At 66.7% G+C, this 55,832-nt stretch carries 51 protein-coding genes and 1 pseudogene (1 of these 52 running past the window's edge); 19 read left to right on the top strand and 33 right to left on the bottom strand.

Annotation, left to right across the window (positions count from 1 at the left end):
• Positions 1–531, top strand: a pseudogene (locus tag ACK4HL_RS03070) (D-TA family PLP-dependent enzyme); the annotation flags it as partial.
• A gap of 22 nt (positions 532–553) precedes the next feature.
• Here the strand turns inward: ACK4HL_RS03070 and ACK4HL_RS03075 are convergent.
• Positions 554–1,441 carry a LysR family transcriptional regulator gene (locus ACK4HL_RS03075; protein WP_409756567.1) on the bottom strand — a complete coding sequence of 296 codons (888 nt, stop codon included), beginning with the start codon at positions 1,439–1,441 and terminating at the stop codon, positions 554–556.
• A 99-nt stretch (positions 1,442–1,540) separates the two neighbouring features.
• Here ACK4HL_RS03075 and ACK4HL_RS03080 point away from each other — a divergent pair, with 99 nt between their 5' ends.
• Positions 1,541–3,037 (top strand): CoA-acylating methylmalonate-semialdehyde dehydrogenase, encoded by a 1,497-nt coding sequence (locus ACK4HL_RS03080; RefSeq protein ID WP_409756568.1) that lies wholly within the window; start codon positions 1,541–1,543, stop codon positions 3,035–3,037.
• Between the two features lie 91 nt (positions 3,038–3,128).
• Here the strand turns inward: ACK4HL_RS03080 and ACK4HL_RS03085 are convergent, their stop codons facing one another.
• Genes ACK4HL_RS03085 through ACK4HL_RS03115 form a run of 7 tightly spaced genes read right to left on the bottom strand, consistent with a single transcriptional unit; the run spans position 3,129 to position 11,687 of the window.
• Positions 3,129–4,325 (bottom strand): ABC transporter substrate-binding protein, encoded by a 1,197-nt coding sequence (locus ACK4HL_RS03085; protein WP_409756569.1) that lies wholly within the window; start codon positions 4,323–4,325, stop codon positions 3,129–3,131.
• A gap of 19 nt (positions 4,326–4,344) precedes the next feature.
• Positions 4,345–5,415 carry a branched-chain amino acid ABC transporter permease gene (locus ACK4HL_RS03090; RefSeq protein ID WP_409756570.1) on the bottom strand — a complete coding sequence of 357 codons (1,071 nt, stop codon included), beginning with the start codon at positions 5,413–5,415 and terminating at the stop codon, positions 4,345–4,347.
• A 3-nt stretch (positions 5,416–5,418) separates the two neighbouring features.
• Positions 5,419–6,333, bottom strand: a complete 915-nt coding sequence (locus ACK4HL_RS03095; RefSeq protein ID WP_409756571.1) for a branched-chain amino acid ABC transporter permease — start codon at positions 6,331–6,333, stop codon at positions 5,419–5,421.
• Between the two features lies 1 nt (position 6,334).
• Positions 6,335–7,057: an ABC transporter ATP-binding protein gene (locus ACK4HL_RS03100; RefSeq protein WP_409756572.1), complete on the bottom strand. Its 723-nt coding sequence runs from the start codon at positions 7,055–7,057 to the stop codon at positions 6,335–6,337.
• Positions 7,054–7,797, bottom strand: a complete 744-nt coding sequence (locus tag ACK4HL_RS03105) for an ABC transporter ATP-binding protein (protein WP_409756573.1) — start codon at positions 7,795–7,797, stop codon at positions 7,054–7,056. Before ACK4HL_RS03105 ends, ACK4HL_RS03100 begins: the two co-directional genes overlap by 4 nt.
• Positions 7,798–7,806: 9 nt before the next feature.
• A complete protein-coding gene (locus ACK4HL_RS03110; RefSeq protein ID WP_409756574.1) occupies positions 7,807–9,888 on the bottom strand; it encodes a hydantoinase/oxoprolinase family protein in 2,082 nt (693 codons plus the stop codon).
• A 17-nt stretch (positions 9,889–9,905) separates the two neighbouring features.
• Positions 9,906–11,687 (bottom strand): hydantoinase B/oxoprolinase family protein, encoded by a 1,782-nt coding sequence (locus ACK4HL_RS03115; protein ID WP_409756575.1) that lies wholly within the window; start codon positions 11,685–11,687, stop codon positions 9,906–9,908.
• Positions 11,688–11,929: 242 nt separating this feature from the next.
• Here ACK4HL_RS03115 and ACK4HL_RS03120 point away from each other — a divergent pair, with 242 nt between their 5' ends.
• The gene (locus tag ACK4HL_RS03120; protein WP_409756576.1) at positions 11,930–12,898 is read left to right on the top strand and encodes a helix-turn-helix domain-containing protein; all 969 of its coding nucleotides are present in this window, start codon (positions 11,930–11,932) and stop codon (positions 12,896–12,898) included.
• 5 nt (positions 12,899–12,903) lie between these two features.
• Here the strand turns inward: ACK4HL_RS03120 and ACK4HL_RS03125 are convergent, their stop codons facing one another.
• The 6 genes from ACK4HL_RS03125 to ACK4HL_RS03150 are packed head-to-tail and all read right to left on the bottom strand — an operon-like array spanning position 12,904 to position 17,671.
• Positions 12,904–13,455 carry a biotin transporter BioY gene (locus tag ACK4HL_RS03125; protein ID WP_409756577.1) on the bottom strand — a complete coding sequence of 184 codons (552 nt, stop codon included), beginning with the start codon at positions 13,453–13,455 and terminating at the stop codon, positions 12,904–12,906.
• Between the two features lie 11 nt (positions 13,456–13,466).
• Positions 13,467–14,435 carry a biotin-dependent carboxyltransferase family protein gene (locus tag ACK4HL_RS03130; RefSeq protein WP_409756578.1) on the bottom strand — a complete coding sequence of 323 codons (969 nt, stop codon included), beginning with the start codon at positions 14,433–14,435 and terminating at the stop codon, positions 13,467–13,469.
• A complete protein-coding gene (locus ACK4HL_RS03135; RefSeq protein ID WP_409756579.1) occupies positions 14,425–15,300 on the bottom strand; it encodes a 5-oxoprolinase subunit B family protein in 876 nt (291 codons plus the stop codon). The genes ACK4HL_RS03130 and ACK4HL_RS03135 overlap by 11 nt, the downstream gene beginning before the upstream one ends.
• Positions 15,301–15,317: 17 nt before the next feature.
• Complete coding sequence (locus ACK4HL_RS03140) at positions 15,318–16,685, bottom strand: acetyl-CoA carboxylase biotin carboxylase subunit (protein ID WP_409756580.1); 1,368 nt, start codon at positions 16,683–16,685, stop codon at positions 15,318–15,320.
• Between the two features lie 2 nt (positions 16,686–16,687).
• On the bottom strand, positions 16,688–16,918 hold the full coding sequence (locus ACK4HL_RS03145; RefSeq protein ID WP_409756581.1) for an acetyl-CoA carboxylase: 231 nt from the start codon (positions 16,916–16,918) through the stop codon (positions 16,688–16,690).
• Positions 16,919–16,942: 24 nt separating this feature from the next.
• Complete coding sequence (locus tag ACK4HL_RS03150) at positions 16,943–17,671, bottom strand: LamB/YcsF family protein (RefSeq protein WP_409756582.1); 729 nt, start codon at positions 17,669–17,671, stop codon at positions 16,943–16,945.
• Positions 17,672–17,784: 113 nt separating this feature from the next.
• On the opposite strand from ACK4HL_RS03150, the gene ACK4HL_RS03155 reads away from it, so the two are divergent.
• Positions 17,785–18,699, top strand: coding sequence for a LysR family transcriptional regulator (locus tag ACK4HL_RS03155; protein WP_409756583.1), 915 nt, complete (start codon positions 17,785–17,787; stop codon positions 18,697–18,699).
• A gap of 55 nt (positions 18,700–18,754) precedes the next feature.
• Positions 18,755–19,756, top strand: coding sequence for a Gfo/Idh/MocA family oxidoreductase (locus ACK4HL_RS03160; RefSeq protein ID WP_409756584.1), 1,002 nt, complete (start codon positions 18,755–18,757; stop codon positions 19,754–19,756).
• Between the two features lie 31 nt (positions 19,757–19,787).
• Here the strand turns inward: ACK4HL_RS03160 and ACK4HL_RS03165 are convergent, their stop codons facing one another.
• The gene (locus tag ACK4HL_RS03165) at positions 19,788–20,813 is read right to left on the bottom strand and encodes a LacI family DNA-binding transcriptional regulator (protein WP_409756585.1); all 1,026 of its coding nucleotides are present in this window, start codon (positions 20,811–20,813) and stop codon (positions 19,788–19,790) included.
• Between the two features lie 97 nt (positions 20,814–20,910).
• Between ACK4HL_RS03165 and ACK4HL_RS03170 the strand changes: the two genes are divergently transcribed.
• Positions 20,911–22,995, top strand: a complete 2,085-nt coding sequence (locus ACK4HL_RS03170; protein WP_409756586.1) for a hydantoinase/oxoprolinase family protein — start codon at positions 20,911–20,913, stop codon at positions 22,993–22,995.
• Positions 22,992–24,665, top strand: coding sequence for a hydantoinase B/oxoprolinase family protein (locus ACK4HL_RS03175; protein WP_409756587.1), 1,674 nt, complete (start codon positions 22,992–22,994; stop codon positions 24,663–24,665). The genes ACK4HL_RS03170 and ACK4HL_RS03175 overlap by 4 nt, the downstream gene beginning before the upstream one ends.
• 72 nt (positions 24,666–24,737) lie before the next feature.
• Here the strand turns inward: ACK4HL_RS03175 and ACK4HL_RS03180 are convergent, their stop codons facing one another.
• The 5 genes from ACK4HL_RS03180 to ACK4HL_RS03200 form a co-directional block, all read right to left on the bottom strand.
• Positions 24,738–25,658, bottom strand: coding sequence for a ring-cleaving dioxygenase (locus ACK4HL_RS03180; RefSeq protein WP_409756588.1), 921 nt, complete (start codon positions 25,656–25,658; stop codon positions 24,738–24,740).
• A 122-nt stretch (positions 25,659–25,780) separates the two neighbouring features.
• Positions 25,781–26,026 carry a MoaD/ThiS family protein gene (locus ACK4HL_RS03185; protein WP_409756589.1) on the bottom strand — a complete coding sequence of 82 codons (246 nt, stop codon included), beginning with the start codon at positions 26,024–26,026 and terminating at the stop codon, positions 25,781–25,783.
• Positions 26,027–26,039: 13 nt separating this feature from the next.
• Positions 26,040–28,373, bottom strand: a complete 2,334-nt coding sequence (locus tag ACK4HL_RS03190) for a xanthine dehydrogenase family protein molybdopterin-binding subunit (RefSeq protein WP_409756590.1) — start codon at positions 28,371–28,373, stop codon at positions 26,040–26,042.
• Position 28,374: 1 nt separating this feature from the next.
• Positions 28,375–28,848 carry a (2Fe-2S)-binding protein gene (locus tag ACK4HL_RS03195; protein ID WP_409756591.1) on the bottom strand — a complete coding sequence of 158 codons (474 nt, stop codon included), beginning with the start codon at positions 28,846–28,848 and terminating at the stop codon, positions 28,375–28,377.
• Between the two features lies 1 nt (position 28,849).
• Complete coding sequence (locus ACK4HL_RS03200; RefSeq protein ID WP_409756592.1) at positions 28,850–29,710, bottom strand: FAD binding domain-containing protein; 861 nt, start codon at positions 29,708–29,710, stop codon at positions 28,850–28,852.
• 166 nt (positions 29,711–29,876) lie between these two features.
• On the opposite strand from ACK4HL_RS03200, the gene ACK4HL_RS03205 reads away from it, so the two are divergent.
• The 3 genes from ACK4HL_RS03205 to kynB are packed head-to-tail and all read left to right on the top strand — an operon-like array spanning position 29,877 to position 32,633.
• A complete protein-coding gene (locus ACK4HL_RS03205; protein ID WP_409756593.1) occupies positions 29,877–30,782 on the top strand; it encodes a choline/ethanolamine kinase family protein in 906 nt (301 codons plus the stop codon).
• 4 nt (positions 30,783–30,786) lie between these two features.
• The gene (gene kynU, locus ACK4HL_RS03210) at positions 30,787–32,019 is read left to right on the top strand and encodes a kynureninase (protein WP_409756594.1); all 1,233 of its coding nucleotides are present in this window, start codon (positions 30,787–30,789) and stop codon (positions 32,017–32,019) included.
• Positions 32,016–32,633, top strand: coding sequence for an arylformamidase (gene kynB, locus ACK4HL_RS03215; RefSeq protein WP_409756595.1), 618 nt, complete (start codon positions 32,016–32,018; stop codon positions 32,631–32,633). The genes kynU and kynB overlap by 4 nt, the downstream gene beginning before the upstream one ends.
• A 92-nt stretch (positions 32,634–32,725) precedes the next feature.
• On the opposite strand, the gene ACK4HL_RS03220 is transcribed toward kynB, so the two are convergent.
• From ACK4HL_RS03220 to ilvD, 3 genes are read right to left on the bottom strand one after another with little or no spacing between them, the layout of a single operon-like run.
• Positions 32,726–34,216: an FGGY-family carbohydrate kinase gene (locus ACK4HL_RS03220; RefSeq protein ID WP_409756596.1), complete on the bottom strand. Its 1,491-nt coding sequence runs from the start codon at positions 34,214–34,216 to the stop codon at positions 32,726–32,728.
• Positions 34,213–34,860, bottom strand: coding sequence for a carbonic anhydrase (locus ACK4HL_RS03225; RefSeq protein WP_409756597.1), 648 nt, complete (start codon positions 34,858–34,860; stop codon positions 34,213–34,215). The genes ACK4HL_RS03220 and ACK4HL_RS03225 overlap by 4 nt, the downstream gene beginning before the upstream one ends.
• A gap of 20 nt (positions 34,861–34,880) precedes the next feature.
• Complete coding sequence (ilvD, locus tag ACK4HL_RS03230) at positions 34,881–36,722, bottom strand: dihydroxy-acid dehydratase (RefSeq protein ID WP_409756598.1); 1,842 nt, start codon at positions 36,720–36,722, stop codon at positions 34,881–34,883.
• A 152-nt stretch (positions 36,723–36,874) separates the two neighbouring features.
• Here ilvD and ACK4HL_RS03235 point away from each other — a divergent pair, with 152 nt between their 5' ends.
• From ACK4HL_RS03235 to ACK4HL_RS03245, 3 genes are all read left to right on the top strand, one after another.
• Positions 36,875–37,852 (top strand): HpcH/HpaI aldolase/citrate lyase family protein, encoded by a 978-nt coding sequence (locus tag ACK4HL_RS03235; protein WP_409756599.1) that lies wholly within the window; start codon positions 36,875–36,877, stop codon positions 37,850–37,852.
• Between the two features lie 71 nt (positions 37,853–37,923).
• A complete protein-coding gene (locus ACK4HL_RS03240; protein WP_409756600.1) occupies positions 37,924–38,838 on the top strand; it encodes a fatty acid desaturase in 915 nt (304 codons plus the stop codon).
• A 48-nt stretch (positions 38,839–38,886) separates the two neighbouring features.
• The gene (locus ACK4HL_RS03245) at positions 38,887–41,040 is read left to right on the top strand and encodes a malate synthase G (protein ID WP_409756601.1); all 2,154 of its coding nucleotides are present in this window, start codon (positions 38,887–38,889) and stop codon (positions 41,038–41,040) included.
• Positions 41,041–41,058: 18 nt separating this feature from the next.
• Here the strand turns inward: ACK4HL_RS03245 and ACK4HL_RS03250 are convergent, their stop codons facing one another.
• Genes ACK4HL_RS03250 through oiaX form a run of 5 tightly spaced genes read right to left on the bottom strand, consistent with a single transcriptional unit; the run spans position 41,059 to position 47,943 of the window.
• Positions 41,059–43,437: an aldehyde dehydrogenase family protein gene (locus ACK4HL_RS03250; protein ID WP_409756602.1), complete on the bottom strand. Its 2,379-nt coding sequence runs from the start codon at positions 43,435–43,437 to the stop codon at positions 41,059–41,061.
• Positions 43,438–43,448: 11 nt separating this feature from the next.
• Positions 43,449–44,435, bottom strand: a complete 987-nt coding sequence (gene deoC / locus ACK4HL_RS03255; RefSeq protein ID WP_409756603.1) for a deoxyribose-phosphate aldolase — start codon at positions 44,433–44,435, stop codon at positions 43,449–43,451.
• A gap of 51 nt (positions 44,436–44,486) precedes the next feature.
• Positions 44,487–45,320, bottom strand: a complete 834-nt coding sequence (locus ACK4HL_RS03260; protein WP_409756604.1) for a phosphoenolpyruvate hydrolase family protein — start codon at positions 45,318–45,320, stop codon at positions 44,487–44,489.
• Positions 45,321–45,346: 26 nt separating this feature from the next.
• On the bottom strand, positions 45,347–46,672 hold the full coding sequence (locus tag ACK4HL_RS03265; RefSeq protein WP_409756605.1) for a four-carbon acid sugar kinase family protein: 1,326 nt from the start codon (positions 46,670–46,672) through the stop codon (positions 45,347–45,349).
• On the bottom strand, positions 46,672–47,943 hold the full coding sequence (gene oiaX, locus ACK4HL_RS03270; RefSeq protein WP_409756606.1) for a 3-oxo-isoapionate-4-phosphate decarboxylase OiaX: 1,272 nt from the start codon (positions 47,941–47,943) through the stop codon (positions 46,672–46,674). The genes ACK4HL_RS03265 and oiaX overlap by 1 nt, the downstream gene beginning before the upstream one ends.
• 59 nt (positions 47,944–48,002) lie before the next feature.
• Between oiaX and ACK4HL_RS03275 the strand changes: the two genes are divergently transcribed.
• The gene (locus tag ACK4HL_RS03275; protein ID WP_409756607.1) at positions 48,003–48,707 is read left to right on the top strand and encodes a transcriptional regulator NanR; all 705 of its coding nucleotides are present in this window, start codon (positions 48,003–48,005) and stop codon (positions 48,705–48,707) included.
• Here ACK4HL_RS03275 and ACK4HL_RS03280 read toward each other — a convergent pair.
• Positions 48,704–49,534 carry a 3-keto-5-aminohexanoate cleavage protein gene (locus tag ACK4HL_RS03280; protein WP_409756608.1) on the bottom strand — a complete coding sequence of 277 codons (831 nt, stop codon included), beginning with the start codon at positions 49,532–49,534 and terminating at the stop codon, positions 48,704–48,706. The genes ACK4HL_RS03275 and ACK4HL_RS03280 overlap by 4 nt on opposite strands.
• A 129-nt stretch (positions 49,535–49,663) precedes the next feature.
• On the opposite strand from ACK4HL_RS03280, the gene ACK4HL_RS03285 reads away from it, so the two are divergent.
• From ACK4HL_RS03285 to ACK4HL_RS03295, 3 genes are all read left to right on the top strand, one after another.
• Positions 49,664–51,460, top strand: a complete 1,797-nt coding sequence (locus tag ACK4HL_RS03285; RefSeq protein WP_409756609.1) for an AI-2E family transporter — start codon at positions 49,664–49,666, stop codon at positions 51,458–51,460.
• Positions 51,461–51,571: 111 nt separating this feature from the next.
• Positions 51,572–51,769, top strand: a complete 198-nt coding sequence (locus ACK4HL_RS03290; protein ID WP_409756610.1) for a CsbD family protein — start codon at positions 51,572–51,574, stop codon at positions 51,767–51,769.
• A 26-nt stretch (positions 51,770–51,795) separates the two neighbouring features.
• Entirely contained in the window at positions 51,796–51,966 is a 171-nt protein-coding gene (locus ACK4HL_RS03295; RefSeq protein ID WP_409756611.1) for a hypothetical protein, read from the top strand.
• A gap of 40 nt (positions 51,967–52,006) precedes the next feature.
• Here the strand turns inward: ACK4HL_RS03295 and ACK4HL_RS03300 are convergent, their stop codons facing one another.
• From ACK4HL_RS03300 to ACK4HL_RS03310, 3 genes are all read right to left on the bottom strand, one after another.
• Positions 52,007–52,186, bottom strand: a complete 180-nt coding sequence (locus ACK4HL_RS03300) for a DUF1328 domain-containing protein (protein ID WP_409756612.1) — start codon at positions 52,184–52,186, stop codon at positions 52,007–52,009.
• A gap of 92 nt (positions 52,187–52,278) precedes the next feature.
• On the bottom strand, positions 52,279–52,830 hold the full coding sequence (locus tag ACK4HL_RS03305; protein ID WP_409756613.1) for a sigma-70 family RNA polymerase sigma factor: 552 nt from the start codon (positions 52,828–52,830) through the stop codon (positions 52,279–52,281).
• A 43-nt stretch (positions 52,831–52,873) separates the two neighbouring features.
• Positions 52,874–53,047 carry a NepR family anti-sigma factor gene (locus ACK4HL_RS03310; protein ID WP_409756614.1) on the bottom strand — a complete coding sequence of 58 codons (174 nt, stop codon included), beginning with the start codon at positions 53,045–53,047 and terminating at the stop codon, positions 52,874–52,876.
• 181 nt (positions 53,048–53,228) lie between these two features.
• Here ACK4HL_RS03310 and ACK4HL_RS03315 point away from each other — a divergent pair, with 181 nt between their 5' ends.
• Both ACK4HL_RS03315 and ACK4HL_RS03320 read left to right on the top strand, forming a co-directional pair.
• Positions 53,229–54,023 (top strand): response regulator, encoded by a 795-nt coding sequence (locus ACK4HL_RS03315; protein WP_409756615.1) that lies wholly within the window; start codon positions 53,229–53,231, stop codon positions 54,021–54,023.
• A 216-nt stretch (positions 54,024–54,239) separates the two neighbouring features.
• Positions 54,240–55,694 carry a diacylglycerol/lipid kinase family protein gene (locus ACK4HL_RS03320; RefSeq protein ID WP_409756616.1) on the top strand — a complete coding sequence of 485 codons (1,455 nt, stop codon included), beginning with the start codon at positions 54,240–54,242 and terminating at the stop codon, positions 55,692–55,694.
• Between the two features lie 80 nt (positions 55,695–55,774).
• Here the strand turns inward: ACK4HL_RS03320 and ACK4HL_RS03325 are convergent, their stop codons facing one another.
• Positions 55,775–55,832, bottom strand: the end of a protein-coding gene (locus ACK4HL_RS03325; RefSeq protein WP_409756617.1) for a Crp/Fnr family transcriptional regulator. Its footprint extends 692 nt past the window's final position; only the last 58 of its 750 coding nucleotides appear in the window; its start codon lies beyond the right edge, outside the window; the stop codon is at positions 55,775–55,777.

Below are 55,832 nucleotides of genomic sequence, written 5' to 3' on the forward strand. Positions count from 1 at the left end.
AGGATGGCGGATTTTTTGGATGCCGCGCGCGAGGGCCTGGGCAGAACAGGGCTCGACGTGCCGGAGGTTTCGACCGGCGGTTCGCCCGACATGTGGAAGGACGAAGGCCTCGCCCACGTCAGCGAATACCGCGCCGGAACCTACATCTATTTCGACCGCATGCAGGTGGCCGCGGGTTCGGCAGCACCGGAGGATTGCGCGCTGAGCGTGCTCGCCACCGTGGTGAGCGTGCCCACGGGCGAGCGCGCCATGATCGACGCCGGCTCCAAGGCCCTGACCAGCGATCTCCTGGGCCTCGAAGGTTATGGCGAGGTGCGCGCGCTCTCGGGTGCACGCGTCTACAACATGTCGGAGGAGCATGGATTCCTCGACATTTCCAGGCTCAACGACAAGCCCAAGGTGGGCGATCTCGTCCGCATCACGCCCAACCACGTCTGCCCTGTCACCAATCTCTACGACAAGGTGGTGTTCGTGAGGGGTAACGAGGTGCTGGGCGCGGTGAAGGTGGATGCGCGGGGAACGGTGCAGTGAGACCGGTGCCGAGGCGCAGCCATTATCCGGGCAGAAAGCGCGCCTTCGCCTCCTGCACCGCGCGGGTGATCGCGGAATAGACTTCGGCCACGCGGCGCGTGTCGTGGGTGTCGGGGTGCGACATCAGCCAGTAGGTGCGGGTGAAGCGCAGCTCAGGGAGCAGCCGCCGGAGCTCGGGGTATTCGAGTGCCGCATAATCGTGCAGGATGCCGATGCCGTGGCCGGCCCTGACCGCCTCCATCTGGGCCACCACGCTGCCGCACTCGTAGTGGCGCTTCATGCGGCGGCCGAGTTCCGCCGCATAATCAAGTGCGCGCGAATAGACGAAATCCTCGACATGGGTGACGAAGAGATGACCTTCGAGGTCCTCCTCCGAGGCGACAGGCCCGTGCCGGTCCAGATAGGAGGCGGCGGCATAGACGCTGAGCGAGTAGTCGGTGAGCTTCCGCACGATGAGGCGGCCCTGCTTCGGCCGGTCCAGCGTCACGACGATATCGGCCTCCCGGCGGGAGAGCGAGAAGGTGCGCGGCAGGGGCACGAGCTGGATGGTGAGGTCAGGGTGCCGTTCGGCAAGGCTCCCCAGGGTGCGCGAGAGGAAGTAGTTGCCCAGCCCATCGGGTGCCCCGACGCGTACCGTGCCGGTGAGCGCCTCGGTGGCGCCGGAGATGCGTGTGCCGGCCTGGAGAAGCTCGGACTCCACCTTCTCGGCACTTCGCATCAGGACCTCGCCAGCGGGCGTCAGGAGACAGCCATTGGTCTGGCGTTCCACCAGGGTGGCGCCGAGTTCCTCCTCCAGAGCGCTCAATTGCCGGCCAACAGTGGCGTGGTTGAGCCCCAGCGTCCGGGCCGCGCCCAGGATCTGGCCGGAACGCGCGACGGCAAGGAAGATGCGGATGCGGTCCCAATCCATGATCGTACGTTAATTTCTGCACATCGAAAACGCAATGTTGTTCATTGCTGTGCGAAATTGGAAGGCGCATAGGAACCCATCAAATTCAGGAGGACTCCCATGCCCAAGACCATCCCCCATTACATCGGCGGCCGCGAAGTGGCCGGCAAGGGCCGCACATCGGCCGTCTTCAACCCGGCGACCGGCGAACAGACCGGCTCCGTCTGCCTTGCCTCCACGGCCGACGTGAACGAGGCGGTCGCCGTGGCGAAGAAGGCCTTCGTCGAATGGGCGGGCACCACGCCGCTCCGGCGCGCGCGCATCCTCAACAAGTTCCTGCGCATCCTCGAGGAGCGCACGGACGAACTCGCCGCCGTCATCACCTCCGAGCACGGCAAGGTGCTCTCGGACGCCAAGGGGGAAATCCAGCGCGGCATGGAAGTCGTCGAATTCGCCACCGCCGCGCCGCAGCTCCTCAAGGGCGAGGTGACTGAAAACGTCGGCACGCGCGTCGACAGCCATTCGCTGCGCCAGCCGCTGGGCGTCGTCGCCGGAATCACGCCGTTCAACTTCCCGGCCATGGTGCCGATGTGGATGTTCCCGGTGGCGCTCGCAGCCGGCAACTGCTTCGTGCTGAAGCCTTCCGAGCGCGATCCCTCCGCCTCGCTGCTTCTCGCGAAGTGGCTCGAGGAAGCGGGACTGCCGCCCGGCGTGTTCAACGTCGTGCACGGCGACAAGGAGGCGGTCGACGCCATCCTCCATTCGCCGGACATCTCGGCTGTGAGCTTCGTCGGATCCACGCCGATTGCCCGCTACATCTACGAGACCGCCGCCCGCACGGGCAAGCGCTGCCAGGCGCTGGGCGGCGCCAAGAACCACATGATCATCATGCCGGATGCCGACATGGACCAGGCGGTCGATGCGCTCATGGGTGCGGCCTATGGCTCCGCCGGCGAGCGCTGCATGGCGATCTCGGTTGCCGTGCCGATCGGCGAGAAGACGGCGGACGCGCTGATCGCCAAGCTCGAACCAAAGGTGCGCGCGCTCAAGGTGGGCCCCGGCACGGACCCGGAGGCCGAGATGGGCCCGCTGGTGACGAAGCAGCACTTCGAAAAGGTGAAGGGCTACATCGACGCCGGGGTGGCCGAAGGCGCCAAGCTCGTGGTGGACGGCCGCCCGCTCAGGCTCCAGGGCTACGAAAACGGTTATTTCCTCGGCGGCACGCTGTTCGACAACGTGACGCCGGAGATGAAGATCTACAGGGAAGAGATCTTCGGCCCCGTGCTTTCGGTGGTGCGCGCCGGTGACTATGGCCAGGCCGCCAAGATGATCAACGAGCACGAATACGGCAACGGCACCGCCATCTTCACGCGTGACGGCGATGCGGCGCGCGAGTTCGCGCACCAGATCCAGGTGGGCATGGTGGGCATCAACGTGCCGATCCCGGTGCCGATGGCCTTCCATTCCTTCGGCGGCTGGAAGTCCTCGCTGTTCGGCGATCATCACATGCACGGGCCGGAGGGCATCCGCTTCTACACGCGGCTCAAGACCATAACCTCGCGCTGGCCGACCGGCATCCGCGCGGGTGCGGATTTCGTCATGCCGACGATGAAGTAAGCCATCTCCTTTTCTCGGCTTCGGCGGGAGAAGGAGAAGAAAGCAGAACGGCCGCCCTTTCGGGCGGCCGTTCCCGTTCCTGCCGGAGCTGTTACTTGCTCGCGAGATAATCGACCGGAATGGCTTCCGAAATCGTCCACTCGTCCACAACCTTCGGCTTGCCGCCCTCGACGGCGGTGATCAGGTAGCGGCCCTTGTTCTGGTGATGGAGCTCGGAGGTGAAGGTGCGCGGGCCGAAGAGCGTCGGCTCGTCCTTCATCTTCTCGAGTTCGGCCACCACGGCCGCGGCTTCAGTGGTTCCGGCGCGTTCCACGGCCTTGGCCCAGACGTCGATCATGACGTAGCCCGGATAGACATACTGGCTCGAGGGATCGCCGCCCGTCATCTCCTTGTACTTGGCGTTGAACTCGTTGACCTTCGGGTTCGGATCATCGCCGTGGACGGAGCCTTGGTCCGGCACGAAGAAGTTGGAGAGATCCGGCACGGCCGAGAGCCAGTAGCTGCCGGACATGCCCGAGCCGTTGAGGATCATCGAGTTGATGCCGGCGGCGCGGAGCTGCTTCACGGCGGAAACGCCGCCCGGCATCATGGTGCAGAGCATGATGGCGTCCGGCTCCTCGGGCAGGCTCTTGATGCGGGTGATCTGCGCGGCGATCGAAGCGTCGTCGTTCTTGAACGTGTCCTCGCCGACCAGCTTGGCGTCAGCCAGCTTCGGCAGCATCCAGTCGAAGCCGTCGCAGATGCCCTTGTTGTACTCGGTCCAGGTGTCGAGCAGGCGGTAGAAGGTCCGCGCGTTCTTCTTGTTATAGGCCCATTCCGCCATGGTGGCACCCTGCACGGCCGCAAGCACCGAGGCCGAGAAGGAGTTGGGGCCCACACCCTGGATGCCGGCCTTGATCGACTCGGCGCAGAGGAAGAACGAGACCTTTCCGGCCCCTTCCGCCGCAAGCGCCGCCGGGGCGCCGAAGTCATAGTCGCAGGACACGACGACGAGGTCGGCGCCCTTGTCGATCACCTCGAGGCCGGCCTTGGCGCCCTCGGCGCGGTCGGTCTTCGTGTCGGCCGCGACGATCTCGATCTGCTTGCCAAGAAGGCCGCCCGCCTTGTTGATCTCGTCGATGCGGATGCGCGCGGCGTCTTCCGCCGGCTTGTCATAGGCTTGCATGAAGCCCGATTGCGCAGTGGCGAAGCCCACCACGATCTTCTCGTCGTCGGCCATTGCCGCCGGCGCTGCGAGCATCAGCGCGCCGAGCGCCGCGCCCAAACCAAGTTTCAGGTAACTCTTCATGACGTCCTCCGTTGAAGTTTTATGCAGTCTTCCTGTCCGCCGCGGCAGAGGCCCTGCCCGCGGCGGAAAGCTTCCTCGACGGCCAGACGAGCTCCCGGTTTCCCGTTAGCCCCGACGGCCGGTACATCAGGATCACGATCATCACGGCGCCGATGGCGATTTCCTGCACGCCGAGCGGCAGGTTGACGGAAGCGGAGCCGAGGTCGACGCCCTTCTCCAGCCAGCGAAGGACCTGGATGATGATCGACAGCACGACCACGCCCAGCACCGCGCCCGAGAGCGAATTCATGCCGCCGACGACGAGCATCGAAAGCGTGATGAAGGTGAGGCCGAGATAGAAGGTGTCCGGCGTGACCACGCCCACGGAATGGGCGAAGAGCGCGCCGCCCAGGCCCATGATGGCGCCCGAGATCACGAAGGCGATGAGCCGCTCGCGCGGAATGTCGACTCCCGACGCGGCTGCCGCCGTCGCCTCGTCGCGGGCCGCGCGCAGGGCCAGGCCGGAGCGGGAGATCGAATGGGCATAGGCCGCAAGAACCACCAGGACGGCACAAAGGAAATAGGGCCAGACCACGCGCACGATGGGAATGCCGACGACGGAGCTCTGCGCGCCGGTGACGCTGTCCCAGTTGGAATAGACCTGGATGATGACGGCCAGCATGGCGAAGGTGGCGATCGAGGCCGCGATGCCGGAGAGCCGCATCAGCACCTTGCCGAAGACATAGGCCGCGAGCGCGGCGAAGATGGTGGCCGCGACGAGGCCCCAGCCATAGTGCAGCTTGGCATTCAGCACGATGTCCGGCAGGCCCTTGAGCTTGGCTTTCTTGATGGCCGGCAGCATGGTGAGCCAGGCCGTCATGTAGGCTCCGAGGCAGGTGAAGCCGATGTGGCCGAAACTGATGACGCCGGAATTGCCGATGAACACGTAGAGCCCGACGACCAGCACCACCCGGATGAAGATCTCGATGATGGTCTGGTTGAACGGCCCGGAACCCACGGCGAGCGCTGCCAGCGCCAGAACCGCGAGGATGGCGATGAGGATGACGGGCGTCGACCAGGTGCGTGCGAGGATGGTGGGACGTTCGCTCATGCCCTAGACCCTCTGCTTCGCGGCCTTGGCGGAGAACAGGCCGTTCGGCCGCCAGATCAGCATGACGATCACGGCGCCATAGACGAATGCATCGCGGAAGGGCCGCGCATCGGGCGGCAGCACCACCTGCATGAGAACGGTGGCCGCGCCGATGAGATAGCCCGCGAGCACCGCTCCGGGAAGACTTCCCAGCCCGCCGATGACCGTGGCCACGAATGCAACGAGCATCAGGTTCGCACCCATCTGGATGTCGACGGTACCCGTCTGCGTGACGAGGATGAGGCCGATGGCGGCGGCGAGCATGCCGCTCACCGCAAAGGCGAGCATGATCACCCGGTTCGCCCTCACCCCCAGCATGCGCGCCATGGTGAAGTTCTCCGCCGCGGCGCGCATTTCGAGGCCGAACCGCGTGTAGCGGAGAAAGGTGGTGAGGGCGAGAAGGATGGCGATGGTCACGCCGATGGTGATGACCTGGAGCGGGGGGATTCGCGCGCCGAAGATCTCGATCTGCTGGGTGAGGTGCGACCACAGGTCGATCGACTTCGGGCGGCTCGAATAGAGCATCAGCAGGAAATACTTGATGACGAACCCCAGCGCGAAGGAGGCAATCATCATCGTGGCGGGATTGGCATTGCGGAAGCGGCGGAACACCACGATCTCGGAGAGCACCGAGAGCCCCGCACCGATGGCAAGCACGAGCGGCACCAGCAGGATCGTCGGCAGCTTGCCGAGGAATACGATGGCCGCAGCATCGATCGACGGCCACAGCAGGGCGAAGACGCAGAAGGCGATGTAGTCGCCGTGAGCGAAATTCACGAGGCGCATCACGCCGAAGATCAGCGCGATGCCGAGTGCCCCCAGCGCATAGAGGCTGCCGAGGCTCAGCGCATCGAAGAGGACCTGCAGCGCCGCCGTCATCTCAGTGTTCCCCATAGCCGAAATAGGCCTGGCGCAGCGCCTCGCCCTTCACGAGCTCGCGCGCATCGCCCTCGAGCGCCACCTCGCCCGAGCGCATCAGCACCATGCGGCCGCCGGTGAGGCTCGCCCGCGTGGCGCTCTGCTCCACGATGAGCAGCGTCAGGCCGCGGCTGTCGCGCAGGCGGATCAGCGTGGCGTAGACATCGTCGATGACCTTCGGGGCAAGCCCCAGCGAAGGCTCGTCGATGGCGATGAGCTTCGGCCCCGCCATCAGCGCCCGGCCGATCACCAGCATCTGCTGCTGGCCGCCCGAGAGCACGCCGGCCTGCTGGTCCTTCCGCTCCTTCAGAATGGGAAACACCGCATAGACCTGCTCCAGGTCACGCGCCGCCTGGTCACGGTCGGCGCGCATGCCGGTGCCGAGGCGCAGGTTCTCCTCGATGGTGAGCGCCCCGAACACCTCGCGGCCCTCCGGCACCATGGAAAATCCAAGGCGGGCGATGTCTTCCGGCGCCTTGCCGGCAATGTGCTGGCCGGCGAACTCGATGAAACCCTCGCGCGGGGTCACCACGCCTGCGATGGCGCGGAGCAGCGTCGACTTGCCGGCGCCGTTCGGGCCGGTGACGAACAGCGTCTCGCCCTCGTTCACCCTGATGCTGGCGCGGCGCAGGGCGGTGAGCTGGCCGTAGCGGACCGAGACGTTCTCGACGGAGAGCAAGCTCACAGCACCGCTCCTTCCGCTTCGGCCTGGGTGCCCATGTAGGCATGGCGCACCTTCTCGCTGGCCTTGATCGCGGCGGGCGGCCCCACTTCGATGATCTCGCCCGAGTCCAGCACGTGGATGTGGTCGCAGATGTTGAGAACGAGGCCGATGTTGTGCTCGATCAGCAGCACACCGCACCTCACCTCGGCGATGATGCGGCGGATGAGGCTGGCGAGATCGCTCGCCTCCTCCGCCGACATGCCGGCTGCGGGCTCGTCCAGCAGCAGGTAGCGGGGCTCCAGCATCAGTGCCCGGCCGATCGCCACGCGGCGCTCATCCGTATAGGGCAGTCCACCCGCCAGTCGCTCGGCGAGGTGCGGGATGCCGATCCAGTCCAGCATCGCATCTGCCTTCTTCGCGGCCTCGCGGCGGGAGAGCCCGAGGCCAACGCCCGTCACTTCCAGATTGTCGAGCACCGAAAGATCGGAGAACAGCCTCCCGGACTGGAAGGTCCGGGCGATGCCCTTCTGCCGCACGCGGTACGGCGGAACGCCGGCGATGTCTTCGCCGTCGAGCGTCACGCCGCCGGCCGTCGGCTTCTGGAAGCCGGTCAGCACGTTGACCAGCGTCGTCTTGCCGGCACCATTGGGGCCGATGAGGCCCGTCACCCTTTCGCGCGGCACGTCGAGCGTCACGTTCGAGAGGGCCCGCAGCCCCTCGAAGGACACCGACACGCCGATGGCTGAAAGTGACTGGCCCATGACCCTCCGCTACGTCTTCTTCCGGGTGATGACGTAAGACCCGCTGGCGTCGAGCAATGCCTTCCATCCCGGCTCGATCACGATGGTCGTCGTCACCTCCTCGATGATGGCAGGCCCGGCGATGCTAGCACCCGCGCCCAGCTTCGCGCCATCGTAGATCGGGGTGCGCGTGCCCTTGCCGGAAGCCTCGAAAATGGCGCGGCGATGGCCCTTCAGCGCCTTCGCGGCGGTGCCGCCGCGGGCGAACTTCGGGGCCTTGGGCTTGTCGATCCGGCCGTAGAGCGTCGACTCGATGTTCACCACCTCCACCGCATTGTGGCGCTCGGAATAGGTATAGAGCTCCTCGTGGCGGCGGTGGAAGGCATCCTTCACCTTCTCGATCGTCTTCTCGTTGATCGGGAAGGTGCCGATGTCCACCGTGCATTCATGCACCTGGCCGACGTAGCGCATGTCGAGGCTGCGCTTGATGTCGATCTGGGAGGCCTTGAAGCCGTCGCTCTTCAGGTGCTTCACCCCCTCCGACTCGATTTCGCCGAAGAGTCTGTCGATGCGCTTGAAGGCGGCGGCATTGTCGAGGCGCAACGGTGCCGTGGCCATGTAGTTGTATTTGACGTCGGAGATGATCTGGCCGAAGGCGCAGAGGCCCGAAGCGAGCTTCGGCAGGATGATGGTGTCAATCCCCATCTCGCGCGCCAGTGCCGTGATGTGCGCCGCGGTGGCGCCGCCCGCACCCACCAGCACGAAGTCGCGCGGGTCGTAGCCGCGCTCCACCGAGACGCGGCGGATGCCGTTCACCATGTTGTTGTTGACGATGGTGTACATGCCGTAGGCCGCGCGCTCGACCGAGATGCCGAGCGGATCCGCCACCTTGCGAAGGGCCTTGCGCGCCCTTTCCATGTCGAGCGGCAGCTTGCCGCCGAGCAGGCCGTCGGGGTTGAGATAGCCCAGCACGAGATTGGCGTCCGAGGTCGTGGGCTCGGTCCCGCCCTGGCCGTAGCAGGCAGGCCCCGGCTCGGAACCCGCCGATTGCGGGCCGACCTGGATGAGCCCGAGCGAGTCGATCCAGCCGATCGATCCGCCCCCTGCCCCCAGCGTCTCCACCTGGATCATCGGCACGCCGATCCTGTAGCGCAGGAAGTCGATGTTCTTGTTGAGGTTGGTCTGCCCGTCCTTGGTCAGCGTGATGTCGAAGGAGGTGCCGCCCATGTCGACCGTGATCACGTTCTTCTTCTTGAACGGAGCGGAAACATAGAGGCCGGCCTGCGGCGCCGAGGCGGGGCCGGAGTTGATGGCGTAGACGGAGCGGTCGGTCATCGCCTGGCCGATGGCGAGGCCGCCGTTGGACTGGAAGTAGCGCACCGGCTGCTTTGCTCCCAGCGAGCGGAAGTATTCGTCGACGGCGCGCACGTATTTCCGCATCACCGGTGCCAGATAGGCGTTCACCACCGCGGTCGAGGTGCGGGTATATTCGCGCACCTGCGGATAAAGCTCGGAGCCGACCGTGAGGATTACGCCCGGCAGCATCTTGCGCACGATCTCGGCGGCGCGCCGCTCATGGGCCGGGTTCAGCACAGACCAGACGAAGGAGATGGCCACCGTCTCCACCCCCTCCTTGCGGAAGAGCTCGCAGGCGTCGCGAACGTCCGCCTCCTCAATGGGCGTGCGGATCGAGCCGTCGGAGATGACGCGTTCGCGCACGCCCTTGCGGAGGTAGCGCGGCACCAGCATGGTCGCGGCTGGATATTCGGGATCGTAGCGGTAGCCGTCCTCCTTGTGGCCGTTGCGGATCTCGATCGAGTCCTCATGGCCCGCGGTGCAGATGAGGCCCGTCTTGCCGCCCCTGTGGGTGATCAGCGCGTTGAGGCCCACGGTGGTGCCGTTGATGCAGAGATCGCAATCCGACACGAGTTCCGAAGGGCTGATGCCGAAATCATCGGCGATGAGCTTCAAGCCGTTCTCGATGGCCTTGGTGGGGTCGGAGGGCGTCGAGAGCGCCTTGAAGAGCCGGACGTCGCCCGTGTCGCGGTTGGCCACCACGAAATCCGTGAAGGTGCCGCCCGCGTCGATGCCGAGACGATAGGTGGTGCGCATGTGCTGTCCCTCCCCCTTCACGCCGCCGACCTGAGCCGGCTGGTGGCGGTCATGTCGACTTCGAGGGTTTCGGGATCGGCGATCACCACGCCGTAGTCCTCCTTCGCGCCGCGCACCGAGACGAGGCCGTTCTTCACGTCCCACACGACCTTCTCTATCGGCCGCTCATAGGGGTTGCCGTAGCCGCCGCCGCCCGGGTTCATGTTGGTGACGGTCTCACCCGGCTTGATCGTCTCCATGATGTTGGTGCGCTTGAGATCTTCCTTGCCGCCGCGCTTCAGCACGACGCGGCCGACCTTGGAGTCGACCTCCTTCGAGGCGGCACCCGCGGCACCCATGGCGGGAATGCGCCGGCCCTCGCCGAAACCGATGCAGAGCATCTCCTTGTCGAGGGGCTCCACCTCCCAGGCGGTTCCGGAGCCGCCGCGGAACTTGCCGGCACCGCCCGAGTCCGTCATCAGCGAATATTTGTGGATGATGATGGGGTAGGAATATTCGAGGAGCTCCACGTCGCCCGAGGTCAGCGCGCCGAAGCAGCATTCGGGGCCGACCGCATGCCAGCCATCCTGCTGCGGCGTGGCGCCGCCGCCGGAGATGATGGTGGCGAGCACCATGGTGACGAATTCCTCGTTGGTGCGAGAATCCCAGCCAGCGATGTTGAGGCCGTTGGCATGCCCCCAGCTTGCTGCCACCTTCGACGGCATGGCCTTCTCGAAGGCCAGCCGCACCGCGTCCGTCAGCGTTTCCATGGGCGTCGTGGTGCAGTTCATGTGGGGAGCGGGTTCTGCCGCGTTGCAGATCGTGCCCTTCGGCCCGAAATCGACGGAGACGCAGCGGTAGAGGCCCTCGTTGTAGGGGGGTGGCAGGGCCGCGAACATCATCAGTCCGAGATAGACGCCGGAATGCGAGTTTCCTTCGTAGGAGTTGATGAAATAGGGAATCTGCGGCGGAGACGAGATGGCGATGTGGCAGCGGTCGCCCTTGATCGTCACCTTGGCCTTGATCTCGAAGTCGCCGAAGCCGTGGCCGGCGTCCTCCAGGATGGCGACGCCCTCGTAGGTGCCGTCCGGCACCGACTTGATGAGCGAGCGCATGTGCCGGTCGGCCATGTCGAGGAGCTCGTTGATGCAGGCGTCGACCGTCTTCTCGCCGTACTTGTCGAGCATGGCGACGAGATTGCGCTCGCCCACCTGGCAGGCGCCGATCAGCGCGTTGAAGTCGCCCTCCTGGTCACGCCTGGCCCGCATGTTGGTGAGAATCATGTTGATCACGTCATGGCGGGGCTTGCCGCGGTCCCAGATCTTCACCGGCGGGATGCGCAGGCACTCGGCGTAGATTTCCTTGGCGTTCGGATTATAGCCGGCGGGTACGGGGCCGCCGATGTCGGTGAGGTGGCCCTTGCAGACCGTCCAATAGACGAGCCTGCCCTTGTAGAAGACCGGCTTGTACATGCAGGTGTCGATGGCGTGGCTGCCGCCGAAGGCCGGATCGTTGTGGAGGATGAGGTCGCCCTCGTGGATGTCGCCCTCGAAGAACCTGGCGACCGACTTCATGGCAGGAATGAGCGAGCCCAGGTGAATGGGGATGTCCTGCCCCTGCAGGATCATCTCGGGCCTCGCGTTGAAGAGCGCGGTCGAATAGTCGTGCGCCAGGTTGAACACCGAGGAGCGCGCCGTCTTCTCGAGCGAGAGCGTCATCTCGCGCTGGGTCGTCTCCAGTACGCCGCGCACGACGGAGAGGGTGATGGGATCGACCTTGGGCTTCTTCTGCTTCTGCCGGGGAGCGGTCTTGGCTTTCATGCTGTCCTCGCTGTTGCCGAGGGCACAGACGCGCGCGCATGAGGGACCGGGCCCCGTTCGAGCCTGCTCCTCCCCTTCGCGGTGTCTTGCGCACCTTTTCGAGCCTGGACGTTAGGCGCAGTGAAGCGGCTCCGTCTTTGCGGTGTAAGCACCGTCATTTGACTGCGGGCGCACTCGGGCCGGAACGGGTTGCAAGCGGAGGTTCGTCTCATTAAGCTCAAAATCCCCCACGGGATGCGCCCATGAAGACGACCATCACCACGTCCGAAACGCCTGCCCAGGACCGCAGCCGGCACTGGCACGATGCCATAGCCAAGGCGTATTTCCCCCTCGATCTGCAGTTCCGCACGCCCGAGCGCTTCTCGGGCGACCTCACGCTCTGGTCGCTTGGCACTGTCTCGCTGTCGCGCCTTGCCTCCGACGCTCTGCAGTACCGGCGCCTGCCCCAGCATTTCCGCGCGGAGCGGGAGGAGCATTTCCTCGTCACCGTGCCGGCGCGCTCGGAGGTGTTCTTCTCCCAGTGCGGCAAGGACGTGCGCTGCAATCCCGGCGGCTTCATCCTGGAGCGCAGCCACGAGCCCTACGAGTTCAGCCATGCCGAGGCGGCCGATCTCTGGGTGCTGAAGGTCGAGGCCAAGGCGCTGGGCGGGCGCATCCGCCAGCCGGACCGTTTCTGCTCGCTGCAGTTCAACGCGGCCGATGGCGCGGGCGGACTGTTCACCGATATGCTGCACCTGATCCCCAACCGCTTCGACGCGATGAGTGCCGAAACGCGCGCCACGGTGGGAAACCAGCTGATCGATCTCCTTGTGCTCGCCCTCAAGGCTGACGAGCGCACGCTCACCACCGGGAATTCCACGGTGCGCGAGGCGCATCTCACCCGGATCGAGGCATTCGTGCGCCGGCACATGGGCGAGCCCGACCTCGGCCCCGAGGCGATCGCCCGCGGCTGCGGCATCTCCACCCGCTACCTGCACGAACTCTTCCGCGACACGAACCAGACGCTCGGCAGCTGGATCAGGGATCAGCGCCTCGAAGCCTGCCGCGAAGCCCTGCGCGACCCGTCGAACCGCCAGACGGTGGCCGAGATCGCCTATCGCTGGGGCTTCAACGACCAGGCTCAGTTCTCGCGGGCCTTCAAGGCGCATGTCGGTGTTCCGCCCAAGGAATACCGCGAGCAGGCGCGCATGATGCTCGCTGCCCGCGGCTGATCCCATCAGCGCTTCGCCCGCTTCCAGGCGGAGGCGAGAAGCAGGGTGCCGAGCGCCAGCTTCAGCGCTTCCGCCGGAAGGAAGGGCAGCACCCCGGCGGCGAACGCCTGCTTGGGCCCGATCAGCATCGCCAGCCAGGCCGTGCCGAGGGCGAAGATCAGGACATTGCCCATGAGCAACATGACGAAGGCCGAGCCGAGCTTCCGGCCATCGCCCATGTCTGCGAGATAGCCCGTCAGCAGGGCAGCGGCCAGAAAGCCGGCGAGATAACCTCCCGTGGGACCCGCCATGTAGGCCAGCCCGGCGCCGGTGGCGAAGACCGGCAGGCCGACCGCGCCGAGCGCCAGCCACGCCAGCACGGTTGCGCCCCCGAGCCTCGCGCCGGCCGTGGCGCCGATCAGCAGCACGGCGAGCGTCTGGAGCGTCATCGGCACCGGCCAGAAGGGCACCTGCACCTTCGAGGCGAGCGTCAGCAGGACGACGCCGAGGCCCACCAGCACCGCCTTGTGCAGTGCCTGCGACCGGGGCCAGACCGAAGAAAGAAGATTTCCGTTCATGGGTTTCCTCCTCAGAGTGATGCCTTGATCCTGTCGTAGAGTTTCGCCTGGTCCTTGCGGGCCTTCAGCGCTTCGGACATCGTCACTTCGACGAAGCGGGCGGGCGTGTGGGGCTGCAGCTGCCCGATCAGGTCCATGTCGGCGGAGATCACGGTGCCGACCATGAAATAGCCCCCACCCGAGACCGCATCGCGGTGAAGCACGATGGGCTCCGTGCCGCCCGGCACCTGGATCGAGCCGTAGGGATAGCAGGCATCGACGATGTTGGACGGGTCCGAGCCCGCGCCGAAGGGCTGCTCGCGCGGCACGAACTCGAGCGGCTTGCCGCCCCGGAAGCGATAGCCGATGCGGTCCGCCTCGGGCGCCACCTTCCACACGTCCTCGAAGAACCGCTTGCCTGCGGCCGCGGTGATGCGGTGCCAATAGAGGCCCGGCAGCATGCGGAGCTCCGCCGGAGAGCCGTTCGGGCGGCGCAGCTTCTCGGCCACGCTGCGGCCTTCCTTCGCCGCCCTGCCCTTGCCCACCGGCAGCCTGTCTCCCGCCTCGAGCTTGCGGCCCTTGAAGCCGCCCAATGCGCCCAGCGTGTAGGTGGAGCGCGAGCCGAGCACCACCGGCACGTCGATGCCGCCCGAGATGGCGATATAGGCGCGCGCGCCCTTCTTGAGGAAATCGAAGGAGAGCGTCTGGCCCTTCTTCACCTTGAAGGAGGTCCATGTCTCGCGCAGATCGCCGTTGACGCGGGGCGGAAGCTCGGCGCCAGTGACGGCGACGGTGGCATCTTCCGTGAACTGAAGTTCGGGGCCCATGAACACGGCCTCGAGAACGGCAGCTCCTTCCTTGTTGCCGACGAGCAGGTTCGCGGCCTTCAGCGCCAGCCTGTCCATGCCGCCCGAGAGCGGAATGCCGATGTGATAGTAGCCGGGGCGGCCCAGGTCCTGCACCGTGGTGGAGAGGCCGGGCTTGATGACTTTAACGGCCATTGAGCACCCCCATCAGCTTGGCGTTGTAGCCGTCCATGTCCTTCTGGAACTCGCGCAGGTCGAAGGTCACGTCCTTCATGCGGAGATTGAAGCGGCCTTTCTCCACGGCGGCGACCGTCGCGTCATACTCCTCGCGGTCGATGGGTTTCCATTTCACGATGTCGCCGGGGCGGAACAGGCACATGAAATCCTTCAGGTGCTTGATCTTCTGGTTCGGGTCGTAGATCGGCACCGGCGTGATTCCGAACATCTGGTAGCCGCCGGCGCCGCGCACCGAATAGATGCAGCCGAAGCAGCCGCCGTGGCCCACGGTGAGCTTGGGCGTGTCGGTGCGGGGTCGCAGGTACTTGGGCGACTGGATCTGACGTTCGCGGTCCACCATCTGGTAGAGGAACGGAAGCCCGGCGACGAAGCCCACCATGGAGACGAACCATGGGGCACCCGAATGCGCTTTGATGAAGCCGTCCACACCGTCGAGGTTGTTGATGCGCGCGGTATACTCGATGTCGGTCGATGACGGGTCCTGGTGGCGCTCACGGAATCGCATCAGCGTTTCGTGCGTCCACGGATCGTTGTAGTAGACGGGAATCTCGATGATGCGCGACTTGATGACAGGCTTGGCCTTGGCCGCCGCCTTCTCGATCGCCTTCAGCTCCTTCAGCATGTCGGACGGCTTGATCACGTCCGGATCGAACTTCACCTGGAAGGAAGCGTTGGCCGGGCAGATCTCGGTCACGCCCTTGATCCTGGCTTTCCTCGTCGCCGTCGCCATCGACAGCGATTTGAAGAAGGCTTCGAGAGACATCTCCTCGTCGCATTCGACGAAGATGTGCTCGTCGCCTCCGTATGAATACCTCGTCTTCATGTAAGCGCCATCCTCCCTCACGTCTTGAGTCTGTGGGCATTGGCCTCGAGCCAGGGCTCGAGCCAGCGCGTGTGGAACCTTGCCTCGCGCACGTTCCCGTTCTCCGCCAGGAGCTGGTGCAGCGGCTTGGTCGTCGCCAGCCCGCCAACCTCCAGCTCATCGAGCGCCCTCGCCATGCGGGCAATCGCCTTTTCGCGCGTCTCGTCCCAGACGATGAGCTTGCCAAGCAGCGAATCGTAGAAGGGCGGCACCTGGTAGCCCTGGTAAAGCATGGTGTCGAAGCGCGTGCCGGGCCCTCCGGGAACCCGCAGCGAAGTGACGGTGCCGGGTGCGGGCATGAAGTTCTTCGCCGGGTCCTCGGCGTTGATGCGCACCTCGATGGCGTGGCCGCTCATCCTCACCTGGTCCTGCCTAACGCGCAGCGGTTCGCCCCCGGCGATGCGGATCATCTCGCGCACGAGGTCGATGCCGGTGATCATTTCCGTCACCGGGTGCTCCACCTGGATGCGGGTGTTCATCTCGATGAAGTAGAAGTGATGCGTCTCGTCGTCATAGAGATATTCGAGCGTGCCGGCGCCACGGTAGTTCACGGCTTCCGCCAGCGCCACGGCGGAGGCGCAGAGCTTCTGGCGCACATGGTCCGGCAGCACGGCGGAGGGCGCTTCCTCCCACACCTTCTGGCGCCGGCGCTGCAGCGAGCACTCGCGCTCGAAGCAGTGGATGGCGCGCTTGCCGTCGCCCAGCACCTGCACCTCGATGTGGCGCGCCTTCTCGATCACCTTCTCGATGTAGAGCCCGCCGTCGCCGAAGGCCGCCTTGGCCTCGGCCGCCGCCTGCGGCATCAGCGTCTCGAATTCCGCCATGTCATGGGCGATGCGGATGCCGCGGCCGCCGCCGCCCGCCGCCGCCTTGATCATCACCGGAAAGCCGATGGCGAGTGCGATGTTCTTTGCATGGTCCGGATCGTCCACCCGCCCATCCGAGCCCGGCACCACGGGAACGCCTGCCGATTCCGCAGCGACACGGGCCGCGACCTTGTCGCCCATGACGCGGATCGAATCGCCCTTCGGCCCGACGAAGACGAGACCGGCTTCTTCCACCGCATCGGCGAAGGCGGCATTCTCGGCAAGGAAGCCATAGCCGGGGTGAACGGCGTCAGCCCCGGTCTCCTTCGCCGCCTTCAGGATGTTCTCGATGTTGAGATAGGATTTGGCGGCATGCGGGGGGCCGATGTTCACCGCCTCGTCCGCCATCTTCACGGCGAGCGACTCGGCGTCGGCCGCCGAATGCACCTGAACCGTGCGTATGCCCAGCTCCCGCGCCGCGCGGATGATGCGCACCGCGATCTCGCCGCGGTTGGCGATGAGGAGCTTGCGGATGGACATCCTCAGCCGATCTCCGCCAAGGCCTGCCCGGCCATCACCGGCTCCTCGTTGTCCGCCAGGAACCTGATCTTTCCGGCGGCATCCGCCTTGACCTCGTTGAAGGACTTCATCACCTCGATCAGCCCCACGACCTCGCCCTTGGCGACGCTGTCGCCGTCCTGTTTGTAGGGCGGCTTGTCGGGGGCGGGCCTCCGGTAGAAGGTTCCGGGAAGGGGTGAGAGAAGCTGGGCCATTGTCTGTCCTCGTCTGTCTGGAATTCAGGCGGCGTCGATATAGGGCTTCACGGTCTCGCGCACGGCGCTGGCGATTGCCACCGCGTTGGGCGTGTCCGAGTGGACGCAGATCGCATCGGCGCGGACGTCGACGTCCTTGCCGCCGACGCCCCTGACCTTGCCCTCGCGGATGGCGCGCAGGCAGAGGGCGGCGGCATGGGCGGGGTCCTTCGCCTCGTGCTCGCGGGTGATGATCAGGGAGCCGTCGTCGCGGTAGTCGAGATCGGCATAGAATTCGGCGATGAAACGGTGGCCGCGGGCGGTGTAGACCTTCTCGTGGAAAGTGTTGATCATGCCCATCAGAGGCACCTTGAAGACATCCGCCGCGTCGCACACCGCATGCGCGATCTCCTCCATGCGCGCCGCCATGCCGTAGAGCGAGCCGTGCGGCTTGATGTGGTTGAGGCTCATGCCTTCCGCCTCGAGGAAGCCCTTCAGCGCCCCCACCTGGTAGATGATGCAGTTGGCGAGCTCCTCGCGGCCGATCTTCATCTCGCGGCGCCCGAAGCCCTGGAGATCCGGCAAGGAGGGATGCGCCCCCACCTTCACGCCGTGCCGCTTGGCGAGCTGCACGGTGGTGCGCATGTGGTTGAAATCAGAGGCGTGGAAGCCGCAGGCCACGTTGGCCACGTCGATGAGCGGCATCAGCCCGGCGTCGTCGCCCATCCGGTAGAGGCCGAACGCCTCACCCATGTCACAGTTGATGACCGTCACCCTGCAACCTCCCTCATTCCCTGCGCTTAAGCGCCATCTTGAGGAGAAGATTGCGGGACATCGGAAATATTGTAAAATCAGAAAAACTGTATCGGGGTATCGAAAAAACAGATATGGCCCTCTCCATCAAGCAGGTGCGCTATTTCATCGCCACGGCGGACGCGGGCCAGGTGAGCCAGGCGGCGATGGCCCTCAATGTTTCCCAGTCCGCCGTCACCGCGGCCATCAAGCAACTGGAGGAGGACGTGGGCGTGGCCCTGTTCAAGCGGCTGCCCAGCGGGGTTTCCCTCACGGCCGAGGGGGCGCGCTTCCTGCAGCATGCCCGCAACATCATGGCGGCCGTCAATGCCGCCCAGCATGCGCCCCTGACGGAGGACACGGCGATCAGCGGCACGGTGCGGATCGGCGTGTCCTACACGGTGGCGGGATATTTCCTGCCGCGGCATTATACACGCTTCGCGCGCAGTTATCCGCGGCTGCGGGCCGAACTCTACGAACTGCCGCGCAACGCCATCGAAAGCGGGTTGAAGGATGGCTCCCTCGATCTCGCGGTGATGCTCGTGTCCAACCTGCAGGACCGCAAGCGGCTGGCCTACGAGACGCTGATCCGGTCGCGCCGGAGGCTGTGGCTTCCGGTGGAGCACAGGCTGCTCGCCGCCGAGGCGATCACGCTCGAGGACATTGCGGCCGAGCCCTACGTGATGCTCACCGTGGACGAGGCGAACCAGACGGCGGCGCGCTACTGGAAGCCGACGGGGCTCCGGCCCAACACGATCTTCACCACCTCCTCGGTCGAGGCGGTGCGCTCGATGGTGGCGGACGGGATGGGCGTCACCATCCTTTCCGACATGGTGTACCGGCCGTGGTCGCTCGAGGGCCAGAGGATCGAACTGCGCAACGTCGTGGCGGACATCCCGACGATGGACGTCGGCCTCGCCTGGAACCACACGCGGCCGCAGGGGCCCGCGGCGCGCACCTTCCACGAGTTCATGAGCCTGTCCTTCGGCGGGGCGGGAAGCTCGGTCTAGCGCCGCAAGCGGGGCTCGGCTAGTTTCGCCGCCCAAACTTCGTTCGGGGGACGGCATGAGCATCGGAGTCGGCATCATCGGGGCGGGCGTCATGGGCGCGGACCATGCCCGCATCATCGCGCGGCAGGTGGCGGGTGCCCATCTGGTGGCGATTTCGGATGCCGACGAGGACCGCGCCCGGGCAATTGCTGCGGAGACGGGTGCGAAGCGCGCGGTGAACGACCCACTCGGCGTCATCGCCGATCCCGAAGTCGGGGCCGTGCTCATCGCCTCGCCCGACTCGACCCATGCCGACTTCACCATCGCCTGCATCAGGGCCGGAAAGCCGGTGCTGTGCGAAAAGCCGCTCGCGCCCACAGCGGCCGAGGGAATGCGGGTGATCGATGCCGAGCTATCGGCAGGCCTCCGCCTCGTGCAGCTCGGCTTCATGCGCCGTTTCGACCCCGGCTACACGGAGATGAAGGGCCTGCTCGAGTCCGGGCGCTATGGCGAGGCGCTCGCCTTCCACTGCGTTCACCGCAACGCCACGGCGCCCGCCTATTTCGATTCCGTTGCCGCCATCGTCAATTCCTGCGTCCATGAGGTGGACATAGCCCGCCACGTGCTCTCCGCCGAGCTGTCATCGGTGCGGGTGTTCAGGGCGAAGAAATCGAAGCTCGCCCATTTCGATGATCCGATGCTCGTCGTCTTCGAGACCGACAAGGGCCAGCTCGTCGACGTGGAGCTCTTCCTCAACGCGCAATATGGATATGACGTGAAGGGCGAGCTCATCTGCGAAACCGGCACCATCTCGTTCGGCCCGGCGCTCAACACGGAGGTGCGGAGTTCCGGCGTGACGGCGACGGGCCTCGCGGCCGACTGGCGCCCGCGCTTTTCCGCCGCCTACCGCATCCAGAACCAGGCGTGGATCGAGTCGATCACGGGCGGCAGCCCCGTGGGCTCCTCCGCCTGGGACGGCTACGTGGCGACGACGGTGACGGACGCCGGGGTGAGATCGCTCAAGACCGGCGAGACGGTTGCCATCGCCTATGAGAAGAGGCCTCTGCTCTACACATAGAGGCCTTTCCCGGGATGGTGCGCCGGAGTGATCACGGCAGATTATCCCGCAGGAAGATGTCGATCCTGATCCGCTCTTGGCTCTCGATCAGCGGCACGTTGTCGGCCTTGGCGATCAAGACGCGGATGGCGCTTCTCACCTCGTGGCCCGGATCCTGGTTGATCACCGCGTCGATGGTGCCGCGGATCAGCGCCTTGCGGTTGGTGTCGGAAAGGTCATGCGCGAGGAGAACGACGTCCCTGGCGCGGCCCGCGGCCTCCAGCGCCGATACGATGCCCTTGGTGCCGCCGCCGACGTTGTAGAGCCCCAGGAGGTCCGGATGCTCGGCCAGAAGCTGTGCCGTCATCTCCTCGAGCTTGCGCCAGTCGTCGCGCGACTCGCGCACCGGCAGCACCTGGAGATTGGGATATTCATGCGCCAGCACCTGCTCGAAGCCGAACTGGCGCTCGATGTGGTCGCGCAAGGCCAGCGAGCCGGCGATGAGCCCCACCTTGCCCGAGAGGCCCCTGAGGAACCGGCCCATCAGGCTCGCCGCGGTGCGCCCGGCCGATGAATTGTCGATCCCGGCATAGTGAACGCGCTTGGAGCCCGGCACGTCCGAGACGAGCGTCACCACGGTGACGCCGCGTGCCGCAAGCGCATTGATCGCCTCGCGCACCGCCGGGTGGTCGAGGGCGGCCACCGCCACGCCGTCATGCACGTCGCCGATCGAATCGAGGGTGGAGGCGAGGAGTTCGCCATCGAAGACATCGACGCGCTTCACCGTGATCGCCACGCGCTCGCCCGCCATGCGCTCCGCCATGGTGCGCACTTCCTCGTTAATGCGCTCCCAGAAATCGCCCGCCCGGTCCGGCAGCACGAAGCAGAAACGGTATTCGCGGGAGCGCGCCAGCCGCGCCGCGATGCGGTCCGGCTGGTAGTTCAGGTCCCTGATGGCGCTTTCGACCTTGCCGACGGTGACGCTCCTCACTCCGGGCCGGCGGTTCAGCACCCGGTCCACGGTCGCAACGCTCACGCCCGCCACGCGGGCCACATCCTGTATCGTCACCTTCGCCATGAGGGGATTGATAGAGTGACGCTGCAGTTTCTGCAATACGGCCATCAATTCCCGGATGCGAATGCCTCTTGAAAGCGCCCTGCCCTGGCCCTAGGGGATGCCCATGACAAGGCAGGCAAAACTCGCCGCGGACATTGGCGGCACCTTCACGGACATCGTGCTCGAAGACGGGCGCAAGCGCTGGAGCGGCAAGGTCCTCACCACCACCCAAGCGCCGGAACTGGGCGTGATCGAGGGCATCAGGCTCGTTCTCGCAGAGTCGGGACTGGCGGCGAAGGATATCGCCGTCTTCATCCACGGCACGACGCTCGCCACCAACGCGCTGATCGAGCGCAAGGGTGCGAAGACGGCCTTCATCACCACCCAGGGCTTCCGCGACATCGTGGAACAGGGCTACGAGAAGCGCTTCGACCATTACGACCTGATGATCGACCGCCCGGTGCCGCTGGTGCCGCGCACGCTGAGGCTCGAGGTGAAGGAACGCCTCTCGGCGGATGGCGAGGTGCTCGTGCCGCTCGAGGAAAGCGCCATCGCGGCCCTGGCGCAGAAGATCATTGCGGAGAAGGTGACCTCCGTCGCCATCGGCTTCCTCCACGCCTATGCGCATGACCGGCACGAAAAGCGGGTGCGCGAGCTGCTGGCGAAGCGTCTCCCCGAGCAGGTCACCATCTGCATCTCCTCCGAGGTTGCCCCCGAAATCCGCGAATACGAACGCTTCTCGACGACCATCGCCAATGCCTATGTGCGGCCGCTGATGGCGAGCTATCTCTACCGCCTGCGCGACGGGCTGAAGGAGATGGAGCTCGACGCGCCGCTCTTTCTCATGATGTCGGGCGGCGGGCTGACGACGCTCGAAACGGCCGCGCGCTTTCCGATCCGGCTCGTCGAGTCCGGCCCCGCCGGCGGCGCGATCCTGGCAAGCGAGATCGCGGCGGAGTGCGGTCTGCCCGAGGTGCTCTCCTTCGACATGGGCGGCACCACCGCCAAGATCTGCCTGCTGAGCAATGGCGAGCCCGAGCGCGCCCGCAAGTTCGAGATCGCCCGCGCCTACCGCGACATGAAGGGCTCGGGCATCCCCGTCCGCATCCCGGTGATCGAGATGGTGGAGATCGGCGCAGGCGGAGGCTCCATCGCGCGCGTCGACAGGCTGTCGCGCATCACCGTCGGCCCCGACAGCGCCGGCTCCACGCCCGGCCCGGTGTGCTACGGCCGCGGCGGCAGCGAGCCCGCGGTGACGGACGCCAACCTGGCGCTCGGCAAGATCGATCCTGCCTATTTCGCCGGCGGCAAGATCGCGCTGGACGAGGCGGCGGCGAGGGCCGCGCTCCAGAAGAACATCGGCGAGAAGCTTGGCCTGAAGGATTTCTGGCCCGCCGCCGGCGTCACCGAGATCGTCGAGGAGAACATGGCGAACGCCGCACGCGTGCATGCGATCGAGCGGGGGCGCGACATCGCCTCCTGCACCATGATCGCCTTCGGCGGCGGCGCACCGCTCCATGCCTGCCGGCTGGCGGAAAAGGTGGGGGTTCACACCGTCATCGTGCCGCGCGGCGCGGGCGTGGGCTCGGCTATCGGTTTTCTCCGGGCACCCGTCGCATACGAGATCACCCGGAGCGCGGTCGTCTCGCTCGAGGAGTTCGACGCAGCCCGCGTCAACGCGCTCATCTCCTCCATGACGGCGGATGCGCGCGCCGTGGTGGAGCCAGCGCTCGGGCGGAGGAAGCCCGACATCCACATCATCGCCGACTGCCGCTACATCGGCCAGGGCCACGAAATCCGCGTCAGCGTGCCGGTGAAGACGCTCGCGAAATCCGACGGCGCGAAGCTCAAGGCGGAGTTCGAGCGGCTCTATGAGCAGGTCTACGGCCTCAGGATTCCGCACCAGGAGGCGGAGGCGATCACCTGGTCGGTCACCGTCTCCTCGCCGGCGATCAAGCCGAAGCGCGCCGCGAAGGCCGCGAAGAAGCCGCCGCCGAAGCCGCGCTCGAAGCGCACGGTTTATGATCCGGCGCTCGGCCGGCAAGTGCAAGTCCCCGTCTACTGGCGCTTCGACATGAAGCCGGGTGCCGCCGTCAAGGGCCCGGCGATCATCGCGGAGGACGAGACCTCCACCATCGTCGGCGCCAACTTCAAGGCCTCGGTCAATTCCCTCGGTTACATCGTTCTGGAGCGCACGCGATGAGCAGGAACGCACTCGCCGCCATCCGCACGCAGGTCATGTGGAACCGCCTGATCGCGGTGGTCGAGGAGCAGGCGCAATCCCTTCTCCGCACCGCCTTCGGCACCATCACCCGCGAGGCGGGCGATCTCTCCGCCGGCGTCTACGACACGCAAGGCAACATGATCGCGCAGGCGATGACGGGCACGCCCGGCCACGTCAACACCATGGCCACCGCGGTTGCGCACTTCTTCAGGCACTATCCGCAATCCACCATGAAGCCGGGTGACGTCTTCATCACCAACGATCCATGGCTCGGCACCGGGCATCTCTTCGACTACGTGATGATGACGCCGGTGTTCCTGGGCCGGAAGCTCGTGGCCTTCTTCGCCTCGACCTGCCACGTGATCGACGTGGGCGGCGTCGGCATGTCCGCCAAGGCCAATTCCTCCTACGAGGAGGGAACCCTCATTCCGCACCTCAAGATCCGCAAGGAGGGAAAGCTCAACGAGGAGCTGCTCTCCATCATCCTCGCCAATTCGCGCGCACCCGTTGAGGTGAAGGGCGACGTCCTCTCGCTCATCAGCGCCAACGACACGGGGGCCCGCCGCCTCATCGACATGATGAAGGAGTTCCGGCTCACCTCGCTCGACGCGCTGGCGAAGCACATCCTCACCAAGTCCGAGAAGGGTGCGCGAGAGGCGATCAAGGCGCTGCCCGAGGGCGAGTGGGCTTACGAGATGCCGCTCGACGGCTATGAGCGCGAGCTGGTGCTGAAGTCGAAGCTGACGATCCGGAACGGCAAGATCACGGTGGATTTCTCCGGCTCATCCCCCGCCTCGCTGTTCGGCATCAATTCGCCGCGCACCTACACGCACGCCTATGCGGTGTTCGGGCTGAAGGCGGTGATCGCGCCGCACGTGCCGAACAACATCGGCTCCCTCTCCTGCTTCGACCTCGTGACCGAGCCCGGCACCATCGTGGACCCGATCCGCCCCTCGCCGGTAACGGCGCGCCACGTGATCGGCCAGATGCTGGCCGACAGCGTGTTCGGCTGCCTCGCCCAGGCGCTGCCCGGCACGGTGCAGGCGGAGAGCGCGGGGCCGATCTGGATCCTGTCGCTTTACTCCGCGCACGGACGGGTTCCGCCGGAGCAGACGGCGAAGGCAAAGCCCTTCGCGGTGATCAACATGGGGCTCGGCGGCATCGGCGGCCGGCCCGGCAAGGACGGGCTCGCCACCACCGCCTTCCCTTCTGGCGTGGGCACGATCCCCGTCGAAGTGACGGAGACGCAGTGCCCGCTCTATTTCAAGCGCAAGCATTACCTTGCGGATTCGGGCGGCGCGGGGCAGTGGCGCGGCGGCGCCTCGCAGCTGATCGAGATCGCCAACCGCGAAGATGCGCCCTTCGCCATTTCGGCAGCCACCTTCGACCGCACCATCCATCCAGCACGGGGCCGCGAAGGCGGCCTTCCGGGCTGCCCCGGCGAGGCGGCCCGGGGTTCGGGGGAGAAGCTGCCGGACAAGGGCATTCACATCATCGCCAAGGGTGACAGCCTGGTGCTCAAGCTTCCCGGGGGCGGCGGCTTCGGCCCACCCGACAAGCGCGACCGCGAGGCGCTGGAAGCCGACATCGCCGCGGGGCTCGTTTCGGCCGAAGCGGCCCGGCGCGACTACGGTTTCGAGGGCGAGTAGGAAGGGGCCCTCACCCGCCTTTCGGCCACCCTCTCCCATGGCTCACGCCACGGGAGAGGGAGAAAGCAGAACTCACAGCTTCTTCAGCCCCGCCTCGATCTGCTCGCGGCGGGCTTCGAGGAAGGGCGGCAGCGAGAGCGTGGTGCCGAGCTTGTCCATCGGCTCATCGGTTGCGAAGCCCGGCGCGTCGGTGGCGAGTTCGAACAAGACGCCGTTCGGCTCACGGAAATAGAGGCTCCTGAACCAGAAGCGGTCCACCGGGCCGGAGTTCGGCACGCGCATGGTGCGCAGCCTTTCGGCCCAGGCGTCATAATCCGCATACGGAATGTTGAAGGCGACGTGATGCACGCCACCGGCACCCTGCTGGGCGGGCGGCAGCGCGGGATCCACCGTCACGTGGAGTTCGCCCACGGCGCCGGGCGCTGCCATTCTGTAGACGTGGGTGCCGGAGAAGCTCCCCGTCGGCACCATGTTCATGAGATTCGTCAGCACCATGTCGGTGTGGCGGATGTCGGGAACGCTCATGGTGATCGGGCCGAGGCCGCGGATCTGATGTTCTGACGGAACCGGGCTCTTCTCCCAGGAATGGGCCTCGCCCTCGCCGTCGGCGACGAGCGCCAGGCGCTGGCCTTCGTGATCCTCGAAGGCGAGCGTGGGCCGGCCGGCCTGTTCGCCGATCTTTTCCTGCTTCACGCTCAGCATCGTGAAGCGGTGCTGCCACCAGGAAAGCGACGCCTCGCTTGCCACCCGGAAACCGGTGCGCGTCACCGCGTGCGTCCCCCGCCGCTCGCGGCCCACCGGCCAATCGAAAAACGTGATGTCGGTGCCCGGTGAGCCCACGCCGTCGGCATAGAACAGGTGATAGGCGGAGGTGTCGTCCTGGTTCACCGTCTTCTTGACCAGGCGCAGCCCCAGCGTCTCGGTGTAGAACTTGTGGTTTCCGGGGGCGTCGGCGGTGACGGCGGTGAGGTGGTGGAAGCCCTTGAGGTTCATGGCGGCTCTCTCCGTTGCGAAACCCGCATATCGGCCTTCCCGCCGGAGAATTCAATAGTGTAATTGGAGTTGTTACGGAAACCGCGGATAGCGCATGTCATCCCGGCGGAGAGAGGCGGAGTTCACCCGCCCTGGATGCGCGGAAGAAGATAGATCTCGGCCCCTTGCGGCAGTTCGGCCTGCCAGTTGTCGCGGTAGATCTTGCCGTTGATCGACACGGCCACCCCACGGGCGATGTGGGGGGCCATGCCGGGATAGGTCTCCTCGAGCTTGCGGAACAGCTCGCGGATGGTCTTCGCCTCGATCTGAACGACGGACGCTCCGTCCGCTGCCGGACGGAGCGCCCCCCAAAGGTGGATGTCGGCCAAATCAGGCCTGCCTTCAGGCTTTCTGCGCCGCCTCGAGCGCCTTGAGGACGCGCGGCGGCGACATCGGCACGTGGGTCATGCGGACGCCGAAGGCATTCGACATGGCGTTGGCGATGGCCGCGAGCGGCGGAACGATCGAGGTTTCGCCCACGCCGCGCACACCGTAGGGGTGGTTGGGGTTGGGGATCTCGAGGATCTGCGTGTCGATCATCGGCAGGTCCGAGCACACCGGGATGCGGTAGTCGAGGAAGCCCGGGTTCTGGAGCCGCCCGTCCTTGCCGTAGATGTACTCCTCGTTGAGCGCCCAGCCGATGCCCTGCGCGGCACCGCCCTGGTACTGGCCTTCCACATAGGTCGGGTGAACGGCCTTGCCGGCATCCTGAATGACCGTGTAGCGCACGATCTTCGAGCGGCCGGTCTCGGGATCGACCTCGACGTCGCAGATGTGGGTGGCAAACGACACCCCTGCACCATCCGCCACGATCTCGGCATGGCCTGCAACCGGCCCGCCGGTGTTGCCGGCCGCGGCCGCGATCTCCTTGAGCGAGAGCGGCGCGAGGTTGCCGTATTTTTCGCCCACGGCCTTGGCGTGGCCTGCCTCCCACTCCACGTCCTCGACGGGGATTTCCCACATCTTGGCGGCGCGCTCCTTCAGAACGGCCACCGTGTTGCGGGCGGCGAAGATGCCGGCCATCGAGGAGGAGAAGGTGCCGCGGCTGCCGTCGGTCATGTCGTTGTGGCCGAGGGTTCCGGTGTCCGCCACGAGGCACTTCACCTGGTCATAGGGAACGCCGAGCTCCTCGGCCACGCAGAGTGCGAGCGAGGCGCGCGAGCCGCCGACATCCACCGTGCCGACGGTGAGCGTCACCGACCCGTCCGGCCCGACATTGATGTCGGTGCACGTCTGGCCGCCGAAGTTGAACCAGAAGCCGCAGGCCATGCCGCGGCCCTGGTTGGGGCCGAGCGGCGCCTTCATGTGGGGGTGCTTCTTGGCGGCCTCGAGCGTGGCGCCGATGCCGATCGGGCCATAGATCGGGCCGTAGGACGACCTCGTGCCCTGCTTCGCCGCATTCTTGATGCGGAACTCCACCGGGTCCATGCCGATCTTGGCGGCGAGCTCATCGATGACGCTCTCGACCGCGAAGGCCGCCATGGGGGCAGAGGGGGCGCGGTAGGCCGCCACCTTCGGGCGGTTCACCAGCACTTCGTAGCCCACGGTGCGGACGTTCTTCAGGTCATAGCAGGCGAACGCCGTCATCGAGCCGAGCTCGGCCCACATGCCGTAGTACGGGCCGTTGGTGAAGCGCAGCGCGGCGTCGGCCGCACAGATCGTGCCGTCCTTCTTCACGCCGATCCTGACGTCGATCGAGGTGGCGGCGGTGGGGCCCGAGGCGCGGAACACCTCCTCGCGGGTCATCACCAGCTTCACCGGGCGGTTGGCCTTGCGCGAGAGGGCCAGCGCCACCGGTTCCGCCCACACATGGGTCTTGCCGCCGAAGCCGCCGCCGATCTCGGAAGAGGTGACGCGGAGCTTCGAAACGTCCATGCCGAGCAGCATGGCGCAGTGGTTGCGGTAGACGAAGTGTCCCTGGGTACAGACCCAGAGCTCGCCCGTACCGTCCGGGCTGACGCTCGCCACGCAGGCATGAGGCTCGATGTAGCCCTGGTGGGTCTGCTCGGTCCGGAAGGTGCGCTCGACGATGACATCGGCCTCCTTGAAGCCGGCCTCGACGTCGCCGTGGCCGAACTCGGTGCGCTTGGCGATGTTGGACGGCTTCGAGGGCTTGGGCTCGACGCCTTCGGTGTAGTTCTTCGGGTTGACGAGAGGCGCCTTGGGCTTCACGGCCTCGTCCACGTCGGTGACGTGGGGAAGGACCTCGTAGTCGATCTTGATGAGCTTCAGCGCCTGCTTCGCCGTGGCCATGTCGATGGCGGCGACGGCGGCGACGGCGTGACCGTCATACTTGGCGGTGCCGCGGGCCATGCAGTTTTCCAGGATGTCGTACATGCCCTGGTCGCCGTTGGTGAGGTCCGGCAGGTCGGCGGCGGTGACCACCGCCTTGACGCCCGCCAGCCTCTCCGCCTTCGACGCGTCGATCTTCCTGATCTTCGCATGGGCGTGGGGCGAGCGCAGGACGAGGCCCACGAGCTGGCCCGGCATGTTGTAGTCCGCGCCGTAGCGGGCGCGGCCCGTCACCTTGTCGAGACCGTCCGGCCGGAGCGGCCTCGTGCCGACCGACTTGAACTGCTTCTTGGATAGTGCCGGATCGTGAACCACGGTGGGGCTCACATGCGGGGCCTTGGCTTCCTTCGGGTGGGCGAGAGTGTTCTCGGTGAGAGTGACCATGTTACACGCTCCTCATTACCTTGGCGGCGTCCTGTACGGCGCGCACGATCTTGTCATATCCGGTGCAGCGGCAGAGATTGCCGGCGAGACCGAAGCGGATTTCCTCCTCGCTCGGATCCGGGTTCTTCTCGAGCAGCGCCTTGGCGGCGATCAGGAAGCCCGGGGTGCACACGCCGCACTGCAGCGCCGCGTGCTCGAGGAACTTGCTCTGGAGCGGGTGAAGCTCCGCTCCCTGGGCCATGCCCTCGACCGTCTCGATCTCGCGGCCCTCGGCCTCGACGCCGAGCACGAGGCAGGAGCAGACGAGGCGGCCGTCGACCTGAACGCTGCAGGCGCCGCAGTCGCCGGTGCCGCAGCCTTCCTTGGCGCCGGTGAGCCCCAGCCGGTTCCTCAGCACGTCGAGCAGGGTTTCATTCGGCTCGCAGGCGAACTCGACATTGTCGCCGTTGATATTGGTGGATACGAGAACGGCCATGTTACTTACCTCCTGCGCGGCTGTAGGCGATCTTGGCGGCGCGCTTGGCCAGCACGGCGGCAACCTTGGTGCGGAACTCGACGGTGCCGCGCTTGTCGTCGATGGGGCGGCAGGCGGCGGATGCGGCCTGGCCCAGCTTCTCGAGGGCGGCGTCATCGAGCCTGGTGCCGATGATCGCGCGCGCGGCGGCGGCCACCAGCAGCACGGTGGGGGCGACGGCACCGAGCGCCACGCGGGCCTCGGTGATGACGCCCTTGGCGTCGAGGGTGAGGTTCACGCCGGCACTCACCACCGCGATGTCCATCTCGGAGCGCGGGATGAAGCGGAGATAGGCATCGCCCGAACGCGGCTTGCGGGCGGGCAGCACGAGGGACTCGATCAGCTCGCCCCGCTTGAGCGAGGTCTTGCCGGGGCCGACCGGGATCTGCTCCACCGGGACGCTGCGCTTGCCCTTCGGGCCCTGCACCACGGCCTTGGCGCCGGCGGCGACGAGGGCCGGAACGCTGTCGGCGGCGGGCGAGGCGTTGCACAGGTTGCCCGCCATGGTGCAGCGGCCCTGCACCTGCTTCGAGCCGATCAGGTTCGCGGCTTCCACCACGCCCGGCCAAGCCTTGACCAGGGCCTTGTTCTCGCCCAGCTCGGCGCAGGAGACGGCGGCGCCGACCACGAAGCCGTTGGCGGTCTTCTTCACTTCGCGCATCGGCTTGATGCGCTTGATGTCGACGACGAGATCCGGTTCGATGAACCCGCCCTTCATGCGCACGAGGAGGTCGGAGCCTCCCGCGAGCACATAGGCGCTCCCCTTTGCCGCGGCGAGCAGGCTCACTGCCGCCTTGGTCGTTTCTGGTGCTTCATATTGCATGTGTGCCACCTGGTTGGAAAATCCCAGGCATTTTGGGACGGGAAGGGGGCGAAGGTCAACCGCTGCGACACCGCAGCGGCATGACACAGGCGCGCAGCCTCCGTTGACGGAAGCCGCCGCGGCGTGGAAAGTCCCTGTTCTGGCGGGTGGGCGGCACGGGATGAACATGGCAGCGGCGGACACAACCGGGGGCGGAGCGGCGGAACGGCGCGTGAGGGCGCTCTCCCTGTGGCGGGGCCTCGAATCGGTGACGCCGCTGAAGGGCGGCGTCAGCAATGCCAGTTTCCGGGTGACCGATTCGTCCGGCAGCTACGTGGCGCGGGTGGGGGGCGACTATCCCTTCCACCAGGTTTCCCGCGAAAGGGAGGCGATCGCCGCCCGGGCCGCCTTCGAAGCCGGCCTCTCGCCCGAGATGGTCCATGCGGCGGACGGCATCATGGTGCTGCGCTACATCGAGGCGAGGACCTATTCCGAGGCCGACGTGCGGGCGGATGCCGCAGGCTGCATCGCCATGCTGAAGCGCTGCCACCGCGAGATGGGGCGGCGCATCACCGGCCAGGGCGCGATCTTCTGGGTGTTCCAGATCCTGCGCGACTATTTCCACACGCTGAAGGAGGCCGGGCACCGCCACGCACCGGACATTGCGCGCTGGGCGGAGATCGCCGACCGGCTGGAGGCGGCACAGCTGCCGCTTCCCATCGTCTTCGGCCACCATGACGTGCTGCCCACAAACTTCATGCATGACGGCGACCGGCTCTGGCTGATCGATTGGGAATATGGCGCCTTCGGCACCGCCCTGTTCGACCTCGCTTCCCTCTCGGCCAACAATTCCTTCGAGGCTGCAGGCGAGAAGCTGATCCTCGAGGCCTATTTCGAGACGGAGCCATCGGAGGAGCTGTGGCGCGCCTTCCACGCCATGAAGGCCGCGAGCGCGCTGCGCGAGGCGGTGTGGGGGATGATCTCGGAACTCCACCTCGCCGCACCCGGCGTCGACTACGTGGCCTATGCGGCGGAGTACCTCGGCCGGTTCGAAAAGGTCCACGACGGCTATACGGCAGCCTATGGGCGCTGAGGCGATGGAGAGAGCGGCGTTCGAGGCGCTCGACCGGGCGGACCCGCTGGCCCCGAAGCGCGAGCTGTTCTTCGTTCCCGAGGGGCTCATCTACCTCGACGGCAATTCGCTGGGCGTTCTGCCGAAGGCTGTTCCCGATCGGCTCAGGGAGGTGGCGGAAGTCCAGTGGGGGAAGGCGCTGATCACGTCCTGGAACGAGCATCACTGGTTCGATCTGCCGCGGAGGATAGGCGACCGCATCGCAAGGCTCATCGGCGCGCCGCCCGCGAGCGTCATCGCGGGCGACACGATCTCCATCAATCTCTTCAAGCTGCTCGGCGCGGCGGCGAAGCTCAATCCCGCGCGCCGCATCATCCTCTCCGACAGCGGCAACTTCCCTTCCGACCTCTATGTGGCGCAAGGCTTCCGCGACCTGACGGCGGATGGCTACGAGCTCAAGGTCGTGGCGCCCGAGGAGGTGATGGCGGCGATCGACGAGACCGTGGCCTTCACCATGCTCACCGAGGTCGATTACCGCACCGCCCGGCTGCACGACATGACCGCGGTGACCGCCCGGGCGCATGAGAAGGGCGCGCTGACGATCTGGGACCTCGCCCATTCGGCCGGGGCGACGCCCGTCGATCTCACAGGCTCGCGCGCCGATTTCGCGCTGGGCTGCACCTACAAGTATCTCAACGGCGGGCCGGGAGCCCCGGCCTTCCTCTATGTGCGGCCCGATCTCCAGGACAGGGTGCAGCCCGCCCTCGCCGGCTGGTGGGGGCATGCCGCACCCTTCGCCTTCGATCTCGACTACCGCCCTGCCCCCGGGATCATCCGCAACCAGTGCGGGACGCAGCCGATCCTCTCCATGGCAGCGCTCGACGCCGCACTCGACCCATGGGACGACGTGGACATGCAGGCGGTGCGCCGGAAATCCGTGGCGCTGTGCCGGGCCTTCATCGATCTCGTGGAGCGGCGCTGTGGCCATCACGGTGTGAGCGTTGCAGGGCCGCGCGCGTTCGGCCGCCGTGGGTCGCACGTCTCCCTCCACCACCCGGAGGGCTATGCGGTGATGCAGGCGCTGATCGCCGCCCGCGTGGTGGGCGATTTCAGGGCGCCGGACATGATGCGCTTCGGCTTCACGCCGCTCTATACCCGCTTCACGGATGTGTGGGACGCGGTCGCGGCGCTGGCGCGCATCCTCGACGGGCGAGAATGGGACAAGCCGGAGTTCCGCGCGAAGAAGGCGGTCACGTGATCATCGACATCTCGCAGGGCCTTTCCCCCGGCATGGCGGGATTTCCGGGAGATGCGCCGTATACGGAGGATTGGACGTTCCGCATCGGCCCCGGCTGCCCGGTGAACGTTTCGCGCCTCTCGCTTTCCGTCCATTGCGGCACCCATGCCGACGCGCCGCTGCATTACGAGCCCGGGGGAGCGGCGGCTGGTTCACTGGAGCTCGAGCCCTATCTGGGCCCCTGCCGGGTGATCGACGCGCGCGGCCCGGGGCCGCTCTGCATGCCGGAGGACATCGCGCACGCGCTCGCGGCCGCGCCGCCGCGGATCCTGCTGCGGCTCATGGACAGGACCGACCCGAAGTGCTGGCCTGCAGGCTTCCGGGCGCTGGCGGCGGATACGGTGGACCTTCTCGCCTCGCAGGGCGCGCTGCTCGTCGGCATCGACACGCCATCAGTCGACCCCGAGACCTCGAAGGCGCTGGAGGCGCACCAGGCCTGCCGGCGCGCGGGCATGCGGATCCTGGAAAACCTCGTGCTGGAGCATGTGGAGCCGGGTGACTACGAGCTGATCGCGCTGCCGCTCAAGCTCGAGAACCTCGATGCCGCGCCTGTGCGGGCGGTGCTCAGGCGATAGCTTCCCCCACCCCAGCTGTTGACTTTTTTCCTATCCCATGCTAGGTATGTTTTCCTTGGACGTGCCTTCTGCTGATTGACATCGTGAATCAACTACCCCCGCACGCTCTTCAGGGCGGCATAGAGCTTGGCGTAGCGCGGGAGCATCTCGGCTTCATAGAAGCGCGTCCTGGCGGGATCGGGCTCGATCACCGATTTCGAGCGCACCATCGCGGCGCAGCCTTCCTCGATGGTGTCGTAGCGGCCGGCACCATGTGCGGCGAGGATGGCGCAGCCGAGGGCCGGGGCATCCGGCACCTCGGTGAGCTCGATCGGCGCGCCGATCGTGTCGGCGTGGATCTGCAGCCAGAGCGGCGAGTTGGAAGCACCCCCCGCCAGAACGATGCGCTTCGGGCTGAAGGCCTCGCCGAAACTGTCGGTGATCAGGCGGGTGCCGAGGCAGATGCCCTCGATGATGGCGCGGAAGACATGGGCGGGCGTGTGCTTCAGCGTCAGGCCGGTGATGGCGCCGCGCGAGAGCGCATCGGTATAGGGCGTGCGGTTGCCCTGGAAATGATCGAGCACGAGGAGGCCTTCCGCGCCGGGCGGGAGCGCCGCCGCGCCCTCATTCAGCGCATCCCAGCCGGTGTGCTCGGCGAAATGGCGCTTGAACCAGGCGACGACGGAGCCGGTCGAGGTCTGGCCGCCCTCGATCACGGGCTTTCCGGGATAGACGCCGTCCATGTAGGTGCCCCAGACGCCGGGCTTGTGCACCACCCGGTCGGCGATGCCGATGTGGAGGTGCGAGGAGCCGGTGATGAGCGCCATCTCGCCCGGCCGCGTGACGCCGAGGCCGATGACGCCGATGAAGGCATCCGAGCCGCCCTGCACCACCAGCGTGCCGCGCCCGAGACCCAGATGCTCGGCGGCTTCCTTCGTGAGGGGACCGAGGGGCGTTCCGGGGGCGAGGATGGGGCTTGGCCATTTCGCTTCGAGCTCGGCGAGGCCGAGGGCCGCCAGCAGCGAGCGCGGAACGCCGCCGTGCTGCGTCTGGTAATGCCAGCGGATCGCCGCGTTGCCGAGCGAGCCCACCCAGCGGCCGGTGAGGCGGAGATTCATGTAGTCCTGGTATTCCCCGACCTTCGCGGCGCGGGCGAAGACCTCCGGCTGGTGGCGCTTCATCCAGAGCGACTTGGGGATCATCCATTCGGCGGAGACCGGCCCCGCCCCGCCGCCGTTGACGCGCAGCGCCTCGTCCCGGGTGGCGGCGACTTCGTCCGCCTCCGCCGCCGAGCGGACGTCCATCCAGATCATGCAGGGGCGGAGCGGCTTTCCCGCGGCGTCGAGGGCCACCACCGAGCAGCAGGTGGTGTCGACGCTGATGGCGATGACATCGGCGGGAGACACGCCCGACCTGGCGACGGCGCCGCGGACCGACTGGCCCATCGCGGCCCACCAGTCCTCCGGGTTCTGCTCGGCCCAGGAGGGCTGGGGAAACTCGGTCTTGTAGGGCGTGGCGACGGAGGCGAGCGGCCGGCCATCGAGATCGAAGACGAAGGCGCGGAGCGATTCCGTTCCGCCATCGACGCCGATCACGTAGCTCATGCCGTTTCCCCCGCCCCGACGGCCCCCCAGCGGGCCTCCGCCTCATCATAGGCGTGAAGCTCGCCCATGGCGATATCGAACCAGACCCCGTGCAGAGACAGCTCCTTCCGGTTCTCACGCATGCGGATCCACGGAAAGGTGCGGAGATTGGCGAGGGAGTGCTCGATCGAGGCGCGCTCGATGTGGCGCTCGTGGGTCTCCTCGTTGACGCCCTTCTCGCGCGGCACGATGCGGGCCACGTCCTTCACGGCCCTCATCCAGCGGCCGATGAAATCCGTGTGGCTGAGCGGCGATGATTCCTGCACCGCCGCACGGATGCCGCCGCAGCGGCCGTGGCCCATCACCACCACGTGCTGCACGCCGAGAGACAGCACCGCGAATTCGAGCGCGGCGGACGTGCTGTTGTGGCCGCCGTCCGGCATGTAGGGCGGAACGAGGTTGGCGACGTTGCGCACCACGAACATCTCGCCCGGCCCCGCATCGAAGATGGTTTCGGGGGCGGCGCGCGAGTCGCAGCAGGCGATGATCATGATCTTCGGCTTCTGGGCGCCCTCGCCCAGGCTGCGGTAGCGCTCGGCCTCCGAGGCGTAGCGGCCGGAGCGGAAGTGGGCATAGCCGTCGAGCAGTTTGGCGGGCAGTGGCATGGCGCGGTCTCCCCCGGCCTTCAATCGACCACGCGCACCGCACCCCGCGCGGCGGAGGTGGTGAGCGCCGCATAGGCCTTGAGCGCGGTCGAGACCTTGCGCTTCCTCTGCTCCGTGGGCTTCCACGCTTTCTCGCCCCGCGCCAGCATGGCGGCGCGGCGGCGGGCGATCTCCTCATCGCTCAGCGCGAGGCGGATCGAGCGGTTGGGGATGTCGATCTCGATCGTGTCGCCCTCCTCGACGAGCGCGATGAGGCCGCCTTCCGCCGCCTCGGGCGAGACGTGGCCGATCGAGAGGCCCGAGGTGCCGCCGGAGAAGCGGCCGTCGGTGACGAGCGCGCAGGCCTTGCCCAGCCCCTTCGACTTGAGATAGCTCGTGGGATAGAGCATCTCCTGCATGCCGGGGCCGCCGCGCGGGCCCTCGTAGCGGATCACCACCACGTCGCCTGCTTCGACGCCGCGGTTCAATATTCCGTGCACGGCGGAATCCTGGCTCTCGAAGACCCTGGCCCGGCCGGTGAACTTGAGGATCGACTCGTCCACACCCGCGGTCTTCACGATGCAGCCCTCCTCGGCGAGGTTGCCGTAGAGCACGGCGAGGCCGCCATCCTTCGAGAAGGGGTGGTTCACGTCGCGGATGACGCCCGTCTTGCGGTCGAGGTCCAATTCGTCCCAGCGGCTCGACTGGCTGAAGGCCACCTGCGTCGGGACGCCGCCCGGTGCTGCGCGGTAGAACTCGCGCACGGCCTCGGAATTGGTGCGGCCGATGTCCCAGCGGTCCAGCGCCTCGCCCAGCGTGCGGGTGTGGACGGTGGGGAGATCGCGGTTGATGAGGCCGCCCCTGTCGAGTTCGCCGAGGATCGCCATGATGCCGCCGGCGCGGTGCACGTCCTCCATGTGGACGTCCGACTTGGCGGGGGCGACCTTGGAGAGGACGGGCACGCGGCGCGACAGCCGGTCGATGTCCTTCATGGTGAAGTCGAGTTCCGCCTCGTGCGCGGCGGCGAGGATGTGCAGCACCGTGTTGGTGGAGCCGCCCATGGCGATATCGAGCGTCATGGCGTTCTCGAAGGCGCCGAAGCTCGCGACCGAGCGCGGCAGCACGGACTCGTCGTTCTGCTCGTAGTAGCGGCGGGCGAGATCGACCACGAGGTGGCCGGCCTCGACGAAGAGGCGCTTGCGGTCCGAATGGGTGGCGAGGGTCGAGCCGTTGCCGGGAAGCGACAGGCCCAGCGCTTCCGTGAGGCAGTTCATCGAATTCGCCGTGAACATGCCCGAGCAGGAGCCGCAGGTGGGGCAGGCCGAACGCTCGATCGCCTGGACGTCAGCGTCGGAGACGCTGTCATCCGCCGCGGCGACCATGGCGTCGACGAGGTCGAGCGCCTTGGTGACGCCGGAGAGCACGACCTTGCCCGCTTCCATCGGCCCTCCCGAGACGAAGACGCAGGGGATGTTGAGGCGGAGTGCCGCCATCAGCATGCCGGGCGTGATCTTGTCGCAGTTCGAGATGCAGACCATGGCATCGGCGCAGTGGGCGTTCACCATGTATTCGACCGAATCCGCGATGATCTCGCGCGAGGGCAGCGAATAGAGCATGCCGTCATGGCCCATGGCGATGCCGTCGTCGACCGCGATGGTGTTGAACTCCTTGGCGACGCCGCCCGCCTTCTCCACCTCGCGGGCGACGAGCTGGCCCAGGTCCTTCAGGTGCACGTGGCCCGGCACGAACTGGGTGAAGGAGTTGACGATGGCGATGATCGGCTTGCCGAAATCCTCGTCCTTCATGCCGGTGGCGCGCCACAGGCCGCGGGCGCCGGCCATGTTGCGGCCGTGGGTGGTGGTGCGGGAACGGTACTGGGGCATGGGGCTCGGACCTCAATTCGGAACTCCGGCCCCGATTGCCCCAGCCCGGCAGGGGAATCAAGACCGGGCTTCGGGATGCCGCCTTTGGCCAATTGCATGGCCGCCCGGGGCCGCCTAAGAGCCTTCCCCGGAACCAGAAAGGATCGCCGACCATGAGCTTCAAGACCATCGAACAGGCCCCGGCCCGCCTCAACCGCAGCGAGCTTGCCGTGCCGGGAAGCCAGGCCAAGCTGTTCGAGAAGGCAGCCCAATCGGCCGCCGACGTGGTCTTCCTCGACCTCGAGGACGCCGTGGCCCCCGACGACAAGGCGCAGGCCCGGAAGAACATCATCCAGGCGATCGGCGACATCGACTGGGGGACGAAGACGCTCTCCGTCCGCATCAACGGGCTCGACACGCATTACATGTACCGCGACCTCGTCGAGGTGCTGGAGAATTGCCCGGACCGGCTGGACCTCATCATGATCCCCAAGGTGGGCACGGCGGCCGACGTCTATGCGGTCGACATGCTGGTGACCCAGATCGAGGCCGCCAAGGGCCGGAAGAAGCGGCTGGGCTTCGAGCTCATCATCGAGACGGCCCTCGGCATGCAGAACATCCACGAGATCGCGGCGGCCTCGCCCCGCAACGAGTCGCTCCATTTCGGGGTGGCCGACTATGCGGCCTCGACGAGGGCGCGCACCACCTCGATCGGTGGCCCCCACCCGGACTACGCCGTGCTGACCGACTCGCTGGCCGGGGGCGAGCGCGCCATCCACTGGGGCGACATGTGGCATTACGCGATTTCCCGCATGGTGGTGGCGGCGCGGGCCAACGGACTGCGCCCGGTGGACGGGCCGTTCGGCAATTTCTCCGATGCCGACGGCTTCCGCGCCCAGGCGCAGCGCGCGGCGGTTCTCGGTTGCGAGGGGAAGTGGGCGATCCACCCCTCCCAGATCGGGCTTGCCAACGAGGTGATGAGCCCGTCCGCGGCGGACGTCGAGCGCGCCCGGCGCATCATCGCGGCGATGAAGGAGGCGGAGGCGCAAGGCAAGGGCGCCGTCTCGCTCGACGGGCGGCTCATCGACTATGCCTCGATCCGGCAGGCGGAGGTGCTGGTGAAGAAGGCGGAAATGATCGCCGGGGCGTGAGGGTCTTTTGATTTCGTGGACCGGCGGTGCTATTGCCGGTAGGGTTCCCTCGTTGATCGAAGCATCCTAGCATGGCGAAAGAGCATTCCCGCGAAGTCGAATGGCCCACGGTGGCGCTGATTGCCGCCGTCTATGCCACGCTGGGGCTTCTCGTGTGGTTCCACGCCAGCCTGCCGTGGTGGGTGATCCTTCCCGCGGGGGCCTATGCGGCAGCACTCCACTCCTCGCTCCAGCACGAGGTGCTGCACGGCCACCCGACGGGAAAGCGCTGGCTCAACGAGGCGATGATCTTCCTGACGCCGACGCTGTGGCTGCCCTATCACCGTTACCGGCAGCTTCACCTCACCCACCACAACGACGCCAACCTGACGGACCCGCGGCTCGACCCCGAATCCTATTACATGCTGCCCGAGCACTGGGCCGAGGTGCGGGGGATCCGCCGGTCGCTCTACCTCGTGAACCAGACGCTGGCCGGGCGGATGCTGATCGGTCCGGCCGTCGGCATCGTCCGCTTCTGGTCCTCCGAGTTCCGCGCCATCGCCCAGGGCAGCGGCGAGACGCTCCGCGCCTGGGCGTGGTTCGTGCCCTCCGCCCTCCTCACCATCTGGCTGGTGACGGGCGTCGCGGGAATGCCGTTCTGGCAGTACTACCTGCTGATCGCCTATCCCGGCATCTCGCTCGCCCTGGTGCGCTCCTACTGCGAGCACCAGGCGGCGGAAGAGGTGGAGCACCGCACGATCATCGTCGAGGCCTCGCCCTTCTGGTCGCTGCTGTTCCTCAACAACAACCTGCACGTGGCGCACCACGCGAAGCCCGCCCTCGCCTGGTACAAGATCCCTGCCTATTACCGCGCCGAGCGGGAGGAGCTGATCGCCCGCAACAACGGCTATCTGATGAGGGGCTATGGCGAGATCTTCGCCCGTTTCTTCCTCAGCGCCAAGGAACCCATTCCCTACCCCAACATGGGCTGGCTCCGGAAACTGTGATGGTCTAAGACCCTTCCCCCTGAAACAGCCGGTTGGGGGGCTTCACACGTGACGAACCGCATCGAGATCGCGGGCCTGCGGGTCGCGGGCGAATTGTTCAGCTTCGTGGCCGAGGAGGCGCTCCCCGGCACCGGCATGGCCGAGCTCGATTTCTGGAAGCGCCTTGCCGCCATCCTCGACGATCTCGCGCCGCGGAACAGGGAGTTGCTTGCGAAGCGCGATGCGCTGCAGGCGAAGCTCGACGACTGGTACCGGGCGAACGGCACGCCCGGCGACATGGGAGCCTACAAGGCGTTCCTGGCGGAGATCGGCTATCTCCTGCCCGAGGGACCGGACTTCGCGGTGACGACGCAGAACGTCGACCCGGAAATCGCCCGGGTGGCGGGGCCGCAGCTCGTCGTGCCGGTGATGAATGCGCGCTATGCCCTCAATGCCGCCAACGCGCGCTGGGGCTCGCTCTACGACGCGCTCTATGGCACGGATGCGATCCCCGAGCATGGCGGGGCGGAGAAGGGCACGCGCTACAATCCGGTGCGGGGTGCCGAGGTCATCCGCTGGGCGCGGGGCTTCCTCGACCAGTCGGTGCCGCTGGCCAGCGGGAGCTGGGCCGAGATCTCGCGCGTCTTCGTCGAAGGCGGGCGGCTCATGACGGACCGTGGCGGGCTGAAGGATGCCTCGCAATTCAAGGGGCACCGCGGCGCAAAGAATGATCCTTCGGCCGTGGTGCTCGCCAACAACGGGCTTCACGTCGAGATCGCCTTCGACCGCAACCACCTCATCGGCAAGGACGACAGGGCGGGGATTTCCGACGTGATCCTCGAATCCGCCGTCACCGCCATCATGGACTGCGAGGATTCGATCGCCGCCGTCGATGCCGCCGACAAGGTGACGGTGTACCGCAACTGGCTTGGGCTGATGACGGGCGACCTCGCGGAGGAGATCGAGAAGGCGGGCAAGACCTTCACCCGCCGCCTCAACCCGGACCGGAGCTACGAGGCGGCGGAGGGCGGCACGCTGACGCTGAAGGGCCGCGCCCTGATGCTGGTGAGGAACGTCGGCCACCTGATGACGACGCCTGCCATCCTCGACTCCCGAGGCCGCGAAATTCCCGAAGGCATCATGGACGCGATGATGACGGCGCTGATCGCGCTCAAGGACGTCGGGCCCAACGGGCGGCGGATGAATTCGCGCACGGGCTCCATGTACATCGTGAAGCCCAAGATGCACGGGCCGGAGGAAGTGGCCTTCGCGGTCGATCTCTTCGCCCGCGTCGAGCAGGCGCTGGGGATGGCGGCGAACACGCTGAAGATCGGCATCATGGACGAGGAACGGCGCACCACCATCAACCTCAAGGAATGCATCCGCCAGGCGAAGGAGCGGATCGTGTTCATCAACACAGGCTTCCTCGACAGGACGGGCGACGAGATCCACAGCGCCATGGAAGCGGGCCCGATGATCCGCAAGGGCGACATGAAGCAGGCGGCCTGGATCAAGGCCTATGAAGACTGGAACGTCGACATCGGGCTGCTGTGCGGGCTGCCGGGCCATGCGCAGATCGGCAAGGGCATGTGGGCGATCCCCGACCACATGGCGATCATGCTGGCGATGAAGCTGGCGCACCCGCAGGCCGGAGCCAACACCGCCTGGGTGCCCTCGCCCACCGCGGCAACGCTCCATGCCACGCATTACCACAAGGTGAACGTCCAGGCGGTGCAACAGAAGCTGAAGTCCCGCCCGCGCGCGAAGCTCGACGACATCCTTTCGGTGCCGGTGGCGGTCAGGCCCAACTGGACGGCGGCAGACATCCAGAAGGAACTCGACAACAATGCGCAGGGCATCCTCGGTTACGTGGTGCGCTGGATCGACCAGGGCATCGGCTGCTCCAAGGTGCCGGACATCGACAATGTCGGGCTGATGGAAGACCGCGCGACGCTGCGCATCTCCTCCCAGCACATCGCGAACTGGCTCCGGCATGGCGTCGTCAGCGAAGCGCAGGTGATGGAGACGATGAAGCGCATGGCGGCGGTCGTCGACCGGCAGAATGCGGGAGACCCGCACTACCGGCCGATGGCGGCGGATTTCGGCGGCTCGATCGCCTTCCAGGCGGCCTGCGACCTCGTGTTCAAGGGCGCGGCCCAGCCCAACGGCTACACGGAGCCGCTGCTGCACATGCACCGGCTGGCGGTGAAGGCGCGGGGGTGAGGGGAACGCTCACGCGCCCTAGGGCACCCAGATGTTCTTCACCTGCACGGCGTGGCGGAGGAAGGCTTCGCCCTGGCCCTGCTCTCGGCTGAGCCAGTCGCGCTCCTTGCCGTGCGAGACCCAAGTGGCCTTGAGGTTTCCGGTACTCGCGGCCTCGGCCATGGCGGAGCCTCGGCCCGGGCCGAAATACCACAGCGCCGCGACCTCGTCATGCTCGGCCAGTGTCTTCGCCAGCTCGTCGCGGGCACCGGTCACGATGTTGACGACGCCGCCCGGCACATCCGATGTGTCGAAGACCTGATAGAGATCGGTGGCGGCGAGCGGCCGTTGCGGCGAAGGGACGGCGACGACGCGGTTACCCATGGCGATCGCCGGCATCACCAGCGAGAGGAAGGCCAAGAGCGGCATCTCGTCCGGGCAGAGTATGCCGACCACGCCCCAGGGCTCGTTCATGGCGAGCGTCACGTGGCGGGACTTCGTGGCATGGACGCGGCCGTCGTACTTGTCGGCCTGGGCGGCATACCAGAAGATGCGGGCGAGTGCGGCCTCGACCTCGGCCCTGGCCTGCTTCGCGCCCTGCCCCATCGACTTGAGGCGGGACTCGAATTCGGCGGCGCGGGCGGAGAGGTTTTCCGCGATGTAGTAGAGAACCTGGGCCCGGTTGTGGGCCGTGGCTGAGGCCCAGGCGGAGGCCTTCGCCGCCGCCTCCACCGCGTTCCGGACGTCCTTGCGGCTGCCGAGGCCCGCCTGGCCGATGGCCCTGCCTTTCGCTCCGTACACGGAATAGGAATGGCCGGAATCGGGCCGCGCCTGCTTGCCGCCGACATAGAGCTTCGCCGTGCGGTCGATTGCCGAGGGCTCGGCGGCAGTGGCGGGAAGCGCGCCGAGCGGCGCGGCCGCAGCTTCCTGCCCGGGCTTCAGCGCGGCCTCCCAGGCGGGAACGAGATATTCGAGCATGCCCTCGCGCCCGCCCTCGCGGCCGAAGCCCGACTCCCGGTAGCCGCCGAAGCCCGCGGCGGCATCGAAGAGGTTGGTCGAGTTGATCCAGACGACGCCGGCCTTGACGCGCGCCGCCGTATCGAGCGCCAGGTTGATGTTCTCCGACCAGACGCTGGCGGCGAGGCCGTAGCGCGTGTGGTTGGCGATCTGCACCGCCTCGTCCGGCGTGCGGAAGGTCATCACCGCGGCGACCGGGCCGAAGATCTCAACCTCCATCACGGTGGAGGCGGGCTCCACATCGGTGAAGAGCGCGGGCGCGAACCAGTTGCCGCGCTCGGGAAGCGCGCAGGCGGGCTGCAGCAGCGTGCCGCCCTCGGCCTTGCCCTTCTCGACCAGTTCCGAGATGCGCCCGAGCTGGACCGGATCGACGATGGCGCCCATGTCGATCGACTTGTCGAGCGGATCACCCACCCGCAGCGCCTCCATGCGGCGCTTCAGCTTGGCGAGGAAGCGCGGCGCGATCCCCTCCTGCACGAGTATGCGCGAGCCCGCACAGCAGACCTGGCCCTGGTTGAACCAGATCGCGTCGACGACGCCTTCGACCGCCGCATCGAGATCGGCATCCTCGTGCACGATGAAGGGCGACTTGCCGCCGAGCTCGAGCGAGAGCTTGAGGCCTTTGCCCGCCGTGGCCTTGCGGATCATGCGGCCGACCTCGGTCGAACCGGTGAAGGCGATCTTGTCGATATCCGGGTGATCGACGAGGGCGGCACCCGTTGCGCCATCGCCGGTGACGATGTTGACCACGCCCGGCGGCAAGCCGGCCTCGCGGCAGATCTCGGCGAAGGCGAGGGCTGAGAGCGGCGTGTATTCGGCGGGTTTCAGCACCACGGTGTTGCCGGCGGCGAGTGCCGGCGCGATCTTCCAGGCGAGCATCAGGAGCGGGAAGTTCCACGGGATGATCTGGCCGCAGACGCCCAGGGGCACATGGCCCGGGAACTCGTCCGCGATCAGCTCCGCCCAGCCGGCGTGGTGGTAGAAGTGGCGGGCCACCAGCGGAACGTCGATATCACGCGACTCGCGGATCGGCTTGCCGTTGTCCATCGTCTCCAAAACGGCGAGGAAGCGCTCGCGCTTCTGAACCAGACGGGCGATGGCATAGAGATGCTTCGCGCGATCGTGACCCGTCAGCTTCGACCAGCTCCGCCAGGCCTTGCGCGCGGCCTTGACGGCGGCGTCGACATCGGCGGCGGAGCCCTGCGCCACGGCGGCGAGCTTCTCGCCCGTGGCGGGGTTGAAGACGTCGAAGGACTTGCCACCCTGCGGCTTCACGAACTCTCCGCCGATAAAGTGGCCGAAGCCCGCGGCATGGGCCTTCAGCCAGTCCAAAACGTGGCCGTTCGCCTCCGGGGCGGGGCCGTAGTCCATGGTGTCGAGGATGTCGCGGACGCTGGGCATTTCGGGCTCTCTCAGGCGAGCGGCTGGTGGGTGGCGGCGGCGTAGCGGCCGGAGACGTGATGTTCGAGCTGGCGTTCGATGTCGGCCAGCATGGAGGATGCGCCGATGCGGAAGAGATCGGGCTCGAGCCAGCGGCGGCCGAGCTCCTCCCTCATCAGGATCATCCAGTTCATCGCGTCCTTGGCGGTCTTGAGGCCGCCCGCGGGCTTGAAGCCGATCTTGAAGCCGGTGATCTCGCCGTAATCCCTCAGTGCACGGACCATGGTGAGGCTGACGGGGAGCGTGGCGTTGACGTCTTCCTTGCCGGTCGAGGTCTTGATGAAGTCAGCGCCCGCCTGCATCGCCACCATGGAGGCGCGGTAGACGTTGCGCAGCGTCCTCAAGTCTCCCGTGGCGAGGATGGCCTTCATGTGGGCCGGGCCGCAGGCTTCGCGCATCGCGGCGATCTCGTCGTAAAGGGCTGCCCAGTCCTGCGTCAGCACATGGGCGCGGTGGATGACGATGTCGATCTCGGCCGCCCCCTCCTCCACCGCATAGCGGATCTCGGCGAGGCGCTGGGGGAGCGGCGTGAGACCCGCCGGAAATCCGGTGGCGACGGAGGCCACGGGAATGCCTGAGCCTTCGAGAGCCTTCACGGCGGGGCGCACCATCAGCGGATAGACGCAGACGGCGCCGACGGTGGGCGGCCTGCCGTCAAGGCCGAGGTCTTCGACGATGTCGTCCCGCAGCGGGCGCCTGGCCTTGGCGCAGAGGCGGTGGACGCGGCCCGGCGTGTCATCCCCTGCCAGCGTGGTGAGGTCGATGCACTGGATGGCCTTCACCAGCCAGGCGGCCTGGTAGGCCTTCTTCACGCTGCGGCGGGCGGGGATGGTGGCGGCGCGGCGTTCGGCGGCGGAGAGGTTCACCTGCACGTGCTCGAACCACTCCGGAGCCAGCCTGGTTCCGGGATTGCGCTTCACCGGAGTGAAGGCAGAGGGGCGAAGGTCGTTCCTTTCCATCACTGCTCAATAGAGCATGTTGCGCGGGAGGGGAAACGGGTTTGGCGGCGGTCAGCCGAGCGACAGCGCCTTGAAGGCCCTGGTCTGCTCGACCAATGCGCGTTCGGTGGGAAGCCGCTCCATGGAGGACGCGCCGTAGAAGCCGTGGCAGTTCCTGGTGTTGCCGAGGATGTACTGCGCGTCTTCGGGCATGGAGACGGGGCCGCCATGGACGATGACGATCGCATCCCTGTTCACCTTGAGCGCAGCTTCGGCCCATTCATCGACGAGGGCCGGGCAATCCGCGAGCCTGAGCGCCGTCTTCGAGCCGATGCTGCCGCCGGTGGTGAGGCCCAGGTGGCAGACGATGATGTCCGCCCCGGCCCTGGCCATCGCCTCCGCCTCGCCGGCGTTGAAGACGTAGGGCGTGGTCAGCATGTCCTTCGAGCGGGCAAGCCGGATCAGGTCCACCTCGAGGCCATAGGACATGCCCGTCTCCTCGAGATTGGCGCGGAAGATGCCGTCGATGAGGCCGACGGTGGGGAAGTTCTGGATGCCGGAGAAGCCAATGGCCTTCAGCTCGTCCAGAAAGTGATCGAAGATGCAGAAGGGGTCCGTGCCGTTGACGCCCGCCAGCACCGGCGTGCGCTTCGTCACCGGGAGGACCTCGCGGGCCATTTCCATGACGATCTCGTTGGCGTTGCCATAGGCCAGCACGCCCGAGAGCGAGCCACGGCCCGCCATGCGGTAGCGTCCGGAGTTGTAGATGACGATGAGGTCGATGCCGCCCTCCTCTTCGCATTTGGCCGAGAGCCCGGTTCCCGCACCGCCGCCGACGATGGGAATGCGGCGGCGCTTCATGTCCTGGAACTTCTCCATCAGGGCCTTGCGTTCGAAACGGGGCACGTCGATCCTCCTTGTCTTTGCTGAAACTATGCCGTGGCGCCGTCGCGCAGCGCAACGATGTAATCATCTCCTCCCACCTGCCCGCCCTTCATGGCGATCTCGATGCCGTCGAGGCGGGGATCGGCGCTTGCCGCGGTGCAGAGGGGCGAACCCGGCGTGGCGGCGAGCGGGTAGCGGGTGTTGAGGGCGAAGACGTCGAGCTCGCCCAGCGCGTGGCTCGAGGTATCGCCGCCCGCCAGGACGGCGCGGCGGAGCCCGCAGGAGATGATCAATTCCCGGGCGATGCGGCCCAGCGCCTTGCCCAGGCGGTGGCGGCCGCCGGGGATGGTGTCGAGCGCCGCGCCGCGATCCGTCTCGGGATCGAGCGCGGTATAGACGAGCACGCTCCGCCCCTGGTTCAGCAGCGCCCCCGCCCTGGAGGCGATCTCTGCGGCGGCGGCTTCGGCACCGGGGCCGGCGAGCGCCAGCGGATCGGCGGCAAGACCGGCGAAGCCATGCGCCAGGGCGTGGCGGATCTGGCGCGCGGTGGTGGGCGAGCAGCTGCCCGAGACGGCGATGACGCGCGGCTCCGGCGCCATCGCGGGGAAACTTGCCGCCTCCCGGCTTGGGCCCGCCGCGGCGAGCGCCTGCATCAGCGCGTAATTGACGCCCGAGGAGCCGACGAGGAATGGGCCGAGCCGGTCCGCGAGGCGCAGGAGCTGGCGGCCGGCCTCGCGCTGGCTTCCGGCATCGAGCACGTCGAGGAGGAGGATGCCGCGGGAGCCGCCGACGATCCGGTCCACCGCCTCGTCGCCTTCGGCCAGCCGGGTGAAGGGCACGAGGCCCGAGGGGAGGTTCGTCTGCTGCGCCAGGTGAAGAAGGAGATCGGCCTCCGCCATCGGCGTCACCGGGTGGCGGCTCATCACCGGGTGGCGGTCGATGCGGTAGGTGCTGCCCTGGTAGGCGGCGAAGAGATGGCCGAAGGCCGTGTAGCGGCGGAGCTGCGGCGCGCCCACGACGAGCGGCGTCACCTGCTGTCCGAAGACCTCGCGCCCGATCTCGACGGCGCGGCCGATGCTGCCGGTATGCGGGCTCGAATCGAAGGTGGAGCAGACCTTGTACTGGCAGAAGCGCGCGCCTTGCGCCTTGAGCCATCGGAAGGCGCCGGGGAGGTTCGCGTCCATCCATTCCGGGCCTTGGCTGCGGCTGGTGCCGGCAAGGCCCAACGCCTCACAATCGGCGAAGCGGCGGCGTTCCTCTTCCGTGGGGATGCGGGTGAAGAGCACGGTCTTCAAACCGTGCAGGCTCATCGCCTCCATGACGTCGGTGGAGCCGGTGAAGTCGTCGCCGTAGTAGGAGAGGAAGAGGGCCATCAGGCGGCCTTGCCGTCGCCGAAGAAGGCCAGCGACTGGGCGAGCTCGGGATGGTCTTTCGCATGGGTCTCGAGCGGCACGCCGGCGACCGCCGCCTCCCAAGCCTGCCTCACGGCGCGCACGCCGGCCGCGGGGCCCGAAGGATGGCTGACGATGCCGCCGCCGCAGAGATAGAGGAGATCCTGGGTGCGGCCGGTGCGCTCGTAGGTGTCCGGCGCCTGGCCGCCCCATTGCCCCGATCCCACCACGGGGAGCGGGCAGTCATCGGGCGAGAACAGCGGCTTGCGCAGCGCCGCGAAGGAGGCGACGAAGCTCTCGTCCGGCTCCCAGTATTTCACGCGGATGCCGTTGATCTGGAACTGGTCGACGCCGAGGAGCCGCCAGAACTGCTGATAGACGGAGAAATCCATGCCGAGGCCCGGATGCCGCGTGAGAATGTCCCAGCCGTTGCGGTGGGCGTGCAGCACGAGGCCCGAGCGCTTCCGGAGGAAGCTCATGCCGCCGAACCCGATGGAGTTGATGTTGACGACAGCGCAGTTGCCGCCGGCCTTCAGCACGAGATCGTGGTTGCGCATCATCTCGTCCGGGTCGGCGTGGCTGATGCCGAAAGCGTACATCACCTTCCTGCCCGTCTTCTGCTCATGCTCGAGGATCAGCGGCATGATGGCCTTCACCCGCTCCGCGAGCGGCGAATAGGCGGGGCTCGCGAGCTTCTCGTCGTCCTTGATGAAGTCGACGCCGGCCGCGATCAGCTCCTTCACCAGCGCGGCGGTTTCCGGCGGCCTCAGCCCCAGCGCCGGCTTCACGATGGTGCCGATGATGGGGCGGCCCTCGACGCCGGCGAGGCGGCGGCTGCCGGGAATTCCGAACTGCGGGCCGGGATGGGCGTGGCGGTATTCCTCCGGGAGCTTCAGGCCGGTGACGCGGATGCCGGTGAGGCCGCGGATCGACCAGACGCCGCCCATGGTGATGGTCATCAGCGCCGCGAGATCAGTGCCGATGGCATCGATGGGAAAGTCGATATCGGCCTCGGCGCGGTTGAAGGGACCTGGGGCGCCCGACGGGAAGGAAGGGGCGCGCGATGGCTCGAGCCGCCTCACCGCTGCCACCCGCGCGGCAACCCGCGCCTTCAGCTCTTCCGTTTCACCGGGAAGTGCAACGAAGGTGCCGGTGGACTGGTCGCTCGCGATCTTCGCCGCGAGCCTTTCCGGTTCTCCATCGGTTTCAATGAGATAGGTGACACGGATGGTGGAGGGCGGCGGATTGCGCATCGCTTGTTTACTGGTATGATGACATCAACACGGCAAAGCTAGCAGCCCAACCGCCCACGATGCAAACCGAGCGTATCATTCGCCGCAAATTGTCCGACGAGGTGCTGGAGCGCCTGCTCCGCATCATCTCGGAGGGCGATCTCAAGCCGGGCGATGCCATGCCATCGGAGCGCGAGCTGATGGAGCGCTTCGGCGTCGGCCGCCCCGCCATCCGCGAGGCGATGCAGTCTCTCGCCAACATGGGGCTGGTCTCGATCCAGCACGGGGAACGGGCGCGGGTTCAGGAGCTGACGGCGCAGTCGATCATCCGCCAGGTGGACCAGGCCGCGCACATCATGCTCTCGCGCTCCTCCGACTCGCTCGAGCATCTCAAGGCGGCCCGGCTGTTCTTCGAGCGCGGCATGGTGCGCGAGGCGGCGGTAAAGGCGGGACCCGAGGACGTGGCGCGGCTGCGCGAAGCGGTGGAACAGCAGCGCGCACTTCTCGGCAAGGCGGACGCCTTCATGGCCGCCGACATGCGCTTCCACACGGAGATCGCCGCCATATCGGGAAACCCGATCTTCGTCTCGGTGAGCGAGGCGATGCTCGGCTGGCTCAAGGCCTATCACACCGAATTGCTGCTGTGGGCGGGCAAGGAGAATTTCACGCTGGCCGAGCATGCCGGGATCGTCGATGCCATCGAGAGGCGCGAGCCTGATGCCGCCGAGGCGGCGATGGTGAAGCACCTCGAGCGCTCCAGCGCGCTCTATGGCCTGAAGGCCTAACCCGAAGGGAGCCCCAGGATCGCCCGGGCCTCCGCGGCGCTCGCCGGGTGGCGGCCATATTCGGCGCAGAGGGAGGCCACGCGCTTCACCAGCTCGGCGTTGGAGGCGGCAAGCCGCGTCTCGTCCCAGCGGATGTTGTCCTCGAGGCCCGTGCGGCAGTGGCCGCCGCGTTCGAGGCACCAGCGGTTCACCTCGAGCTGGTGCCGGCCGATCCCGGCAGCGACCCAGGTCGACTCAGGGGAAAGCCTCCTCACCTCGTCCACCATGAAGTCGAAAGCCTGGCGGATCACCGGCATGGCGTTCTTCACCCCCATCACGAACTGCACGTGCAGCGGCTTCCTCAACAGGCCTTCGTCGGCCAGGCGCAGCGCCTGGTAGAGCATCGAGAGGTCGAACACCTCGATCTCCGGCTTCACATGGTGCTCCAGCATCTTCAGCGCCAGCTCGCGGATGAGATCCGGATGGTTCTCGTAGATGATGGTGGGGAAGTTGCAGGAGCCGGTCGACAGCGAGGCCATGTCGCAGCCCAGGTGCAGCATGCCGCCGCGCTCGGAGCCCTTGCCGGAGCGGCCGCCGGTGGAGAACTGCACGATCATGCCGGGGCAGTGCCGGCGCAGGCCTTCGAGCAGGCGGGCGAAGCGCTCGGGATCGGACGTCGGCGTCTGGTCGTCCTTCCTCACATGCACATGGGCGATGGCGGCGCCCGCCTCGAAGGCGGCGTGGGTCGATTCCACCTGCTCGGCGATGGTGATGGGAACGGCCGGATTGTGCTCCTTGCGGGGGACGGATCCGGTGATGGCGACGGTGATGATGCAGGGCGTGGTCATGGTGGTGGTGTCTTAGTGGGCCGCGGGGCGGGGCTCAAGCGGCGGCAGGAACCGGGAGCCCCGCAGAGCGTTGCTGCGTCACGGCCCTGGCTTGCGGGGCGAAACCCTCAGCACAGGAAGAGGTCTGGGATGCGGCCACTGCCCGCGGCGGTCTATCGTGAGAACAGCCTTGGCCCGGCGGCCGGGCAGGCCATCGTCAACGGCCTCGTCATCTTCCTCGCGGTCTGCACCATTCTCTATTTCGGCAGCGAGATCCTGATCCCGATCGCCCTGGCGATCCTGCTCGCGATCCTGCTGGCGCCGGTGGTCACGGGCCTGCAGAGGCTGCGGCTGCCCAAGGTGCTGGCCGTGATCATGACGGTGATGATGGCGGGCTTCATCGTGGCTGTGGTGGCGGGGCTCGTGGCCTCGACCCTCACCAACCTCGCGGCGGACCTCCCCGCCTACCAGACGAGCCTGCGGGAAAAGGCGCAGAACCTCAAGGACATGGCGACGGGCAGCGGCACGCTCGAGCGGGCCGCCGGCGTGCTCGAGAACCTGCGCAAGGAGCTCGAACAGCCCGAACCGCCGGTGGCGGCGGGCCCTGCCCCCGTTCAGCCCGTTCCGGTGCAGGTGATGGAAAATCCCGGGCCCTTCGGTTCGCTCGTCGGCATGGTGGGCCTGCTCGTGCATCCGCTCACGCAGCTCGGGATCGTGGTGCTGATGCTGACCTTCATCCTCATCTATCGTGAGGACCTGAGAAACCGCCTGATCCGCCTCGCCGGCACGGGCGACATCCACCGCACCACGACGGCCATCGACGAGGCGGGGCAGCGGCTGAGCCGCCTGTTCGCCACGCAGATGCTGATCAACTCCCTGACCGGCGCCTTCATCGGCACGGCGCTGTTCGTGATCGGGGTGCCGGGGGCACTGCTGTGGGGGATCCTCACCGCCATTCTCCGCTTCGTTCCCTATGTGGGCACGCTGCTGGCATCGGTCTTTCCCATCATCATCGCCGCCGCGGTGGGCGATGGCTGGACCCTCGCCCTCCTCACGCTCGCGGTCGTGGTGGTGACGGAAACCATGGTGGGCCATGTGCTGGAGCCGCTGTTCTTCGGCAAGAGCACGGGGCTCTCGCCCGTGGCGGTTGTCGCCGCCGCCGCCTTCTGGACGGCCATCTGGGGCCCGATCGGCCTCGTGCTTTCGACGCCCATCACCATCGTGCTGCTGGTGGTGGGCCGGCACATCGAGGCGCTGCAGTTCCTCGAAGTGCTGCTCGGCTCGAGGCCGGTGCTGACGCCCGATCACGCCTTTTACCAGCGGATGCTGGCGAACGACCCGGTCGAGGCGGCCGAACATGCGGAAAAATACGATGAGCAGGGCGAACTCGACAAGTACCTGACCGAGGTCGTCGTCCCCGGATTGCTGCTCGCCGATGCCGACCGGAAAAGAAAAGTGCTTTCGCCTGAGCGCGAGGTGGCGGTCGTCACCAGCTTCTCGGAACTCCTCGAGGAACTCTGGCCGGAGAGGGAGGACAGGACGGACGCGCCGTCGCCCGTCGTGCTCGTTGCCGCGCATGGTGCACTCAACTTCGCGGCGGCACTTTCCGTCTCCGCCCTGCTGCGGCTGAAGAAAGTGCCGCACCGCCTGCTGCCGCCGGATGCGATCCAGCCGGGCAAGTTTCCCGAGGCGCTGGCAGAAGGCGCCCGCATCGCCTGCCTGTGCTATCTCACCGCGCCTTCCGCGGCGAAATATGCCTATCTCGAGAAGCGCATCGCGGCACGCCTGCCGGACGCCAAGATCATCGGGCTCGCCTGGAAGGACACCGAAGGAGCGCGAAGCATGATCAACCCCGAGCACGCGCTCGCGATGCTGCCCGCCGTGCCGGATGGAAGCGCCGCCGACAATGTTCAGAAAGGGGCGGAACTGTCGGTTGCAACTTCTTGACTCAAAAGGATTTAGTTAATTTCCCGGAACCAGCCTGACTCGAATCCGTTGTTTGAACAGCGGTGCATGGGTGCACCGGAAAATGTCAAGCAACCCAGGAGATAGAGAACCATGGATTGGGACCGGATCGAAGGTAACTGGAAGTCGTTCAAGGGCAAGGCCAAGCAGCAGTGGGGCCGTCTGACCGACGACGATCTCGACGTGGTCGAAGGCCGCCGCGAGGAACTCGAGGGCCGTCTTCAGCGCTACTACGGGTTCGAGAAGGACCGTGCACGGAACGAAGTCGACCAGTGGCTGAAGTCGCTCTGAGCGGCTGAGCAGGAGGCGAGACGGACATGCGAATCCTGGCAATCACCCTGCTGACGGCGTGCCAGTTCACCCTTTTCCCCTTCCTGGCGATCGTGGCCGCCAACACGGCGCGCCACCAGCAGGAAGATGCGACTCACGTGATGTATCGCGCCGACATGCCCAACGTCACTACCGTCTACAAGACCGCGCAGATGTAGCGTCAGGAGGGTCCGGGTATCACCCGGGCCCTCCTGTCTTCTACGCCTTGCGCAACGCACTGATGAGGAACGTCACCACCGCGATCACGATGGCCACCCAGAAGACGATCTTGGCGCCTTCCATGGCCGTGCCGGCGACACCGCCGAAGCCCAGCAGGGCCGCCACGACGGCGACGACGAGGAAGACGATCGCCCAATGAAGAAGATTCGAGACATTCATGCCGAAACCTCCTTCGCGACAGGCAGAATGCCTGTTCTCCGTGGCTTTCAATGAGAGTGGCCGGTGAAATGTTCCCTTGTGGCCTCAGGGCCTCAGCCCACGCCCGACTTGGACATGAGGGCGGCCTTCACCTCAGGTTCCGGCCCGAACTCGGAGGCTTCCCGCAGGTGGAGGAGCTCGGCGAGGCGGGCACGCGCCCGGTTGACGCGGCTCTTGATGGTGCCCACGGCCACGCCGCAGATCACCGCCGCCTCCTCGTAGGACATGTCGCTCGCGCTCACCAGGAGCAGGGCTTCGCGCTGGTCGACCGGGAGCCGGCTGAGGGCAAGCTGCATGTCGGTCAGATCCATGTGGCTGTCCTGCTCGGGGTGGACTCCGACATTGGCGGCGATGACGCCGTCGGCATCCTCCACCTCGCGCTTGCGCTTGCGGAAGACCGTGTAGAACTCGTTGCGGAGGATGGTGAAGAGCCAGGCCTTGAGCTTGGTGCCGGGCTCGAAGCTCTCGCGGTTGGCCCAGGCCTTGAGGAGCGTCTCCTGCACGAGGTCGTCGGCACGATCCACCTTGCCCGTGAGCGAAATCGCAAAGGCGCGCAAAGGCGGAATAAAGGCGATCAGATCGTTCCTGAACTCATGATCGTTCATGACAGGATATACGCCCCGCTACTCAACTCTAGGATGAACATCGTCACTCGGATTTCTCGCCGGCCTTGTCGAGATCTCGGAGGAGATCGAGAAACCGTTGCGGAACATCCTGCCTGGAAATATCGTCGTAATAGGCCTTGAGCTTGCTGCTCACCGCCTCCTTGACCACCTGCTGGTTGCTGGAGGCCTTCGATTTCTTGCCCGTCTTGTCGTTCATGATCCTGATTATCGCCCGTCCAACCCCCGGCACAACGGCGGTTCAGCCTCCAAGAATGCGCCAGGGGCGATTAAGTTCCAAAGAAATTCGCTTTGGCTGGAACCAGATGCCTGCGAAAGCATTTATTAGCTCTGACGATCACCAAGGGAGGGCCGTGGCGTCGAGCCATGCCGTTGTCTGAATGACTCTATCCGCGACTGTCGCACCCCACCTGCCCTATCTGCGCCGCTTCGCCCGCGCCCTCACCGGAACCCAGGCCAGCGGAGACACCTACGTCGCCGCCGTGCTCGAAAGCCTGATCGCCGATCCCGCCATCCTCAAATCCGCCAGCAGCCCGCGCCTCGCGCTCTACCAGACTCTGTGCAAGCTGTGGGGCTCGATCCCGATCAACGGCCAGGCGGAAGGAGCACAGCCCAGCTGGGAAGCGACCGTGCAGGGCCGCCTTTCCAACATTCCCGGGCCGGCGCGACAGGTGTTCCTTCTTTCCGCGGTCGAGGGTTTCGACCGGCGCGACATCGGCGAGATCCTGCAGCGCAGCGACAGCGAGGTGGAACGCCTCTTCGAGGACGCCAACCGGCAGATCTCGGAGATGATCGCATCCGACATTCTCATCATCGAGGACGAGCCGCTTATCGCCCTCGACATCGAGGACACGATCACCTCGCTCGGTCACCGTTCCGTCGGCATCGCCAGGACCCACAAGGAGGCCGTGAAGCTCGCCAAGGAAAAGCGTCCGCAGCTGGTGCTCTCCGACATCCAGCTCGCCGACGGCAGTTCCGGCATCGATGCCGTCAACGACATCCTCGGCAGCTTCGACGTTCCGGTGATCTTCATCACCGCCTTCCCGGAACGTCTGCTCACCGGGGAACGGCCCGAACCGGCATTCCTCATCACCAAGCCGTTCTCGCCGGAAATGGTGAAGGCCCTCATCGCGCAGGCGCTGTTCTTCGACCTTCGATCCAGGAAGGCTGCGTGAGACATTGAAAAGGCCGGGGAAACCGGCCTTTCTTTTCGCTTAGACAACGTTGAACAGATAGAGAAGGATGATGATCGGGATGGGTATTCCGATCAGCCAAAGCAATATGCCTCTCATCGTACACTCCTGCGGGTTGACCGCTCCCGCAACACCGCGAAGGCCCTGAAGTTCCCTGACGCCGTTGAACTCTCCGGACGTTTCACCGATATGACGAAAATGGATGAGGCGAACGAGGCAGGAGCTTCAGCGGCCGGGAATCGGCCGCGGGGCACGGCCGTGCTGGTCAACCGGCAGTCCGGCACTGTCCGCACGATGGGCGATGAGGCCGTGCACGATCTCATCGCTATGACCTGGAGCGGTGAGGAATACCAACCGCAGATTCTTCTCATCGACGGTGCCGAGATCGAGCCGACGGTGCGCCGCCTGCTCCGCTCCGGCGAGTGCGGGCGGATCGTGGTCGGCGGCGGCGACGGGACGGTTGCGAGCGTGGCGGGGCTGCTCGTGGGCAGCGGCATCGCCATGGGCATTCTCCCTCTCGGCACGATGAACCTGATGGCCAAGGCGATCGGCATGGAGGCGGAACTCGGCGCGGCGCTTTCCCAGGTGAAGGACGCGGAACCGCGCGCCGTGGACGCGGCGCGGGCCGGAGAACAGCTGTTCCTGCATCATGTCTCCTTCGGCATTCAGCCGCGGATCGTGCGCATCCGGGAGAGGCTGGGCTACAGCTCGCGGCTTACCAAGATTCTCGCCTCGTCGCGCGCTCTCGTCACGGTGCTGCTGCGGCCGCAATCGCAGCGGCTGACGCTCGCCATCGACGGCCGCATGATAGACTACAAGACGCCGGCGCTGGTGGTGAGCAACAACATCTACGAGGATTCGGCCTGGCTCAAGCAGACGCGGCTCGACGAGGGGTTGCTCGGCGTCTATGCGATACAACCCATGTCGACGCCGGCCTATCTGCGGCTCGTCCTCGACCTGCTGCGCGGCCGCTGGCGGGACAATCTCAACCTCCAGGAGGAGCGCGGTCGCGAGGTGACGATCGACAGGCGGAGGCGTTTCGGCCGCCGGAGACGGAGCATCCGCGCAACGATCGACGGGGAACTGACCCTGTTCCGGCTGCCTCTCACGATCACCAGCGAACCGGGAGCGCTGATGGTTCTGGTGCCGCGCCCCGCCACCGGCGAGGCGGGGTTGGAACTTCGCGCAGCACCGGGCGTTTCGCCCCCGTCGCGCGGACAAGGGCTGCGCCAACGATCGGAGACTGCAATGGCAGACAACATAGAGAACCATTACAACCAGAGGCCTCCGCGGTCGGGTTCATCGGCAACGGGCTGGATCTTGGGGGTGATCATTGCCCTCGCGGCAATTGCCCTGCTTTGGTACTACGGAACCCGGGGTGACGGTGACGTTGCGTCCACGACCAACAACACCACCGTGACGACCGAACCGCCGGCCGCCACCGCGCCGGCGCCCACGACTGAAACCGAGTCGACGACCACCACGACGACCACCGAGACCGCGCCTGCAACCGGCACGACGACAGAAACCGCGCCTGCAACCGGCACGACGACCGAGACGGCTCCTGCCACCGGCACGACCGAAACGGCTCCGGCCACCGGCACCACGGGCACGGATACCGGTACGGCGCCCGCGCCGACGACGACGCCTTAAGGTTCCTCCCTCCTCGTCCTGGCCCGGACCGGAAATTTTCCGGCCGGGCTTTTTCCTGTGCGGAGGAGGCGAAGAATGGTTCAGGTTTCGGGATAGACGCCGTGCAGGACGGTGTTGAAGTGCTGCTTCACGATTTCG

Source organism: Aestuariivirga sp. (assembly GCF_046294715.1).
Taxonomy (GTDB): Bacteria; Pseudomonadota; Alphaproteobacteria; order Rhizobiales; family Aestuariivirgaceae; genus Aestuariivirga.

What these genes read in the sequence shown, in the direction of transcription:
- ilvD (WP_409756598.1), bottom strand. Translation starts at nt 36,722, where the DNA reads ATGCCCCAGTACCGTTCCCGCACCACCACCCACGGCCGCAACATGGCC.
- ACK4HL_RS03180 (WP_409756588.1), bottom strand. Translation starts at nt 25,658, where the DNA reads ATGAACCTCAAGGGCTTCCACCACCTCACCGCCGTCACCGCCGACGCC.
- ACK4HL_RS03085 (WP_409756569.1), bottom strand. Translation starts at nt 4,325, where the DNA reads ATGAAGAGTTACCTGAAACTTGGTTTGGGCGCGGCGCTCGGCGCGCTG.
- ACK4HL_RS03200 (WP_409756592.1), bottom strand. Translation starts at nt 29,710, where the DNA reads ATGCAATATGAAGCACCAGAAACGACCAAGGCGGCAGTGAGCCTGCTC.
- ACK4HL_RS03090 (WP_409756570.1), bottom strand. Translation starts at nt 5,415, where the DNA reads ATGAGCGAACGTCCCACCATCCTCGCACGCACCTGGTCGACGCCCGTC.
- ACK4HL_RS03300 (WP_409756612.1), bottom strand. Translation starts at nt 52,186, where the DNA reads ATGAATGTCTCGAATCTTCTTCATTGGGCGATCGTCTTCCTCGTCGTC.
- oiaX (WP_409756606.1), bottom strand. Translation starts at nt 47,943, where the DNA reads ATGCGCAATCCGCCGCCCTCCACCATCCGTGTCACCTATCTCATTGAA.
- ACK4HL_RS03195 (WP_409756591.1), bottom strand. Translation starts at nt 28,848, where the DNA reads ATGGCCGTTCTCGTATCCACCAATATCAACGGCGACAATGTCGAGTTC.
- ACK4HL_RS03080 (WP_409756568.1), top strand. Translation starts at nt 1,541, where the DNA reads ATGCCCAAGACCATCCCCCATTACATCGGCGGCCGCGAAGTGGCCGGC.
- ACK4HL_RS03220 (WP_409756596.1), bottom strand. Translation starts at nt 34,216, where the DNA reads ATGAGCTACGTGATCGGCGTCGATGGCGGAACGGAATCGCTCCGCGCC.
- ACK4HL_RS03315 (WP_409756615.1), top strand. Translation starts at nt 53,229, where the DNA reads ATGACTCTATCCGCGACTGTCGCACCCCACCTGCCCTATCTGCGCCGC.
- ACK4HL_RS03320 (WP_409756616.1), top strand. Translation starts at nt 54,240, where the DNA reads ATGGATGAGGCGAACGAGGCAGGAGCTTCAGCGGCCGGGAATCGGCCG.
- ACK4HL_RS03190 (WP_409756590.1), bottom strand. Translation starts at nt 28,373, where the DNA reads ATGGTCACTCTCACCGAGAACACTCTCGCCCACCCGAAGGAAGCCAAG.
- ACK4HL_RS03105 (WP_409756573.1), bottom strand. Translation starts at nt 7,797, where the DNA reads ATGGGCCAGTCACTTTCAGCCATCGGCGTGTCGGTGTCCTTCGAGGGG.
- ACK4HL_RS03240 (WP_409756600.1), top strand. Translation starts at nt 37,924, where the DNA reads ATGGCGAAAGAGCATTCCCGCGAAGTCGAATGGCCCACGGTGGCGCTG.
- ACK4HL_RS03285 (WP_409756609.1), top strand. Translation starts at nt 49,664, where the DNA reads ATGCGGCCACTGCCCGCGGCGGTCTATCGTGAGAACAGCCTTGGCCCG.
- ACK4HL_RS03075 (WP_409756567.1), bottom strand. Translation starts at nt 1,441, where the DNA reads ATGGATTGGGACCGCATCCGCATCTTCCTTGCCGTCGCGCGTTCCGGC.
- ACK4HL_RS03265 (WP_409756605.1), bottom strand. Translation starts at nt 46,672, where the DNA reads ATGGCCCTCTTCCTCTCCTACTACGGCGACGACTTCACCGGCTCCACC.
- ACK4HL_RS03120 (WP_409756576.1), top strand. Translation starts at nt 11,930, where the DNA reads ATGAAGACGACCATCACCACGTCCGAAACGCCTGCCCAGGACCGCAGC.
- ACK4HL_RS03140 (WP_409756580.1), bottom strand. Translation starts at nt 16,685, where the DNA reads ATGTCCATCCGCAAGCTCCTCATCGCCAACCGCGGCGAGATCGCGGTG.
- ACK4HL_RS03225 (WP_409756597.1), bottom strand. Translation starts at nt 34,860, where the DNA reads ATGCCACTGCCCGCCAAACTGCTCGACGGCTATGCCCACTTCCGCTCC.
- ACK4HL_RS03275 (WP_409756607.1), top strand. Translation starts at nt 48,003, where the DNA reads ATGCAAACCGAGCGTATCATTCGCCGCAAATTGTCCGACGAGGTGCTG.
- ACK4HL_RS03235 (WP_409756599.1), top strand. Translation starts at nt 36,875, where the DNA reads ATGAGCTTCAAGACCATCGAACAGGCCCCGGCCCGCCTCAACCGCAGC.
- ACK4HL_RS03280 (WP_409756608.1), bottom strand. Translation starts at nt 49,534, where the DNA reads ATGACCACGCCCTGCATCATCACCGTCGCCATCACCGGATCCGTCCCC.
- ACK4HL_RS03130 (WP_409756578.1), bottom strand. Translation starts at nt 14,435, where the DNA reads ATGGCCGTTAAAGTCATCAAGCCCGGCCTCTCCACCACGGTGCAGGAC.
- deoC (WP_409756603.1), bottom strand. Translation starts at nt 44,435, where the DNA reads ATGGAAAGGAACGACCTTCGCCCCTCTGCCTTCACTCCGGTGAAGCGC.
- ACK4HL_RS03110 (WP_409756574.1), bottom strand. Translation starts at nt 9,888, where the DNA reads ATGCGCACCACCTATCGTCTCGGCATCGACGCGGGCGGCACCTTCACG.
- ACK4HL_RS03250 (WP_409756602.1), bottom strand. Translation starts at nt 43,437, where the DNA reads ATGCCCAGCGTCCGCGACATCCTCGACACCATGGACTACGGCCCCGCC.
- ACK4HL_RS03095 (WP_409756571.1), bottom strand. Translation starts at nt 6,333, where the DNA reads ATGACGGCGGCGCTGCAGGTCCTCTTCGATGCGCTGAGCCTCGGCAGC.
- ACK4HL_RS03145 (WP_409756581.1), bottom strand. Translation starts at nt 16,918, where the DNA reads ATGGCCCAGCTTCTCTCACCCCTTCCCGGAACCTTCTACCGGAGGCCC.
- ACK4HL_RS03305 (WP_409756613.1), bottom strand. Translation starts at nt 52,830, where the DNA reads ATGAACGATCATGAGTTCAGGAACGATCTGATCGCCTTTATTCCGCCT.
- ACK4HL_RS03205 (WP_409756593.1), top strand. Translation starts at nt 29,877, where the DNA reads ATGGCAGCGGCGGACACAACCGGGGGCGGAGCGGCGGAACGGCGCGTG.
- ACK4HL_RS03170 (WP_409756586.1), top strand. Translation starts at nt 20,911, where the DNA reads ATGCCCATGACAAGGCAGGCAAAACTCGCCGCGGACATTGGCGGCACC.
- ACK4HL_RS03125 (WP_409756577.1), bottom strand. Translation starts at nt 13,455, where the DNA reads ATGAACGGAAATCTTCTTTCTTCGGTCTGGCCCCGGTCGCAGGCACTG.
- ACK4HL_RS03165 (WP_409756585.1), bottom strand. Translation starts at nt 20,813, where the DNA reads ATGGCGAAGGTGACGATACAGGATGTGGCCCGCGTGGCGGGCGTGAGC.
- ACK4HL_RS03135 (WP_409756579.1), bottom strand. Translation starts at nt 15,300, where the DNA reads ATGAAGACGAGGTATTCATACGGAGGCGACGAGCACATCTTCGTCGAA.
- ACK4HL_RS03175 (WP_409756587.1), top strand. Translation starts at nt 22,992, where the DNA reads ATGAGCAGGAACGCACTCGCCGCCATCCGCACGCAGGTCATGTGGAAC.
- ACK4HL_RS03115 (WP_409756575.1), bottom strand. Translation starts at nt 11,687, where the DNA reads ATGAAAGCCAAGACCGCTCCCCGGCAGAAGCAGAAGAAGCCCAAGGTC.
- ACK4HL_RS03155 (WP_409756583.1), top strand. Translation starts at nt 17,785, where the DNA reads ATGGCCCTCTCCATCAAGCAGGTGCGCTATTTCATCGCCACGGCGGAC.
- ACK4HL_RS03290 (WP_409756610.1), top strand. Translation starts at nt 51,572, where the DNA reads ATGGATTGGGACCGGATCGAAGGTAACTGGAAGTCGTTCAAGGGCAAG.
- kynU (WP_409756594.1), top strand. Translation starts at nt 30,787, where the DNA reads ATGGAGAGAGCGGCGTTCGAGGCGCTCGACCGGGCGGACCCGCTGGCC.
- ACK4HL_RS03160 (WP_409756584.1), top strand. Translation starts at nt 18,755, where the DNA reads ATGAGCATCGGAGTCGGCATCATCGGGGCGGGCGTCATGGGCGCGGAC.
- ACK4HL_RS03310 (WP_409756614.1), bottom strand. Translation starts at nt 53,047, where the DNA reads ATGAACGACAAGACGGGCAAGAAATCGAAGGCCTCCAGCAACCAGCAG.
- ACK4HL_RS03295 (WP_409756611.1), top strand. Translation starts at nt 51,796, where the DNA reads ATGCGAATCCTGGCAATCACCCTGCTGACGGCGTGCCAGTTCACCCTT.